This window comes from Streptomyces sp. NPDC001493 (assembly GCF_053597235.1).
This window is the reverse complement of sequence record NZ_JBSFHV010000006.1, coordinates 1-55958: the sequence shown is the minus strand read 5'-3', so window position 1 is coordinate 55958 and position 55958 is coordinate 1. Positions and strand designations below refer to the sequence as shown.

Sequence of the window (55958 nt, the reverse complement as noted above, 5' to 3'; positions counted from 1 at the left end):
ACTTCCGACACACGACCTGGGGCCAGGGAGGATTCAACGGGACGACTCGTGCTGTGCCCGCTCGTCCCCGTCCGCCTCGCGCAGCCGGCGGTCCAGGGCCATCGAGAGCTCGGCGTCCACGACCGCGCGGGCCAGCGGGCGGAGTTTGTCGATGGGGCTGTCCGCCGCGTGCACCTGGATGACGCGGACGAAGATCTCGGCCAGGGCCTCGGCGTGCTCGCGGATGCGGCGGCCGGTGGAGAGCACGGTGGCCAACGGGACGCCCTCGCGCACCAGTTCGGCCGATACCTCCAGCAGGCGACGGCTGATGTGCACGATCTCGTCGCCGTCGGTGGCGAGGTAGCCGAGGTCGAGGGCGGTGGCGAGGTTCTCCGGGGTGACCTCGCCCTCGAAGTAGTCGGCGAGCTGCTCCGGTGTCAGCCGGACCGGGGTCTCCTCGGTGGGCTCGCCCAGGCCCAGTACCTCGGCGACGTCGCGGCCGCTCTCGAAGGTGGCGGCGAGGTCGGCGATGCCGTTGAGGGTGTGGCCGCGCTCCAACAGGCCGGTGATGGTGCGCAGTCGTGCCAAGTGGTGGCTGTCGTACCAGGTGATGCGCCCCTCGCGGCGGGGCGGTGGGATGAGACCGCGCTCGCGGTAGAAGCGCAGGGTCCGCACGGTGATGCCGGCCTCCTCGGCCAGCTCCTCCATGCGGTATTCGCGTTGCTCATGTCCTTCGGCCACAGAGCGAACCTTACGACTTCGCACCGGATGGTGAGCGGGGCTCCCGGCGCCCGGTGACGGCGGTGCGGGCGACGGCGCGGGCGCGGGCGTGCGCTCCGGCGCCGTGTTGTACCGCCGGTAACTTCCTTGCTCTGCCCTCTACCCATCAGTACGCGCCTGCTCTACTCTCCGAAAGGTGCCAGTGATTGCTGGCAGTGTCGTGTGACGTACCGCGGGAGGCGGCAGCATGGCCCAGCACGAGCACGTACGGGTGGCGGTGATCGGATCCGGATTCGGGGGCCTCGGGGCCGCGGTCCGGCTGCGCCGCGAAGGCATCACCGATTTCGTCGTCCTGGAGCGGGCCGGTTCCGTGGGGGGCACCTGGCGCGACAACACGTACCCCGGGTGCGCCTGTGACGTGCCCTCGCACCTCTACTCCTTCTCCTTCGCCCCCAACTCCGAATGGCCGCGCACCTTCTCCGGTCAGGAGCACATACGCGCGTACCTGGAGCGGGTGGCCGACACCTTCGGCATCCGGCCGCACCTCAGGCTCAACCACGAGGTCACGGTGATGCGTTGGGACACCGAGTCGCTCAACTGGGTGATCGAGTGCGCCAACGGCACGACGATCGTCGCCGACGTCGTCGTCTCCGCGACCGGGCCGCTCTCCGACCCGAAGGTGCCGGACGTCCCCGGGCTCGGCACCTTCCCGGGCGAGGTCTTCCACTCCGCCCGCTGGAACCACGACTACGACCTGGCCGGCAAGCGCGTCGCGATGATCGGCACCGGCGCCTCCGCCATCCAGATAGTCCCCGCCATCCAGCCGAAAGTGGGACGCCTGACGCTCTTCCAGCGGACACCTCCCTGGGTGATGCCGCGCGTCGACCGGGCCATCGGAAAGGCCGAGCGGTGGCTGCACCGCACCGTCCCCGCCACCGGCACCGCGCGGCGCGGACTGCTGTGGGGGATACGGGAGTTGCAGGTCAGCGCCTTCACGAAGTACCCGGACGGGCTCGGCCTGATCGAGTCCCTGGCGAAGGCGGGCATGGCGCGGGCCATCAAGGACCCGGCGCTGCGCGCCAAGCTCACCCCGTCGTACCGCATCGGGTGCAAGCGCATCCTGCTCTCCAGCACCTACTACCCGGCGCTCGCCCGCCCCAACGTCGACGTGGTGGCCTCCGGCCTCGCCGAGGTGCGCGGGTCGACACTCGTCGCCTCGGACGGTACGGAGACCGAAGTCGACGCCATCATCTTCGGCACCGGCTTCCACGTCACCGACATGCCGATCGCCGAACGGGTCGTCGGCGCCGACGGCATCACCCTCGCCGAGAGCTGGAAGACCGGCATGCGCTCGCTGCGCGGTGCCACCGCCGCCGGGTTCCCCAACTGGATGACCATCATCGGGCCGAACACCGGGCTCGGTAACTCCTCGATGATCCTCATGATCGAGTCCCAGCTGAACTACATGGCCGACTACCTGCGGCAGTTGAAGGTGCTCGGCACCGGCACCGCGCTCGCCGCGCGCCCCGCCGCGGTCGACGGGTGGAACGACCGCGTCCAGCGGCGGATGGAACGCACCGTCTGGAACACGGGCGGCTGCACCAGCTGGTACCTGGACGAGAACGGCCGCAACACCACCGTCTGGCCCGGTACCACGGCGGACTTCCGCCGCGCCACCAGGTCAGTCGATCTGGCGGAGTACGACGTGATCCGCGCCCCCGCGACCGTACGGCCGCCTACGGTGGTCGCCCAGAGGTCCGGCGGCTCCGGGAAGCCCTCCCAGGGGCCGAAGGCCGCACAGCGGACAGGACAGAACACGAAGCCCGCCGGCCCGGACCGGCCCGTGACGGAGGAGGCGGCCCGATGAGTGCACGACCCGTACGACAGCGTTCCGGGAACCTCGTGCCCGTACCCGTGCGGACGCTCTTCGCCGTCTCGGCCGACGGCTCCCGCATCCACGTCGAGCTGCACGGCCCCGAGGAGGCGCCCGCCGTCGTCCTCGCGCACGGCTGGACGTGCAGCACCCGGTTCTGGGCCGCCCAGATCGCCGCCCTCGCCACCGGCCACCGGGTCATCGCCTACGACCAGCGCGGGCACGGCGGCAGCCCCGACGTCGGTCCCGGCGGGCACAGCACGGACGCCCTCGCCGACGACCTGGAGGCGGTGCTCGCCGCCACCCTCGCGCCCGGCCGCAAGGCGGTGCTCGCGGGGCACTCCATGGGCGGGATGACCCTGATGGCAGCCGCCCGCCGCCCCCGGTTCCGGGAGCACGCCGCCGCCGTCCTGCTGTGCAGCACCGGCAGCCGGCGGCTGGCGGAGGAGGCCCGCGTGTTCCCGCTGCCGGGGGCCGCGCGCACCGGCGGGACCCGGGCGCTGCTGCGGGCGTCCCTCCCGCTGGGGCCGGTCACGCCCGTCACCCGGAGCCTGCTCAAGTACGCCACGATGGGCCCCGGTTCGTCGCCCGAGCGGGTGGACGTCTGCGCGCGCATCGTGCACGCCTGCCCCCGGCAGGCCCGTGCGGCCTGGGGGCGTGTGCTCTCGGAGCTCGATCTCGACCTGAACGTACCCGAGTTGCGGGTTCCGGCCGCGGTGCTGGTGGGGCTGGAGGACCGGATGACCCCGCCCGCGCACGCCCGCGCGCTCGCGGCGGCCCTGCCGGAGTTCCTCGGCCTCACCGAGCTGCCGGGCATGGGGCACATGACGCCGCTCGAAGCACCGGAAGCCGTCACCGCGAAGATTCGCGAACTTGTCGCCGGTCACCTCACCGGGACCGCCACGAACGAGAAGGAGGACGTCGTATGAGCACCGGCCGGAGCCTCGAAGGACAGGTCGTCGTCGTCACCGGCGCGGCCCGCGGCGTGGGCGAGCTGCTCGCCCGCAAGCTGTCGGCGCGCGGCGCCACGCTGGCCCTCGTCGGCCTGGAGCCCGAGGAGCTGAAGCAGGTCTCGGAGCGGCTGTACGGCGAGAGCGCCCACTGGTACGCGGACGTCACCGACCACGAGGCGATGGAGCAGGTGGCCCAGGAGGTGAAGGCCCGCTTCGGCAAGGTGGACGTGGTCGTCGCCAACGCCGGGGTCGCCACCGGGGGGCCGTTCGTCGACTCCGACCCGGTGGCCTGGCGCCGGGTCATCGAGGTCAACCTGATCGGCTCCGCGGTGACCGGCCGGGCGTTCCTGCCCGTGCTGATGGAGAGCCGCGGCTACTTCCTGCAGATAGCGTCGCTCGCCGCGATCACCCCGGCGCCGATGATGAGCGCGTACTGCGCCTCGAAGTCGGGTGTCGAGGCGTTCGCGCACAGTCTGCGGGCCGAGGTCGGCTACCGGGGCGTACGGGTGGGTGTCGGCTACCTCTCCTGGACCGACACCGACATGGTGCGCGGCGCGGACCAGGACGAGGTCATGCGGGAGCTGCGGGGCCGGCTGCCCTGGCCCGCCAACCGGACCTACCCGCTGGGCCCGGCGGTCGACCGGATCGTCGCCGGTATCGAACGGCGCTCCTCGCACGTCTACGCGCAGTGGTGGCTGCGCGGGACGCAGTCGGTGCGCGGTTATCTGCCCTCGCTCATCGGTACGGTCGGGGCGCGAGAGATGAAACGGTTCGCCTCACGGCTCGACGCCATCCCCAAGGGGCTGGTGGGAGCCGGTGGAGCGGCGGACACGGAGGCGCGCACGCCCCGTCGTTGACCGGCCCGGAGACGGGGCGACACGCCGGTCGGCGCGGAGCGACACGCGGGCCGGCGCGGAGCGACACGCGGGCCGGCGCGGAGCGACACGCGGGCCGGCGCGGAGCGTCAATGATCAAAATGCGCGGTATGTCCGGCCGTGCGAGGCTGAGCGAGGCCGCCCCTCACGGGGCGGACTCCCCAGACCCCACGCACCCCGCAGGAGTGAACAGCATGGGTATCGCAGACCAGTTCAAGGACAAGGCGCAGGAACTCGCCGACCAGGCCAAGCAGAAGTCCGGCCAGGGCAAGGACGCCGCGCGCGACCGTTCCAAGGCCGCCGGCGACCGCGACGGGAAGCCGGGCCTGAAGGACCGCGCCGACGACGCGGCCGACAACGCCCGCGAGCGCTTCGACCGTTGACGGCCTGAAGTCCTGACCGGCCCCGGCCGGTGGGCACGTGGGAGAGGCGCATCCGGACGACAGGATGCGCCTCTTCCGCGTGCGTACTCCGGATTTCCTTCCGATGGGGGGCGCCCCGACACCTCGGGGCAGCCCCTCACCTCGGGGGCAGCGGGGGCCTGCGCAGGTCCGGTACCGCGTCGTACGTCGGCGGGGTCGCCGCGGGCTGCTCCTCCAGCAGCTCCAGCGCGAGCCGCACCGCGTCGTCCAGTACCGCGTGCCGGCCCTCCGCCCAGTCGAGCGGGGTGCGCAACGCCTCGATGTCCGGCTCGACCCCGTGGTTCTCGACCGACCAGCCGTACGTGTCGAACCAGGCCGCGTTCATCGGCACCGTGATCACCGTGCCGTCGCCCAGCCGGTGGCGCCCGGTCATGCCGACCACCCCGCCCCAGGTGCGCTGACCGACCACCGGGCCCAGCTTCAGCAGCCGGAACGCGGCGGTGATCATGTCGCCGTCGGAGGAGGTGGCCTCGTCCGCGAGCGCCACCACGGGTCCGCGCGGTGCGTTCGAGGCGTACGAGACGGCCTGCGCGTTGCGGGTCAGGTCCCAGCCGAGGATCTTCCGGGTCAGCTTCTCCACCACCAGCTCGCTGATGTGGCCGCCCGCGTTGCCGCGTACGTCCACGATGAGCGCGGGCCGGGAGACCTCCATCCGCAGGTCGCGGTTGAACTGCGCCCAGCCGGACCCGCCGAGGTCCGGGATGTGCAGATAGCCGCACTTGCCGCCGCTCAACTCCCGTACGACCTCGCGCCGTTTGGCCACCCAGTCCTGGTAGCGCAGCGGGCGTTCGTCGACCAGCGGCATGATCGCGACGCGGCGCGGGCGGCCCTGCCCGCCCGGCGGGAGGAAGGTCAGCTCGACCGTCGTGCCGCCCGCCGCCGTCAGCAGCGGGTACGGGCCGGTGACCGGGTCGACCGGGCGGCCGTCGACGTGGGTGAGGACCGCGCCCTCCCGGATGCCCGAACCGGCGAGCGGGGAACGGGCCTTGGAGTCGGACGAGTCGCCGGGCAGGACGCGCCGGATGGTCCAGGCCCCGTCCCGGCAGGTGAAGTTGGCGCCGAGCAGGCCGATCGCCCGCTGGTAGTGCGGGGGTCCCTCGTTGCGGCGGGCGGGGGAGACGTAGGCGTGGGAGGTGCCCAGCTCGCCCAGGACCTCGCGGAGCAGATCGGCGAACTCGTCGGGGGAGGAGACGCGTTCGAGGAGCGGACGGTACTGGTCGAGCACCCCCGACCAGTCGATCCCGCACATGTCCGGCTCCCAGAAGTACGAGCGGATGATGCGCCCCGCCTCGTCGTACGCCTGCCGCCACTCGGCCGCCGGGTCCACCTCGTGCAGGATGCGGCGCAGGTCGAGGTAGGTGGTGGAGTCGCTGTCGCCGGACTCGTTGGACGGGACGGCCCGCAGCTCCCCGTCGTCCATGACGACCAGCCGGGTCGCGTCGCCGCTGACCGCGAACCAGTCGAGGTGGTCGACGAGTTCGGTCTTGCGGGCCTTCGCGATGTTGAAGTGCTCCAGCGTCGGCCGGCCCGACATGTCCGCCGGGTTGGCGAAGGTCTCGCCGAGCGCCCCGGAGATCGGCCACCGCAGCCAGACCAGTCCGCCCCCGCTCACCGGGCGCAGCGCGGAGTACTTCGACGCGGCGACCGGGAACGGCGCCACCCGGTTCTCCAGCCCCTCGAACTCGACGGTGACCGGTGCCGTGCCGCCCTCGCCCGCACCGGTCTCGGGGAGGTCCAGCGGATCGAGCCCGCCCGCCGCCGGGCGGCCGTCCGGCGAGAGCGCGAACGGCGACGGCGTGGCGGAGGAGAGGGGCACCAGGTACGGGCGGCAGCCCAGCGGGAAGGAGAGGTCGCCGGTGTGCACGTCGTACACCGGGTCGAAGCCGCGCCAGGAGAGGAACGCGAGGTACCGGCCGTCCTCCGTGAACACCGGATTCTCGTCCTCGAAACGGCCGTTGGTGACGTCGACGATCACCGGCGCGCCCGGCCCCGAGATCCGGGCCAGCTTGATCTGCCGCAGCGAACGGCCGATGCCCGGGTGGGACCAGGTGAGCCAGGCGCCGTCCGGCGAGAAGGCCAGGTCGCGGACGGGGCCGTTGACCGAGCGGATGAGCTCGGTGACCTGGGCGGGGGGCGGCGGGGGCGGCGGCGGGGGTGCCTCACCCGTGGCCTCCGGAGCCTTGACCGGCCCGCCCGTCCCGTCCGCCCCCGAGGTCTCGGCGAGTGCGGCCACCGCCGTCGCCTCGACCGCCTCGGCCCGCTCGGCGCCCTCGACCACCCCCGCCGCCCGCGCGCGGAACACGTCCGCCCGGGTGGAGCCGCCCGGCCCCGACCCCGGCGGCTCCGTGCCCGCCGGGGTACCGTCCGCCGACGTGCCCGTTCCCGAGGCTCCCGCGGCCGCCGTGGCATCCGCCTCGGCCGGGTCGTCCGTGTCCAGGAGCAGCAGCCGCCCGTCGTCCGAGGCGATGGCGAGGCGTTCGCCCTCCGGGTCGGAGACCATCTCCAGCACCCGGCCCAGCTGCCCGGAGGCGAGCCTGCGGGTGGGCCGGTCGCCGGTGGCGCGGGGCAGGGCGGCGATCTCCACCGCGTCCTCGCCGTCCGCGTCGGTGACGTACGCGACGCTGGCGCCGCTGCCGAGCATCTCCGGCAGCCGGACCCGTACCCCCGGGGTGTCGGTGATGGTGCGCGCGGGGCCGTCGCGGTGGGTGAGCCAGTACAGCGAGCCGCGCACGTTGACCGCGCTCGCCCGGCCCGTCTCGTCCACCGAGAGCGAGCGGACGTGGCTGGCGGCCGGCACCTGGTACGTACGGCGGCCGGTGCGCGGGCCGCCGAGGCGTACCTCCAGCTTCCGGGGGGTGGCGGCCGGGTCCTCCAGGTCCTCGGCCAGCCAGAGGTCCCCGGCGCACTGGTAGACGACCCGGGTGCCGTCGCTGGAGGCGTGGCGGGCGTAGAAGGCGTCGTGGTCGGTGTGGCGGCGCAGGTCGGTGCCGTCCATCAGGCAGGAGTAGAGGTTGCCGACGCCCTCGTGGTCGGAGAGGAACGCGATCCGCCGGCCGACGAACATCGGGGCGTCGAGATGGCCCCCGATGTCCGGCAGCAGCCGCTGTCCGTGCAGCCAGAGCCGCCCGGTCGCGCCGCCCCGGTACCGCTTCCACGCGGCCGGCTCGTGCGGCGGCGTCCCGGTGAGCAGCAGGGTGCGGCGCTCGCCGTCGATGTCGGCGACGGCGATGTCGGAGACCGGGCCCCAGGGCAGGCGCCCGCCGGGAGAGCCGTCGGTGGGCACGCTGTAGGCCCAGGAGAAGTACGAGAACGGCTGGCGGTGCGAGGAGACGGCCAGGATCTGCGCGCCCTCGCCGGTGTCGGGGGTCCAGCCGCAGACCCGGGCGTCGGTCGAGCCCCAGTAGGTGAGGCGGCGCGCCGGTCCGCCGTCGACCGGGGCGAGGTGGATCTCGGGGTCGAGGGTGCGCCAGGTCGTGTAGGCGATGCGGCTCCCGTCGGGGGAGAAGCGCGGGTGACTGACCCGGGTGCGGTCGGCGGTCAGCCGCCACGCGCGGCCCGGCCGGTGCCCGGCGGCGGCGAGGGGGGCGACCCAGAGGTCGTCCTCGGCCGCGAAGCAGAGCAAGTCCTGGTGGAGGTGCGGGAAACGGAGATACGCGACGTCGTCACTCACCCCACCCATGCTTTCGGTGCGCGGGGTCCGGGGCAACTTGTGACGCAGAAAACGTGTGGCACTCCCCACAAGCGAGACGGTCCCGTTTCGTTTGCCGGTCGGCGTAGGCTCATGTGTACGAAACGGTTTCGTTCCTGTGAGCGAGCCGTGGACCGGAGTACGGAAGGAGGTCGGCGCCCGTGGCACGCACCAGGCTCACGCCTGAACGCGAGAGCGAGCTGTTCGCGGCCGTCCTCGACCTGCTCCGTGAGGTCGGCTACGACGCCCTGACCATGGACGCCGTCGCGGCCCGCACCCACTCCAGCAAAGCGACCCTCTACCGCCAGTGGAGGAGCAAGCCCGAGCTGGTGGTGACGGCGATGCGCCACAACAAGCCGGTGCGGCTGGCCGACATCGACACGGGCTCGGTGCGGGGAGACTTCCTCGCCGTCGTGACCCGTACCGACGACTGTCGCATGGAACAGGACTCCGCGCTGATGCGGGGTCTGAGCCGTGCCGTCCACGACAATCCCGATCTGCACCAGGCCCTGCGCGAGCTGCTGGTCGAACCGGAGCTCTCCGGTCTCGCCCTGCTGCTGCGCAGGGGTGTGGAGCGGGGCGAGCTGAATCCGGACAACCCGGCGCTCAAATACGTACCCCACATGCTGATCGGCGCGTTCGCCGCCCGGCAACTGGTCGACGGCCGCCCTGTCGACCAGGCCTTCCTCCTCGAATATGTCGACTCCGTGGTCTTCCAGGCCCTCGGCGTCTGACGTCCCCGGCCGCTCCCCGGCGGTCCGCTCCCCACCGCTCCACCTGACACGCCGCTCTCGTCGTCGGGCTGGTTCCTCATGCCGAATTTCCCGCACACGACTTGACCGGGAGTCCGCCTCCGTGGCCACATTCCTTTACAAAATCGGGCGCTTGGCGTTCCGTAAGCGGGGCTACGTCGCCCTCATCTGGCTCGCCCTGCTGGCCATCGCCGGCGTCGGTGCCGCCACCGCGGCCACCCCCGCGGCCAGCTCCTTCTCCATACCGGGCACGGAGGCGCAGAAGGCCTTCGACCTGCTGGACCAGCGCTTCCCCGCCTCCCACGCGGACGGCGCCACCGCCCGGGTCGTCTTCCAGGTCCCGGACGGGCAGAAGATGACCGACGCGGCCAACAAGGCCGAGGTCGAGAAGATCGTCGGTGAGCTGAAGAGCGGCTCCGACCAGGTCGCCTCGGTGACCGACCCGTTCACGGCCAACGCCGTCAGCAAGGACGGTTCGACCGCGTACATCACGGTCTCCTACGACGCCGCGTCCACCAGCCTCACCGACGCGACCAAGAACGCCCTGGAGAAGACGGGCGACCACGCCGAGGCGAGCGGGATGACCGTGGCCGTCGGCGGTGACGCGCTCGAAGCGGGCGCCGAAGGCGGCGCCACCGAGGTCATCGGAATCGTCCTCGCCGGAGTGGTGCTCGTCGTCACCCTGGGCTCGCTCGTGGCCGCCGGACTTCCGCTGCTGACCGCGATCGTCGGCGTCGGCATCGGTGTCGCGTCGATCACGGCACTCGCGAACGTGCTGGATCTCGGCACCACCACCTCCACCCTCGCGATGATGATCGGCCTCGCGGTCGGCATCGACTACGCGCTCTTCATCGTCTCCCGCTACCGGGCCGAACTGGCCGAGGGACGGGAACGCGAGGAAGCCGCCGGGCGGGCGGTCGGCACCGCCGGCTCCGCCGTCGTCTTCGCCGGGCTGACCGTCGTCATCGCGCTCGCGGGCCTCTCCGTGGTCAACGTGCCCATGCTCACCAAGATGGGCCTCGCCGCCGCCGGCACGGTCGTCGTCGCCGTCCTCATCGCCCTCACCCTGGTCCCGGCCCTGATGGGCTTCGCGGGCAAGCGGATCATGGGCCGCAAGGCGCGCAACGCCGCGGCCGCCGCGAACCGTCCCGACGCCAGGCCGAACGGCGGGACCCGCTGGGCCCGGTTCGTGCTGCGCCGCCCCGTGTGGGTCCTGGTGATCGGCGTCCTCGGCCTCGGTGCCATCGCGCTGCCGGCCGCCTCGCTGGAGATGGGCCTGCCGGACGACGGCTCCCAGCCCAAGAGCACCACGCAGCGTCAGGCGTACGACATGCTGTCGGACGGTTTCGGCCCCGGCTTCAACGGGCCGTTGATGGTCGTGGTCGACACCCAGCACAGCTCGGACGGCAAGACCGCCGTGAAGCAGGTCACCGACGAGATCGAGTCCCTCGGTCATGTCACCGCCGTCACCCCGGCCGTGTTCAACCCCGCCGGTGACACCGCGACGATCACGGTCATCCCGAAGGACCGGCCCAGCTCGGCCGGTACCGAAGAGCTCGTGCACTCGATCCGCGACGCGGGTGAGCACATCAAGGGCGAAACCGGCGCCGAGGTCCTGGTCACCGGGGCCACCGCGATGAACATCGACTTCTCGCAGAGGATGAACGACGCCCTGATCCCGTATCTGGGGCTCGTCGTCGGCCTGGCCTTCCTCCTCCTGATCCTGGTCTTCCGCTCGATCCTCGTCCCGCTGAAGGCGGCCCTCGGGTTCCTGCTCTCGGTCGTGGCGGCGCTCGGCGCGGTCGTCGCGGTCTTCCAGTGGGGCTGGCTCGCGTCGCTGCTGGGTGTGGAGACGACCGGCCCGATCATGTCGATGATGCCGATCTTCATGGTCGGTGTGGTCTTCGGCCTGGCCATGGACTACGAGGTCTTCCTCGTCACCCGGATGCGGGAGGCGTTCGTCCACGGCGAGACCCCGCACCAGGCGATCGAGACCGGTTTCAAGCACGGGGCCCGTGTGGTCACGGCGGCGGCCGTCATCATGATGGCGGTCTTCGGCGGCTTCATCGGTGCCACCGAGTCGATGATCAAGATGATCGGTTTCGGTCTCGCGATCGCCGTCTTCTTCGACGCCTTCGTGGTCCGCATGGCGATCGTCCCCGCCGTGCTCGCCCTGCTGGGCAAGCGCGCCTGGTGGCTCCCGCGCTGGCTGGACCGCGTCCTGCCGAACGTCGACGTCGAGGGCGAGGGGCTGGCCAAGCACGTCCCCGCCGGGACCGGCGGCGGCGAGGGACCGACCGGCGGCGAGCGCGAGCTGAGCCGGGTCTGATCCCCGGCGGCCGCCGGGCCCACGGCCCTGGCGGCCCCACCGGACTCCGGTGCCGCGCCTGAGCGGGGCGCGGCACCGGGTGCGCCGACATCTGTGGGGACGGGTGCCGGTGCGACAGAAAGCCCCCGTGCGAGCGGCACGGGGGCTTTCGCCGTAGTTACGAGTACGGGGCGGCGGGGCTTTCGTCGTACGTACGAGTACGGGTCAACGGGTGCGGGCGGCGGGTTTCCGGCGGAGGTCTTCCCGCGCGAGGGGCTCAGCGCCCGGCGGCGGCGGGCGGGGCTGTCTCGGCGTGGGTGCGGCCCAGGAAGCGCTGGAGCGCCGCGTTCTCGATCTGGAATACCTCGACCCCGCCTCCGCCGGTCGAGTGCAGCTCCAGCACCAGCTGCGCCCGCCCGGCGGGCCAGAGGCGCACCTCGCCGCTCTCGACCGGGGTGTTCATGCCGTCCTCCAGCAGGTCGCGGCGGAGCGCCCAGTCGGCCCCGCCGTCGAAGACGAGGTGGACCGTGCCGGGTTCGGCGTCGGCGTCGTAGCGCAGGTCGACCGGGACCGGGCGGGTGAGCGGACCGTCGGTGATGAGACGGGCCCGGGTGTGTTCTTCGATCACGGGGGACATCGGCCGACTCCTCCTGTTATTACCGCTTTGCAATCCAATGTCCCATATTTCACGGCGCGTGCGCGGTTCGTAAATGTGGAACATGCGCTCTTGCGCATAGTTCGCAAGAACGCCCTATGATTGGCGGGTTCCGGTCCGCGCCGGGTCGCAGACCCCTGCCCGCACCCCTGTCCCCGCCGACCCCGCAGAAGCGGAGCCTTCCCATGCATGTACCCGACGGTTTCATCAACGCACCTGTCTCCGTGGCCGCCGGAGTCGCCGCCGCGGGAGCCGTCGCGGTCAGCCTGCGCGGCGCCCGCCGTGAACTGGACGAGCGCACCGCCCCGCTCGCCGGGCTGATGGCCGCCTTCATCTTCGCCGTGCAGATGCTGAACTTCCCGGTCGCCGCCGGTACCAGCGGGCATCTCCTCGGCGGGGCGCTGGCCGCGATACTCGTCGGGCCCTACACCGGGGTCCTCTGCGTCACCGTGGTGCTGCTGATGCAGGGCATCCTCTTCGCGGACGGCGGCCTCACCGCCCTCGGCGTCAACGTCCTGGACATGGGCGTGACCACCACCGTCGTCGCGTACGTGGTCTTCCGGGTGCTGATGCGGGCCCTGCCGCGCCGCCGGTCCACCGTCACCGTCGCCTCCTTCGTCGCCGCGCTGGTCTCCGTGCCCGCCGCCGCCGTCGTCTTCACGCTGATCTACTGGATCGGCGGCACCACCGACATCTCCATCGGCAAGGTCTTCACCGCGATGGTCGGTGTCCACGTCCTCATCGGCATCGGCGAGGCCGTCATCACCGCCGCCACCGTCGGCGCCGTCATCGCGGTCCGCCCCGACCTGGTGCACGGCGCCAAGGGCTTCGCCAACCCGCTCAAACTCCGGGTGGACGGGCAGCTGATCGACGCCGCCCCGGCCGCACCCGCGAAGGCCGCCGGGAAGCCCGCCAGGGCCGGGAAGCCCGCGGTCGCCGTCGCGTCCCGCTCCACCCGGGGTCTGCTGGCCGCCGGGCTGCTCACCGCCCTCGTGCTGGCCGGCTTCGTCTCGTACTACGCCTCCTCCAGCCCCGACGGACTGGAGAAGGTCGCCGCCGACAAGGGCATCGACCGGAACGCCAAGGAGCACGCCTCCGCCGACTCCCCGCTCGCCGACTACGGCGTGAAGGACGTGGACGACGCCCGCCTCTCCGGCGGCCTCGCCGGGGTCATCGGCGTCGGCGTCACCGTCGTCGTGGGCGGCACGGTGTTCTGGGCGATCCGCCGCCGCCGCGACGACGGCGCGGCCCCGGCGGCCGGACCGGCCGCCGCACCGCTCGCCGAGAAGGTCTGAGGCGTCCGATGGGTTCCGGCCACGCGCACCGGCTCTTCCGGCACGGGCACTCGCCCGTCCACCGGCTGCCCCCGCACTGCAAGCTCGCCGCCGTCTTCTGCTTCGTCCTCGTGGTGGTCTCCACCCCGCGCGAGGCGGTGTGGGCCTTCGCGCTGTACGCGGTGCTGCTCGCCGCCGTCGCGGCGGTGGCCCGGATTCCCGCCGGGTACCTGCTGAAGCGGCTGGTCGTCGAGGTCCCGTTCGTGGCGTTCGCGCTGCTGATGCCGTTCGTCGTACCGGGGGAGCGGACCGAGTTCCTCGGCCTCCACCTGAGCGTGGCCGGTCTCTGGGGCGCCTGGAACGTCCTCGCCAAGGGCACCCTCGGCGTCGCCGCCTCGGTGATCCTCGCCTCCACCACCGAGCTCCGCGCCCTGCTGCTGGGCCTCCAGCAGCTCAGGCTGCCGCCGCTCCTCGTCCAGATCGCGTCGTTCATGATCCGGTACGGGGACGTCATCACCGACGAGATGCGCCGGATGTCCGTCGCCCGTCGCTCCCGGGGCTTCGAGGCGCGCGGCGTACGCCAGTGGGGCGTCCTCGCCAAGTCGGCGGGCGCCCTCTTCATCCGCTCCTACGAACGCGGCGAGCGGGTCCACCTGGCGATGGTCAGCCGGGGGTACGCGGGCACCATGCCGGTCATCGACCGGGTGACGGCCTCCCGCGCCCAGTGGGCGTACGCGGCGGCGCTCCCGCTGCCCGCCCTCGCGGTCTGCCTCCTCGGCTGGGCCCTGTGACCGCCGGACGCGCACCCCGCACCTTTCCCTCCCCTTCCGCACGTCTGCTGGGATGAACACATGAACAGCCCGACACCCGCCGGTCAGACCCCCGCCGGTCAGACCCCCGCCCCCGTGCCGCCGTCCCTCGAAGTCGGCGGCCTCGCCTACGCCTACCCCGACGGGCACCAGGCGCTCTTCGGTGTCGACCTGACCGTCGCCCGGGGCGAACGCGTCGCGCTGCTCGGCCCCAACGGCGCCGGGAAGACCACCCTCGTCCTCCACCTCAACGGCATCCTCGACGCCGGCGCCGGAACCGTCCGCGTCGCCGGGCTCCCGGTCGAGAAGCGGAACCTCGCGGAGATCCGCCGCCGCGTCGGCATCGTCTTCCAGGACCCCGACGACCAGCTGTTCATGCCCACCGTCCGCGAGGACGTCGCCTTCGGCCCCGCCGCCTCCGGGCTGCGCGGCGCCGAACTGGAGGCCCGGGTCACCGCCGCCCTCACCCAGGTCGGCATGGCCGAGTACGCCGACCGCCCGCCGCACCACCTCTCCTTCGGGCAGCGCCGCCGCGTCGCCGTCGCCACCGTCCTCGCCATGGAGCCGGAGATCCTCGTCCTCGACGAGCCGTCCTCCAACCTGGACCCGGCCTCCCGCCGCGAACTCGCCGACATCCTCCGCTCCCTGGACGTCACCGTCCTGATGGTCACCCACGACCTCCCGTACGCCCTGGAGCTCTGCCCCCGCTCGGTCATCCTCAGCGACGGCGTCATCGCCGCCGACGACCGTACGCAGGACCTCCTCCTCGACGAGGAACTCATGCGCGCCCACCGGCTGGAGCTGCCCTTCGGCTTCGATCCCGGTTCCGTGACGGTAAACAGCAGGTGACCCGCCCCCCACCGGACCTGCGCCGCAATGCAGGATGGGGGGATGAGCGGGAGCGCGGAAGCAGGCGTGGACGTACGGGGCACGGTGGCGCCCGGATTCGAAGCGGTCCGGGACGCCTTCGTACGGAACTTCGAACAGCGCGGTGAGCGCGGCGCGGCCGTCGCCGTCTACCGCGACGGGCGCAAGGTCGTGGACCTCTGGGCCGGTACGAGAGACGTGGACGGCACCGAACCCTGGGCGGTCGACACCGTCCAGATCGTCCGCTCGGCGGGCAAGGGCATCGCCGCCGCCGTCCCCCTGATGCTCCACCAGCGCGGCCAGGTCGACCTGGACGCCCCGGTCGGTACGTACTGGCCCGAGTTCAAGGCGAACGGCAAGGAGCGCGTCCTCGTACGCGACCTCCTCGCCCACCGCGCCGGGGTCCCCGCCCTGGACCGCCCGCTCACCCCCGCCGAGGCGGCCGACGGCCACACCGGACCGGCCGCCGTCGCCGCCCAGCGGCCCCAGTGGGAACCCGGCACCGACCACGGCTACCACGCCCAGACCTACAGCTGGCTCATCGGCGAACTCGTCCGCCGGGCCACCGGCCGCACCATCGGCCGCTGGATCGCCGAGGAGATCGGCCGTCCCCTCGGCCTCGACTTCTGGTTCGGGCTCCCCGCCGACGAGGCCCACCGCATCGGCCGCATCGGCCCCGTCGAACCGCCCGCGACCGGCGACCCCGGCGCCCTGCGGATGCGGCCCAAGCGCGCCGTCACCGAGGCGTACGCCGACCCGGACTCGCTCACCCGCCGCGCCTTCGGCGCGATCGACCCGAACCCGGACGAGAACGACCCCGCCTACCGCACCGCCGAACTCCCCGCCTCCAACGGCATCGCCACCGCCCGCGCCCTCGCCCGCTGCTACGCCGCGATGATCGGCGAGGTCGACGGCCACCGCCTCTTCGCCCCCGCCACCCTCACCCTGGCCCGCACCGAGGAGTCCGCCGGACCCGACCGGGTCCTCGTCGTCAACACCCGTTTCGGACTGGGGTACATGCTCCACGGCCCCGCCGCCCCGCTGCTCGGCCCCGGCTCCTTCGGCCACCCCGGACGCGGCGGCTCCCTCGGCTTCGCGGACCCCGAGTCCCGTATCGCCCTCGGCTACGTCACCAACGGCCTCCAGAAGGGAGTCACCGCCGACCCGCGCGCCCAGGCCCTGGTCCGGGCGGTGCGCTCGGCGCTCTGAGGTCTCCGAAGCGGGCGAGCTCCTCGGCTCCGCCGCGGGGCAGGCAGGCGACCGCGGCCTCCGGCAGCGCGGCGATCACGGCACGCAGTTCCGCGTGCAGGTCCGGCAGCAGGGCCCAGGCCGCAGCGGGTGCACCGACGGCGCAGAGCAGCAGGTCGCCCTCGTAGAAGCAGGCGTCGAGCAGCGGCTCGTCGAGGAGCAGGCGCACGGCGAGCGGAAGGGTGTGGGCCAGGGCCACCTGCTGCTGGACGAGGGTGCGCAGCTCCGCCGGACCCAGTTCCCCGAGGCGTAGGTGCCGCAGCCCGTGCACCCTGCGTACGAGGGGAGTCGCGTCCGCGGCCGGAGGCCCCCAGCGGGGCGGGTCCAACTCGTCGAGTGTGCGGTCCAGATGCAGCAGACGGTCCATGGGGCCATTCTCGTAGCAGAGTTGAGGGATTCAGGCCCGGGTCACCTGCTGGGATCAGGATGACCGGGTCGGTGAGCGCCGCCATGTGCCCGTGCGGGCGGATTACTTCGGCGCGGACGAATCACGACTCCTGCGCGGTGGTCCGCCGTTCGACCTCGCCGGAACCGGGACCCCTCGGCAGGTCGCCCGTCAGGCCCGCCTCCCGTGCGCCTCGGCGTGCGCACGGGACGAGTCTCGCCCAACGCCACTCCCGGCAAAAACGGTTCGATGCGGCGCGCGTGACCCCACCCCGCCCACCGCAGTACGGTCGCCCCATGACGACACCCACCCCCCTCGCGCGCTTCGACGGTCACGGCGTCCTCATCACCGGAGCGGGGCAGGGGGTCGGCGCCGCCACCGCCCGCCGGCTCGCCGCCGAGGGGGCGTCGGTCCTCGTCACCGACCTGGACCCCGCCCGTGCCGCCGCGACCGCCGCCCGGATACGGGACGAGGGGTGGGCCGCCGACTCCCTCGCCTGCGACGTCGGCGACCGGGCGGCCGTGGAGGCGGCGGTGGCGTACGCGGTCACCGAGTTCGGCCGGCTCGACGTCCTGGTGAACAACGCCTACGCGGCGGGCCCGGACGCCGAGCTCTTCGAGGACGAGAGCGACGAGATCTGGCAGCGCGATCTCGACATCTGCCTCGGCGGCGCCTTCCGCTGCTCCCGCGCCGCCCTCCCGCACCTCGCCGCCTCCGGCCGGGGTGCGATCGTCAACATCGGCTCGGTCAACGGCGAACAGGACTTCGGCGGCCACGCCTACAGCGCCGCGAAGGCGGGCCTGGCCAGCCTGACCCGTACCCTCGCGGGTCATGCCGGACCGCGCGGGGTGCGCGTCAACCTCATCGCCCCCGGCACCCTGCGCACCGACGCCTGGGCGGGCCGCGAGGCCGAACTCGACCGGGCCGCCGCCCTCTACCCGCTCGGCCGCGTCGGCGAACCGGACGACATCGCCGCCGCCGTCGCCTTCCTCGCCTCCCGCGACGCGTCCTGGATCACCGGCACCACGCTCAGGGTCGACGGCGGACTGCTGGCCGTCCACACCGGCTTCAAGCGGGCGGTGGGGGAGGAGTGAACGGACGTGCGGGTCTCAGCCCGCGTGCAGCATCAGCCCGATGCCGATCACCATCAGCCCGGCCGCCGCGATCCTCGGGGCGCCGAACCGCTCCTTGAAGAGCAGGGCGCCCAGTGCCGCGCCCACGAGGATCGAGGACTCGCGCAGGGCCGCGACCGGGGCGAGCGCCGCGCGGGTCTGGGCCCACAGCACCAGCCCGTAGGCGACCACCGAGAGGGCCGCCCCGAGCAGCCCGCGTACCGCCAACGGGGCCAACTGTGCGCCCAGTTCACCGCGACGGACGTACAGGGCGTACGCCGGTACGGCCAGGCCCTCCGCGATCATCAGCCAGGCGACGTACCCCAGCGCACTGCCGGAGGCGCGGACGCCGACGCCGTCCACCGTGGTGTACCCGGCGATGGCGAGGCCCGTCCCGAGCGCCGCCAGCAGCGCCGGCCAGTCCGGGCGGCGGCCGGAACCGCGGATGCCCCACAGGGCGAGGCCCACCAGCCCGGCCGAGGCCACCGCCACCCCCGCCGCGGCCCAGGCGCCGGGCCGTTCGCCGACGAACACCGCCGCGAGGACCGTCACCACGAGCGGGGCCGTACCCCGGGCGATCGGATACATCTGGCCGAAGTCGCCCAGCGTGAACGACCGCATCAGCAGCAGCATGTACGCGAGATGCAGCACCGCCGAGACGCCCAGGTACGGCCACGCCGCCGTGTCCGGGAACGGCACGAAGGGCGCGGCGGCCGCGCCGATCAGCAGACCGCCGCCGGAGATCAGCGTGAAGGAGAGCAGCTGGTCCTTGAGCGCGTGGGCCAGGGCGTTCCACCCGGCGTGGGTGAACGCCGCCAGCAGCACCGCGCAGACGACCAGAGGGGTCACGCGGCCCGCTCGCGCACATCCACCACCGTGCCGCCCGCGTGGGCGATCAGGCTCTTCGGATCGAGCGGGAACACCGAGTGCGGGGTCCCCGCCGCGGCCCACACGACTCCGTGATCGAGCAGCCCTTCGTCGGCCAGGACCCGGGTCTCCGTCACGTGCCCGAAGGGCGGTACGCCCCCGATCGCGTACCCGGTGGCCTCGCGGACCACGTCGGCGCCCGCGCGCTTCACCTTCGCCGCGCCCAGCACCTCGCGCACCCGCTCCACGTCCACCCGGGAGGCACCGTCCATCAGGACGACCACCGGGACGCCGTCGGCCACGAACACCAGGGACTTGGTGATCTCGGCCAGCTCGCAGCCGATCGCGGCGGCGGCCTCGGCGGCGGTACGGGTGGCCTCGGGGAAGCGGCGTACCTCCACCTGGAGCCCCAACTCGGCCAGCGCGGCCGCGAATCGGGGGTGCGCCTCGGCGTGTCCGGGGTGCGCGGCGGAGGCGGTGGGGGCGGCGTTCGGCTGGGGCTCGGCGTCGGGGCCGGTGGTGGCAGTGCTCATGATCCGCAGGCTACTCGCGTGAACGGGCGCCTCGCAGCACCGTATTGGCGCGGGGCCCGGATCCGGACACGGCGGTGCGCCGGGCCCTGGCCGGGCCCGGCGCACCACCATCGCCGGAGGGGGAGCGACACCCCTGGGCTCACCCCGCGCGCAGGACCGCCGCCACGACCGGACCGGCCGCGGTGCCGCCGTGGCCGCCGGACTGGACCACCCCGGCCGCGGCCAGGTCGTCGCTGAATCCGGTGAACCAGCTGTTGGACTTGCCCTGCCCGTCGACCTCCGCCGATCCGGTCTTCGCGCCCTTGTCGCCGCCGACCGAGGACATGGCCACCGTGCCGGTGCCGCTGGGGTCGGTCGCGGTGAAGCGCATCATGTCCCGCAACTGCTGGGCCACGGTGCCGGGGAGAGGCTGGGCGGTGGCGAACGGACGGTCGTCCAGGTCGCGGGCGACGATGTAGGGCTGCTTGAAGGAGCCCGACTTCGCGGTCGCGGTGACCGACGCCATGTTCAGGGGGCTCATCAGGGTCTTGCCCTGGCCGATGTACGAGGCCGCGGTCTCGGCTCCCGACGACTCGGGGATGCTGCCGTCGAAGGACTCGATGCCGGTCTTCCAGTTGTCCTGGCCCAGTCCGAAGTAGTCGCGCGCCTCCTGGCCGAGAGCGGTGCCGGCCACGTTCTTCTCGGTCAGTGCCTTGACCGGCTTGATGAAGGCGGTGTTGCACGACCGGGCGAAGGCGTTCTTCAGTGTGCCGTTCGGGATGGAGAACTCATCGAGGTTGTGGAAGGTGACTCCCTCCCAGGAGACGGTCGACGGGCACTCCACGGGGGAGTCGATGGTCCCCAGGCCGTTCTGGATGATCATCGCCGCCGTGATGATCTTCATCGTTGATCCTGGGGCGAGCTGCCCCGTCATGGCCGCGTTGAAGCCGTCCGCCCGGTTGTTGGCGATGGCCCGTATCGCGCCCGTCGACGGCTGGACCGCCACCACGGAGGATTCGCCGAACTGCTTCACGGCCTTCTCCGCCGCCGCCTGCACGTTCGCGTCGATGGTCGTCTTCACCTCGCCCGGCTTGCCCTTGGCGAGCGTCAGCAGGGTGATGGCGGGGGTGTTCTCGTCGCCGCTCTCGATCGACGTCTCGATGCCGGCGGTGCCTCCCGCCTTCGCTCCGTACCGGTCGCGCAGCGTGGCGATGACCGGCCCGAGCGACGGGTACTCCTCCTTGGTCAGCACCTTGCCGTTGCGGTCCACCGCCTCGATCTCCGGCGCGGACGACTCCCCGGTGACGAGCGTCGCTCCCGCCGTCAACTGAGGGTGGACGACGCTCGGTTGCCAGTCGACAAGCGGCTTGCCGGTGGTCAGCCCGCGCACCACGGTCAACTCGGAGGAGTACGAGAGCGGCTTGCTCTGTCCCTCGAACGAGACGGTCCCCTTCACCGTGTACGGGACCTTCGCCCCGACCGCCGGCCCCGGGGTGATCACTACGTGCTCGATGTGAGCTTCGGTGGAGTACCCGGTCAGTACGGGCTCCGCCTCCACCGGATGGTTCGTCAACTGCGCCGCGCCCGCCCCGTTCCCGGAGGACCAGGCCGCGAAGAACGCCTTCGACGCCTCGGCGATCTCCTTGGCGTCCGGCGGCCCGGTCTTCACCGCGACGGTCTTGGTGCCCAGGCCTCCACCGCCCCCGTCGTCGAACAGTACCGAGTACGCGCCGTAACTCAGCCCCCCGGCCACCAGCACGAACACCCCGCCGACAATGGCGACTTTGGCTCCGCCTCGCATGGTTGCGGTCCCTCCCCCGAGATCCATCTTGAACATGTTCAAGAATCTGTCTGCGTGGATGACTGTACGGGACATGTGTGACTGCCGCGAAGGTTGTTATCAGACCGGAACGATGGTTTCGGCCGAGGCCGGGGAGCGCTCTCCCACCCTCGGTGATCCGCGCGCCCGGCCGCGTCGGCGAAGTCGAGTCGCGTGACGGCCTGTCGCGCCCGCTCAGGGTGGCGCCCGTCCGCATGTGGCCAGTTGATGGAGGCTGCGTGCTCACCATGTGAAACGCGCAGGTGGGAGGCTTGACCCGTGCTTGCTGTGCACCCTCTCCGACTGGTATGAACATGATCACTTCGCCCGGTCATCCGTGCGGAGACGCTCGGCAGAGCCCCGCGCCACGGATCGACGGCAGTCGCCTCCCGCGCGGGGCATCGCTCTGTCGGCTCGATTCCCGTCCCGCCGACCAGGCTCAGCCGCCCCCCCACCACGGCCAGGTCCCCGTACCTCCAGGAACCGCCATGCCTCATCGACACGTTCCCCGCCGCGCCCTGGTCGCCCTCGCGGCCCTCACCGCCCTCGGAGCCTCGGCCTGCACCCCCGACGAGGCGTCACCCTCGCGGTCCGGTGACGCGGCGCCGGTATCGTCCGCACCCGCCGGCGCCCCTGCGACGGCCGCGTCCGCGTCACCCACCGCGAGCCCCACGCCTTCCCCCACCCAGGAGGCGCCCGAGGAGATGCTCGCCGTCCTGCACTACATCAGCGCCACGGCGGGCGGCCACAGCGTGGCCTACCGCCCGGCCGTGTTCTGCCCGTTGGAGACGATGCAGAGCTTCGACGACTGCCGCCCGACCATGCCGGCCGACGGGGTCGGATTCGTCGCGACGGCCGACCCGAAGGAGGCGTCGGACTCCATCCGCCCGCTGGAGGAGGACGCGTCCGTCGACTTCTACGTCAACGGCAACGACGTGCGGATCGGCAAGGACGACCTCGTGGACGCCGACGCGCACGGGGGCATCGAGTTCGCCGTCGACTTCCAGGAGGGGGACACCTCGGTCGTGCGGCTGACCTTCGCCCCGAGCGGTTCGATCGCGAGCATCGAAGGTGTGAAGCAGACGGAGATCCACTCCGACATCACGGGCGAGTGACCTGGCGCCTGCCCGGACGCGGGGAGGGCCCGGTCACCGACCGGGCCCTCCCCGCACGTCCGCCCCCCTACACCCAGGAGTCCAGCCACATCCGGTTCCGCCAGTCCGGCTCCGGGATAGGCGTCCCCGTGTACAGGGGCCAGAAGTAGATGAAGTTCCAGATGATCAGCAGCACCAGCAGCCCCGCCGCCACCGCGCCGATCGCGCGGCGGCGTTCGCCGGTGGGGTCGGAGGTGGGGAGGCCCAGTTCGGCGCGGGTACCGGTGCCGGCCGCCGGGCCGATCATCGCGCCGATCATCATCGTGACGGCGAGACAGAGGAACGGCACGAAGACGACCGCGTAGAAGAAGAAGATCGTGCGTTCCTGGTAGAAGAACCACGGCACCCACCCGGCCGCGACCCCGCAGGCGATGGCGCCCGCCCGCCAGTCGCGGCGGAAGAGCCAGCGCCACACTACGTACACGAGGGCGAAGCAGGCCGCCCACCAGAGCAGCGGGGTGCCGAGCGCCAGGACCTCGCGGGCGCACTTGCCGGTCGCCGAGTCGGGGCAGCTGGGCTCCTCGTAGAAGTACGAGACGGGGCGGCCGAGGACGATCCAGCTCCAGGGGTTCGACTGGTACGTGTGGCCGGAGGTCAGGCCCACGTGGAAGTCGTAGACCTGGCGCTCGTAGTGCCAGAGGCTGCGCAGCCAGTCGGGGAGCCAGGTCCAGCCGCCGCTGCGGCCCTCCGCGGTGTCCGCCCAGTGGCGGTCGTACCCCTTGTCCGTGACGAGCCAGCCCGTCCAGGAGACGAGGTACGTGGCCAGGGCGACCGGGACCGTGGAGACGAAGGCGGGCAGCAGGTCGCGGCGGAGGACCGCCGAGTACGGGCGGTACGCGCCTGCGGTGCGGCGGGCGCCCACGTCCCAGAGGACCGACATGACGGCGAACGCGGCCAGGATGTAGAGGCCGTTCCACTTGGTGCCGAAGGCGAGGCCCAGCATCAGCCCGGCCGCGAGCCGCCAGGGCCGCCACCCCAGGCGCAGGGTCTCCGCGATCCGGGCGTCCGGGCGGAGCACCCCCTCCTCGTCCACCGGGAGGGCATCGGCGAGTTTGCGGCGGGCCCAGTCGCGGTCGTTCACCAGGCAGCCGAAGGCCGCGACCACGAAGAACATCAGCACCAGGTCGAGCAGGGCGGTGCGGCTCATCACGAAGTGCAGCCCGTCCACCGCGAGCAGCAGGCCCGCCAGGCACCCCAGGAACGTCGAGCGGAACATCCGGCGCCCGATCCGGCACAGCAGCAGCACGGACAGGGTGCCGAGCAGGGCCACCATGAACCGCCAGCCGAACGGCGTGAGGCCGAACATCTGCTCGCCGAGCCCGATGACCCACTTGCCGACCGGCGGGTGCACCACGTATCCGGGGTCGACGGGGACCTTCACCCGGGACGGGTCGCTCAGGATGAGCTTGTCGACGTCCTTGGGCCAGGCGCCCTCGTACCCCTGGTTGGTCAGGGCCCAGGCGTCCTTGGCGTAGTACGTCTCGTCGAATATCACCGCGTCGGGCTGCCCCAGCCGCCAGAAGCGCAGCACCCCGGCGACCAGGGTCACCAGCAGCGGGCCGCCCCACCCGGACCACCGTTCCAGCCGGTCCGCGAGGGCCGGTGGCACGCCGAGGACCCCCCAGGTGCGGGGGCTCGGCCGGTTGTAGGGAGGGATGAGGCGTTCGCGCAGCCCGATGTCCTTCCGGGGCACGTGGCCGAAGCGGTGCAGCCGCCGCTCCCAGGGAGAAGGCTGCTCGCCGCGGAGTTCGTCCCCGGCGTCGTGGCCCTGCCGGGCGTCGGGCGCAGTACTCGTCACCGCGCCATCGTAGGGAAAGCATCTGTGCGAGGGGGGCCGCCGGGGCTGGGAGGATGGTTCCTGTGACTGAAACGCCTGGAACGCCTGGAAAGCCGACCACCGGAACGCTGGTTCTCGCGGGGACCCCCATCGGCGACGTGGCGGACGCCCCGCCGCGTCTCGCCGCCGAACTGGAGACCGCCGACGTCGTGGCGGCCGAGGACACCCGCCGGCTGAAGCGCCTGACCCAGGCGCTCGGCATCCACACCACGGGGCGGGTCGTCTCGTACTTCGAGGGGAACGAGTCGGCCCGCACCCCGGAGCTGGTCGAGGCGCTGACCGGCGGCGCGCGGGTGCTGCTGGTCACCGACGCGGGGATGCCGTCCGTCTCCGACCCCGGCTACCGCCTGGTCGCCGCAGCCGTCGAGAAGGACATCAAGGTCACCGCGGTGCCCGGCCCCTCGGCGGTCCTCACCGCCCTGGCGCTCTCGGGTCTGCCGGTGGACCGGTTCTGCTTCGAGGGCTTCCTGCCCCGTAAGGCGGGCGAGCGCCTCGGCCGTCTCCGCGAGGTCGGCGACGAGCGCCGCACGATGGTCTTCTTCGAGGCCCCGCACCGCCTGGACGACACCCTCGCCGCGATGGCCGAGGTCTTCGGCGCGGACCGCCGGGCCGCCGTCTGCCGCGAGCTGACGAAGACGTACGAGGAAGTGAAGCGCGGCCCGCTCGGCGAGCTGGCGGTGTGGGCGGCCGAGGGCGTACGCGGCGAGATCACCGTCGTCGTGGAGGGCGCGGGCGACAAGGGCGCCGAGGAGCTGGACGCGGCGGAGCTGGTGCGCCGGGTCCAGGTCCGCGAGGAGGCGGGGGAGCGCCGCAAGGAGGCCATCGCCGCCGTCGCCGCGGACGCCGGACTGCCCAAGCGCGAGGTGTTCGACGCGGTGGTCGCCGCGAAGAACGCCGCCCGCACGCCGGGCACGCCCACCGTCTGAGCCCTCAGGCCGTCAGCACCCCGTGGACCGTCTTCACGAACGGGTCCCCGCGCGACACCCGCCGGGTGCAGACGGCGGCCAGCGCCGTCCCGGTGTCCGGGCAGTAGCCGAGGAACGCCTGCTGCCCGGAGGTCGCCCCGGCGTGGAAGTTCACCGGGCCGTGCGGGGACGCGTGCTGGAACCACGTCAGCGTGTGGGTGTGGGTGTGCCGGAGGCCCCGGCGCAGTACCGGGTGCCGCATCCCCGCCAGCGCGGCGGCGAGCGGGGCGTCCGGCGGCGGTACGAACGGGGTGACCCCGGCCGCCTCCGTCCCGGCGTACGCGCCGCTCGCCGCGAGGTGCGCCTCCAGGAAGGTGAGCAGGTCGTGCGGGGTGGACCGGACGGCCCCCGCCCCGGCGAACCCGCCGATGTCGAGCGCCGGCACCGGGGCGCCGCCGCGCCCGTGGCCCGTCGCGTCGGCGCCCGGGCGCCCCGGGCCGACCGCGGTGGAGTCCAGGTGCAGCGGCGCGAGGACCTCCCGGTGGACGAGGACCTCCCAGGGGGTGCCGGTCGTGGCGGCGAGGGTGTGGGCCAGGACCGCGACGGCGAAGTTCGAGTAGTGCCAGCGGGTCCCGGGCGCGTGGCGCGGGCGGGCCCGCAGGAAGGCACGGACGACCCGGCCGGCGTCGTAACCGGCGTACGGGGCGGTGGTCCAGCGCGGTACCGCCTGCGGGTAGAAGTCGGCGGGCAGTCCGGGCAGCCCCGAGGTGTGGGTGACCAGATGGCGCAGGGTGATCGCCCGTAGCGACGGGTGCACCGGGTGGCCGGGCGCCAGGAGCTCCGCGGCCGGGGCGTCGTACGAGAGGCGGCCCGCGGCGACCAGCCGGGCGAGGAGCAGCCCGGTGAAGGTCTTGGACGCCGAGCCGAGCTCGTACCGGAGCCGGTCGCGCGGCCGGTCGTCCGGTTCCGGCGCGGTGCCGGTGACGTGCAGGGTGCGGTGTCCGTGGCGGCTGAGCGCGAGCACCAGGCCGGGCGCCGGGCCGATCGCCCCGGCCGCCCCGGCGAGGAGCCGCGCGTCCGCGTCGGCGGCCGGGCCGCCGGGGCCGTCGGACGCGGTACGGGCGGGGGCGGGGAGCGTACTCACGCGGAGGCCGCCGAGGAGAGGTCCGACAGGGAGCGCGAGACCGCCAGCGCCGAGGCGAACGCGGCCACCAGCGTCGGGTGGTAGACGAGGTCGAAGACCCACCCCGGGTCGCCCTCGGGCATTCCCTCCAGCACCGGCATGGCCCCGTCCGGTTCCTGCGCGGCGGCGAAGGCGTCCCAGGCCGCCGGGTCGAGCGTCGGCTCGGTCAGACAGGCGTCGACCACCAGCAGCTCGCCGAGGAGGTCCCAGCGCTTCAGGTCGGTCCAGTCGTCCAGCCAGACGGGGAGCCAGAGCGCGAGGTAGTCGGCGATCTCCGGCGGCAGTCCGTCGGGCGACAGGCCCCAGTCGGTGAGGTGGAAGACCGTGTGGGTGATGTCGTAGGCGATGTGTCCCTCGACGGTCCACGGCTCGGGCCGGGCGGCGAGCCAGGTGCGCCCGAACGCCTCGTCCTCCGGGACGCTCGCGGTCAGCCCGAACCGGCGCTCGACCGTGGCGATGCCGAGGCGCCGCACCGGGTTCACCTCCAGCCGGCCCCAGCTGGTGAGGCGGCGGTTCAGGCGGACGGCCGCTTCGAGGTCCGGGTGGCGGTAGCCCAGCTCCTTGAACGGTACGTACACCTCCATCGGCGCCGGGCAGAGCGGTTCGCGGCGCTGCCCGTCCAGCAGCCGGTGCCCGGAGTCCAGCAGCTCGTGCCAGGCGAAGTCGAGGAGGGAGCGGGCGAGGGTGGCCTGCTGGGACCCGGCGACGCCCTCGCGGAAGATCACCTTGCTGATGAGCGCCAGCTCACCGAGGGGCTTGAACCGGTCCAGCATCCCGGCCTCGGGGGAGGGGTCGTCCTCCAGCCGGAACCCCTCCCGGTGGGCGTGCAGCCACTGGAGAGCCTTCGCTCCCACCTCGTGGATCTGCTGGATACCGCTCATGCGCAGTGCTTCCTTTCGGACGAGGCGGACGGGACGGGTGCGGCGGGTGCGGTGGGGTGTTCCAGCCGGGCCGCGGTGAGCGAGGCGGCGAAGACCGTCACCAGCGTGGAGTGGTAGCAGGCCAGGAACGGGTACGGCTCCTCGTCGTCGCTCGTTCCCGGGGCGCCGGGCTCGACCGGCGGGCCGGTCTCCGGGAGGCAGCCGCTCGGATGCTGCACCCGGGCGAGCGCGGGCCAGGCCTCGGCGAACAGCTCCACCGGCGGTGCCCCCGGCAGGCCCGCGCCGACCGCCAGCAGTTCGGCGGTGAGGTCCCACTGGTGGCTCTCCAGGCAGCCGTCCGTCCAGGCGGGCAGCCAGGCCCGCAGATAGACGTCCAGGTCTTCCGGCATCCGCTCGGGGGCGACTCCCCAGTCGGTGACGTGGTACGCCGCGTGGGTCAGGGAGTAGCCGGAGGAGCGCTCCAGCATCCAGGGCTCGGACAGCCCGCCCAGCCAGGTGCGGCGCAGCACCTGCCCGGCGTCCGCGTGCGGGGCGATGCCCACCCGGCGCTCGGAGTTGATCAGCCCCAGCTGCCGGTTGGCGTGCTGCTCGGTGACCGCCCAGCCCCGGGTGGCCGCGACCCGGCGGGCGAGCCGCTCGAAGCCCTCGTGACGGAGCCCGTGCCCCGCGAAGGCCGCGTAGATCTCGAACGGGTACGCAGCGAAGGGCTCGGACCGCAGGAGTTCCAGCAGCAGCTCCCCGGAGCGGGTCTGCTCCCAGGCGAACGCCACCAGCCGGTCGGCGGTGGCGTGGGCCGGATCGGCGGGGGCGGTGACCCGGTGGGCGGTGCTGCACAGCTGGGCCAGTTCGCCGAGCGGCTTGAGGGTGTGGTCGACCTTGGTGTGCGGCTCCAGCACGTCCTCGGGGAGGACGAAGCCGGACAGGTGGTCCTCGGTCCAGGCCAGCGCGCGGTCGCGCACCTCGCGTACGAGGGTGGTGAGCGCGGCGACGGCGGCCCGGCGGTCCGCCGTGCCGCCGTCGCCGGGGCGTGCCGCCGTCGCCTGCTCCGCCGTCACCGGCCGCGCTCCTCGGTCATCAGCCGGGCGGCGCGGACGTTCAGGACGACCCGGGGGTCCTGGCCGCCCATCAGCTCGACGAAGTCGAGTCCCCGGTCGAGTCCGAGCGTCGGCGGCTCCCCGCCCAGGGCGGCCAGCCAGCGGCCGGTGCCCGAGGCCTGGAGCCAGTCGCGGCGGCGCACCGCGCGGACGAAACCGCGCGCGAGGTCGGTCACCCGGCCGCGGGCGACCTCCGCCACGGAAGACGCCGCCGCCGGGACGGCGAGCGGCGTGAGGAGGGAGAGCTGGTGCGAGAACGCCTGCCAGGGGGCGTCGGCCAGGCCGGCGACACCGGGCTCGTCCAGGAGGGCCGTGGTGCCCGGCGGCCGTCCGGTGGTGATGGAGGGGGCCACCCGGTGCAGGGTGGAGAGCATCGCCCAGTGGCCCCAGGCGGCGGAGGGCGAGGCGTCGGGGCGCGGCGGGAACTCCTCCACCGCGCGGTGGAAGACCGCCACGTCTCCGGGGTGCGGGTTCTGTCCGTACAGCACGCTCGGCAGCAGCAGGTCGGCTCCGATGACCCGTACCGCGGCGATGCCCGTTCTGTCGTCCTCGTGGATTCCGGCCGCGCCGCACACCGTGGCGAGGTGGCCCCCGCTCCTAAGAGCGAGGACCACCTCGTTCGCCAGGTCGTGCACCGCGTCCGAGAGCCGGGACGAAGCGCTTGACTGGTTCATGGGCTGAGAGTCAGCCCTTCTTCGGCCGCGGGGTGGGCGGCGAGAGGAGGAGCAGCGAGCCACCCCCGAGGAGTGCCAGGTACGCGCACTCGCGCGAGTCGCGGTACAGGCCCTCGACCTCGCCCGGGTTGAGCGCGGCCTCCAGGTCGGTGTCGAGGTCGGTCGCGGTGGTGGGGGTGATTTCCGTGTGCATGAGCGTTCCCGTTCTGTTCTGTGGAAAAGCCGGGGGTTGCGTGTACTTGCGTACGGTTCGAGTGAAAACCAGATAAGCGAACCGCGCAAACCGGACATGCTGTTTTGTTGAGGTGCGGAATTCAATTGAATGCTCAATTCATTCCGCACCTCGTGAATGCGCCCCCGTGCGCCCCTGGTGCAGCCCTTTGCCTGCGGGGGTTTTCCGCTCACCGACCCCCGTCCGGGCACCCGGCGCACGGAGGTGTGGGCGCCGGGAAATGCGCCCCTCGGGAGGGTGAACGGGCGGTGCACGCCCGCGCGCCGCCAACGGCTGGTTTCGTGCGGGGCGCCCTCGCACCATGCGCGGACCAAGGGCTCACCAAGGAGTCCAAGAACGCATCAACACTGGTCCTGAGCCGGTGCGATTCACATTCGGCGGGTGTGCACTGGGAGGTGGAAACACTCGGGAGCGGCTTGTCCTGCGGACAAGAGGAGCAAGTATGAGTGAGATCGCGGCGACCACGGTCCACGAGGCCTATGCCTTCGCGTGCATGCGATGTGGACACGGCTGGGAACAGGCCTACGAAATAGAGCACCACGTCGACCGGGACGGCAATACCTTCGTCGTCTACAAGGCCGACGGAGAGCGGGTCCCCTCTCCTCTGTCGACCCCGACCTGCACGAACTGCGGCGGCCACGTGGTCCGCATCATGCGTTCGGGACGGGTCTCCCTCGTGCAGCAGCTGCTGCAGGGCAACCCGCGGCGCGATCGGACCGGCACCGCCGCCGCCGAACGGGACGACGGCGAGCGGGTGGCCGCCGTGGCCGTACCGGCGGGAGCCGGAGCCGCCCGCCACTGGCACCTGTCGGACCTGTTCCACCCCTTCCAGCGCCGCTGACGGGGGCGCCGGCCGGGGGTGCGACCCGGGCCGCCGGCCAGGAGCGCCCGCCCGTGTCCCCGGACCCGGGCGGGCGCCCTCCTGTCCGGCCCTCCTCGTACGATCAAGGGCATGAGCCGTACCGAAGCGCCGCCGCTGCCCGAACCCCTGCGGGTTCCGGTCGCCGATTCGCACACCCACCTGGACATGCAGGACGGCACCGTGGAGGAGGCCCTCGCGCGGGCCGCCGCCGTCAACGTCACCACCGTCGTCCAGGTCGGCTGCGACCTCGCCGGGTCGCGCTGGGCCGCCGAGACGGCCGCCGCCCACCCGCAGGTGCACGCCTCGGTCGCCCTCCACCCCAACGAAGCGCCGCGCATCGTCCACGGCGACCCCGAGGGCCGCACCCGCGAAGGGGTCCGCGCCCCCGGCGGCAGGGCCGCGCTGGACGAGGCGCTCGCGGAGATCGACGCGCTCGCCGCCCTCGCCCACGTACGCGGCGTCGGCGAGACCGGCCTCGACTACTTCCGCACCGAGCCCGAGGGCCGCGCCGCCCAGGAGGAGTCCTTCCGGGCGCACATCGAGATCGCCAAGCGGCACGGCAAGGCCCTCGTCATCCACGACCGCGAGGCCCACGCCGACGTGCTGCGGGTCCTCGCCGAGGTCGGCGCCCCGGACCGCACGGTCTTCCACTGCTACTCCGGCGACGCCGAGATGGCCCGGATCTGCGCGCGGGCCGGCTACTTCATGTCCTTCGCGGGCAACGTCACCTTCAAGAACGCCCAGCCGCTGCGCGACGCCCTCGCCGTCGCCCCCGCCGAACTGGTGCTCGTCGAGACCGACGCCCCCTTCCTCACCCCCGCGCCCTACCGGGGCCGCCCCAACGCCCCCTACCTCATCCCCGTCACCCTCCGGGCGATGGCCGAGGTCAAGGGTGTCGACGAGGACACCCTCGCCGCGACGATCGACGCCAATACGGCACGGGCCTTCGACTACTGAGCGGGGGCGGGGACGCGGTCGCACCTGCGATCGCAATCCGGGCCCGTACGCTTAGTGGGTGAGCAGCACAGAGTCCGACGCCCTCCTGGGCCCCGCAGACATCCGCGAACTGGCGGCGACGCTGGGCGTACGCCCGACCAAGCAGCGCGGCCAGAACTTCGTCATCGACGCCAACACGGTCCGCAGGATCGTGCGCACCGCCGAGGTGCGGCCCGACGACGTCGTCGTCGAGGTCGGGCCGGGGCTCGGCTCGCTGACCCTGGCGCTGCTGGAGGCGGCCGACCGGGTCGTGGCCGTGGAGATCGACGACGTCCTCGCCGCCGCCCTGCCCGCCACCGTCGCCGCCCGGATGCCCGGCCGCGCCGACCGGTTCGCCCTGGTCCACTCCGACGCGATGCTGGTCACCGAGCTGCCGGGCCCCGCGCCCACGGCGCTCGTCGCCAACCTCCCGTACAACGTCGCCGTGCCCGTGCTGCTCACCATGCTGGAGCGCTTCCCGAGCATCGAGCGGACCCTCGTCATGGTCCAGTCCGAGGTCGCCGACCGGCTCGCCGCCCGCCCCGGTAACAAGGTCTACGGCGTGCCCTCCGTGAAGGCCAACTGGTACGCCGACGTGAAGCGCGCCGGAGCCATCGGCCGCACCGTCTTCTGGCCCGCCCCCAACGTCGACTCCGGACTCGTCTCGCTGGTCCGCCGCACCGAGCCGGTCAAGACGTCCGCCAGCCGCACCGAGGTCTTCGCCGTCGTCGACGCCGCGTTCGCCCAGCGCCGCAAGACGCTGCGCGCCGCGCTGTCCGGCTGGGCGGGCTCCGCACCTGCCGCCGAGGCCGCGCTCGTCGCCGCCGGGATCTCCCCGCAGGCCCGGGGCGAGTCGCTCACGGTCGAGGAGTTCGCCGCCATCGCCGAGAACAAGCAGGAGCTGTCCGCATGACCCACAGCGCCACCGAGACCGGCAGCGCCACCGCGACCGCGAGCGTCACCGTTCGCGTACCGGCCAAGGTGAACGCCCAGCTCGCGGTGGGCGCGGCCCGCCCCGACGGCTTCCACGACCTCGCCAACGTCTTCCTCGCCGTCGGCCTGTACGACGAGGTCACCGCGACCCCGGCCGACGAGCTGACGATCACCTGCTCCGGCCCGGACGCCGCCCAGGTGCCGCTGGACCGCAGCAACCTCGCCGCCCGCGCCGCCCTCGCCCTCGCGGAGCGGTACGGCATCGAGCCCGCCGTCCACCTCCACATCGCCAAGGACATCCCCGTCGCCGGCGGCATGGCCGGGGGCAGCGCCGACGGCGCCGCCGCCCTCCTCGCCTGCGACGCGCTCTGGTCCACCGGCGCCTCCCGCGAAGAGCTCCTCGAGATCTGCGCGGAGCTCGGCAGCGACGTCCCGTTCAGCCTGATCGGCGGCGCCGCCCTCGGTACCGGCCGCGGGGAACTGCTCACCCCGGTCGCTACCGGCGGCACCTTCCACTGGGTCTTCGCCGTCGCCGACGGCGGACTCTCCACCCCGGTCGTGTTCGGCGAGTTCGACCGGCTCACCGCCGGTACGGACATCCCCGAGCCCACCGCGGCCCCGGCCCTGCTCGACGCCCTCGCCTCCGGCGACCCGGTCGCCCTGGCCAAGACCCTGAGCAACGACCTCCAGGCCGCCGCCCTCTCGCTGCGCCCCTCGCTCGCCGCGACCCTGGCCGCCGGCACCGACGCCGGGGCCCTCGCCGCCCTGGTCTCCGGCTCCGGCCCGACCACCGCGTTCCTGGTCCCCGACGAGGCGACCGCCCACCGGGTCGCCGCCGCCCTCACCGCCTCCACCACCTGCCGCACGGCACGGGTCGCGGTGTCCCCGGCGCCGGGGGCGACGGTGGTCTGAGGGGGCCGTCACGGCGCCCTTCGGGGGCCTCCTCTTCTGCCGAGCCGCGTTCCACATGCGCCGGTGGTGCTGTTGGCGACCGCGAAGGTGGTCTGTAGTGTAGGAAGAAGCCAGCGACCGTGGGTCTCTGGAAGTGGAGCCAGGTGACCTGGGGCAGACCGGGAGCCTGGCTCGGCGCATTTCTGCGCATGTGCGGTTCAGCAGCCGGTGTCCACCTCGAAGTCGATCAACGCCTCTCCCAGCTGCTGGGTGTACTGATGGTCGCCCTGTCGATGAGCGCGTACCGCTCCGGCGACGATGTCCGAGACCCACAACAGAGGCTCGTCGTTGCCGTGCACATGGTCGGCCTGTAGCCGGGTTCCCTTCGGGAGATTCGCGCGGGCGGCGAGGACGGTCCGGATGTCCCGGGCGTTCAGGGTTTCCTGGCGGGCTTCGATGTAGAGCTGGTCCACCCCGAAGCCATGGAGTTCCACGACCAGAGCTGTCAGGCACTTGGCGCGAGCACGTTCTTGCTTCCTTCTCGGAACGGGGGCGCCGACCGAGACGATGTGGATCCCACTCTGCGAGGCGACGAGGCGGGCGGCTGCGTTCCGCTGGCGCTGGTCCATCTCCGTCCAGTGGATTTTGCTGGTGGCGCGGCGGCCTTTCAGCGCAAGCATGGCGGCGCGCACGCTGTCCACGGCTGCAGGCTCGATGATGGCTGCGGCGAGGATGTAGAAGCCGGTGGAATCGTGTTCCTGGAAGGACTCGTCCACCCAGGCAGGTGTCGGTTCTTCCTCGTGGCGGGTACGCGGACGTTCCCCCAAGTCCTGGCTGATGCGGTCACTTCTCTCGTCGGCCCGAGCGTGTGGTGCTGCCGCGGGTGCCCGTAGTGGTGGTCGTGGTGCCGGTTGCGTCGGCGGGCATCGTGGTCGGGGAACTGGTCCTACGTGGACGCACGATCGGGTTGAGGTTGTACTGGTACGACATGGTGAAGCCGTTGGGGAGCAGCGGCTCCTTGCGGTAGTGCGCACGCCGTTCGGCCAGATCCAGGGCGAGAAGTTCTCTCAATCCGCGCTCATGGGTGTCGGCGGACCAGCCGTACCAGGTGAGCGCCTTCTCGGCGGGGAAGGACGACCATGGCTTCTCCCGAGCGACGGTGAGCAACAGTGCCAAACCGGGCAGATGGATCTCCCCGTCGTATCCCCTCGTCCAGAACGACGTGGGAATCTGGAGAAAGCGCTCCTCCTCGGACTCGCCGAGAGGCCGGTGATAGGCCCTTCCGCTGGCGTCCTCGCGGAGTAGCGTGGCGGTGATACGCGTTCCCTCCCGGGTGCATGCGATCAGCCGACGCTCCTGGAGTCGGCGCAGGACACGCCATGCGCCAGTTCGGGCTGCCTGGTCGCTCGCGGTTTCCTGGATGTCCATGAGCCGCGCCCACACCGCGCTGTCGTGAGTGGTGGACCAGCCGCGCTCGCTGTCTTCGTTGCTGCAGGCAGCGACGATCATCAGATACGCCCTGAGCCCCCGCAGGTCCCTGCCTGTCACGAAATCCTTCAGCGGCCCGTGGCGGCTCTCACGGTCGGCCGGAGCCTGCACGAATACCTTGCGCAGCGGAACGCTGGATCGTACGGCGCGCTTCAGGAGGGCTGTGCGGGTCTCGTGCCCGGTCACCCTCGCGTCCTGTCTGCTCGGCTCGTTCGCCGCTGTCGTTCTCACGCCGCTCAAAGTAGACGGGAGGGCCGGCGGGAACAAGCTGTCCAGCCCGCGGGGCGCCGCACGTGTCAGCGGGTACATGAGAGGTCAGCTGTGAAAGATCATGATGAGAGAACTACCGTGGAAGACCTATGAGAGTTCGGTTCAGTGATCGGGATGGCTCAGCTCCGAGCTCTGCACGTCTCGATCGTGCTGGGCGGTCGGCGCAGGTTGCGTAGCCGACCACTTGGCTTGGACGGCTTTCTTCTTCCGCGGAACCCCCTTGCGAGGTGCGCCGGTCTGCCCCTCCACGGCCCGACCGTGTCGTCCCGGCTCCCCACCGAGCGACGAAGCTCCTCGCTGACCTCACGGGGCCTGCGGTCAGTGCCGGACGAGCATGACGATGCCGAGCGTCGCGCAGGCGACGCCCACCACGAGCTGGAGGATTCCCAGGGTTTTGAGGAGCGCCGGAGGCACTGCCCTCGGGTTCCGGCCGGCCGCCTGCCTGCTGTACAGCTCGATGGCTCGGTCTGTGCGGAGGAGCAGGAAGAGCCCGACCCCCGTGAATGCCAAGCCCACGAAGGCAAGGAGAACCTTCGCGCCGACGGGTGTCGGAGGGGACTCGGACAAGGCCGATACGAGGTGCATGACGGTCTCTCCCGCTCGAAGGCCGGCCGGCGGGTTCAGCCGGCCCGCAAGCTCGACTTCGCCAGCTCGTACGCCGGGAGCATCTGCTCGTGCTCCTCGGTGTCCAGGCCGCCCAGGTGGACGACGACCGGGCCCTTCGCGGTGGGGACGAGGAAGGCGCGTTCCTGCTTCGTCTCGTCCAGGGCCTCGACGGTCACCGTGTAGGTGGCCTCGGCCCCGGCGACCGTGCCGGCCTCGATGTCCGTGTAGGTGGCGTCCGAGGCGCCCTCCTCGGCCGTCACGAACGCCTGGAGCTGCTCGCGCGGGGAGGCGGAGGACTTCTCGCCCTGCCATACCCGCAGATAGCCGATGTTTCCGGCCGGCTTCGCGTCGATCTCGCAGACCATGGTCATCGGACCCTGTTTCGCCAGTGCGGCGAGCTCGGGGGCGGCGGCGACGTCGACGGCCTGAGGCTTCCACCCGGCGGCCAGGTCGAAGGTGACCGGCAGTTCGCAGGCGGAGCCGGCGGCACCGATGGCGGCGCCCTTGGCGGCGGGCTCCACGGTGGCCTCGGCGTCCGTGCCGGACGGTGCGGCGGAGGCGCCGGCGGAGACGGCCGCGGCCTTCCCGCTGTCGTCCGCGCGCTCCGTTCCGCAGCCGGAGAGGGCGCAGACCGCCCCGGCCAACGCCGCCACCAGTACCGTGCGCCGCACCGATATGCCCGCCATGAAGTTCCCACCCCGGAGACGTTCCTGCCCGGGGGGCCGCCCCGGAAGATCGCCGCACGCTACCGCATCCGCGCGGCGACTACCCTGGGAAGTCGATCCATCCCCTGGGCAGGAGTGAAATGGCCGTCAATCTGGTCAATGTCGAGCAGGTCAGCAAGGTGTACGGCACCCGTGCGCTGCTCGACGGTGTGTCTCTCGGAGTCTCGGAGGGAGACCGGATCGGTGTCGTCGGCCGCAACGGCGACGGCAAGACGACCCTCATCCGGATGCTCGCCAAGCTGGAGGAGGCGGACGGCGGACGCGTCACCCACCTCGGCGGCCTGCGCCTCGGCGTCCTCACCCAGCACGACTCGCTCGACCCGAAGGCGACGATCCGGCACGAGGTCATCGGTGACCTCGCCGACCACGAGTGGGCGGGCAGCGCCAAGATCCGCGACGTGCTGACCGGGCTCTTCGGCGGTCTCGCGCTGCCGGGCTTCGAGCATGGCCTGGACACCGTCATCGCCCCGCTCTCCGGTGGTGAGCGCCGGCGTATCGCGCTCGCCAAGCTGCTCATCGCGGACCAGGACCTGATCGTCCTCGACGAGCCCACCAACCACCTTGACGTCGAGGGCATCTCCTGGCTCGCCGGACACCTGCGGGCCCGCCGTTCCGCGCTCGTCTGCGTGACCCACGACCGGTGGTTCCTCGACCAGGTCTGCACCCGCATGTGGGACGTCCAGCGCGGCACCGTCCACGAGTACGAGGGCGGCTACAGCGACTACGTCTTCGCCCGCGCCGAGCGTGAGCGGATCGCCGCGACCGAGGAGTCCAAGCGGCAGAACCTCATGCGCAAGGAGCTGGCCTGGCTGCGGCGCGGCGCCCCCGCCCGTACCTCCAAGCCGCGCTACCGCATCGAGGCCGCCAACGAGCTGATCGCCGACGTGCCGCCGCCGCGCGACACCAGCGAGCTGATGAAGTTCGCCAACGCGCGCCTCGGCAAGACCGTCTTCGACCTGGAGGACGTGACCGTCCAGGCCGGTCCCAAGACGCTGCTGGAGCACCTCACCTGGCAGCTCGGCCCCGGCGACCGCATCGGTCTCGTCGGCGTGAATGGCGCGGGCAAGACCTCGCTGCTGCGTTCGCTCGCCGAGGCGTGCCGCAGCCAGGGCGACGTCCAGCCGGCCGGCGGGAAGATCGTCGTCGGCAAGACCGTCCGGCTCGCCTACCTCTCCCAGGAGGTGCACGAGCTCAAGCCCACCCTCCGGGTGCTGGAGGCCGTGCAGCAGGTCCGTGACCGGGTGGACCTCGGCAAGGGCCGCGAGATGACGGCGGGGCAGCTCTGCGAGCAGTTCGGCTTCACCAAGGAGAAGCAGTGGACGCCGGTCGGCGACCTCTCCGGTGGTGAGCGGCGCCGGCTCCAGATCCTGCGTCTGCTGATGGACGAGCCGAACGTCCTCTTCCTCGACGAGCCCACCAACGACCTCGACATCGAGACCCTCACGCAGCTGGAGGACCTCCTCGACGGCTGGCCCGGCTCCATGATCGTGATCTCCCACGACCGGTTCTTCATCGAGCGCACCACCGACAAGGTGATGGCGCTGCTCGGCGACCGGGCGCTGCGGATGCTGCCGCGCGGCATCGACGAGTACATCGAGCGCCGGCAGCGGATGGAGGAGACGGCCACCCCGTCCGCCACCCCCGCCGCCGGGACCAAGGAGCCCGCACCGGCGGCCAATGCCGTCTCGGCGCAGGAATCGCGGGCGGCGAAGAAGGAGTTGCAGAAGGTCGAGCGGCAGCTCGGCAAGCTCTCCGACCGCGAGACCAAGCTGCACGCCCAGATCGCGGAGAACGCCACGGACTTCGGGAAGGTCGCCAAGCTCGACGCCGAGCTGCGCGAACTGGTCACCGAGCGCGACGAGTTGGAGATGCGCTGGCTGGAGCTGGCCGAGGACGCGTAAGCACTGCCCGCACGGATCCGTGCGCACCTGAACGGACCCGGGTGGATCCGGCCGCACACCGGCCGGTCCGCTCGGGTCCGTTCCGTTCCGCGCGGCGGAACCATCCGTGCGCGGCGGGGGATTCCGGTCGCCCGGGTTCGGGTGCGGGGGAACCTGCCGTGCCAGCGGGAGAGTTGGCGGGGCGGCTCCCCACGGGCGCGTAACGGCGGCATCACGGACCGGTTCTCCCTTGGGAACAGCGGGCGGACCGAATCGGTGTGCGTGCTGGTGCAGGTGGTACAAAGAAGCCCCGCCAGACTGTCGCGACGCCGCGGTAGCCATGCCCGTTCCGCTCCATTCCCGGGGGAGTTCAGGACGTACGTCGCACGACGCCGTCCGTCCCCGAGGGATCGCGGGGGAGGCGGGAACGGGCACCGGAACCGCACGAAGGGGGACGTGCTGATGACCCAGCCGCCCAGCCAGCAACCGCCGCAGGGGGGCTCGGGGACTCCGCAGGAGCCCCCGCACGGGTCTCCCCAGCAGCCGGCCGCCCAGCAGCCCGGGACCCAGCCCCCCGGTACGCCGCCCCCGCCCCCGGCGGCCCCGCCGGCGCCCCCCGCGCAGCCCCCGGCCCCCGGCGCCCCGGCGTACGGCTACCCGCAGGCGCCCGGCCCGTACGGCCAGCAGCCCCCGGGCCCCGGCGCACCCGGGTACGGCTACCCGCAGGCCCCCGGCCCGTACGGCGCGCCGCAGCAGCCCGGCCCGTACGGTCAGCCGCAGCAGCCGGGACCGTACGGTCAGCCGCAGCCCGGTCCGTACGGGCAGCAGGCGCCGGGACCTTACGGCCAGCAGCCCCCCGGTCCGTACGGCGAGCAGCCGCAGCCCGGTCCGTACGGTCAGCAGCCGGGTCCGTACGGTGCGCCGCAGCAGCCGGGTCCGTACGGGCAGCAGGGCTTCCCTGGTTACCCGGCTCCGCCCGGCCCGCCGCCGGTCGCTCCCGGCCCCTCGTCCGGGCGCGGGTTCTTCCGCGGCCGGACCGGGGTGATCGTCGCGGCGGCCGCCGCACTGGTGGTCGTGGCCGCGGTCGGCGTGGGCTTCGCCGTGGGCGGGGACGACGACGGCGGGAAGCCGGTCGCCCAGAAGAGTTCGGACGGGAAGGGCGGCGCCGGGCCCAGCGCCTCGGCCTCGGGCGACGGGAACGACGAGGGCCGCGAGACGGACGACAACCTGAACGCCGGCCGCCAGAAGGGCGAGGCGAAGATCCTCTGGATGAAGGACAACGACCTGAAGCTGCCGCACGCCGGCGGCGCCATGGTCCACGGCCCCTGGATCGTCGGTGACACCCTGGTCAAGGCCGCCTACCGGGGCATCTCCGGCTACTCGCTCGACACCGGCGAGGAGAAGTGGTCGGTGAAGTTCGACACCGACATCTGCGCCGCGCCCGTCAACGCCACCGCGGACGGCAAGGTCGTCCTGGGCCTGATGGACGGCACCGGCGACCGGGCCGACTGCGCCGAGATCCAGCAGATCGACCTCGCCGCGGGCAAGGCCGGCTGGAAGAAGACGATCGAGCAGAGCGGCATCTGGGACATGCTGACCGAGGTCAGCCTGGCGATCAGCGGTGACACCGTGACGGTCGGCCGTTCCGGCGGCACCAACGCGTTCCGGGTCAGCGACGGCAAGGAGCTGTTCGGCAAGCCGTCCGGCAACTGCCAGCCCGTCGCCTACGCGGGCGGTCCGAAGCTCATCGCCGCCCTCAACTGCAGCACGGGCGACCCGGAGAACCCGCAGCAGCAGATCCAGCAGCTCGACCCGGAGACCGGCAAGGCCCGTTGGACGTACCAGCCGGAACGCGGCTGGGAGGTCGACCGGGTGTACTCGGTCGACCCGCTCGTCGTGGCGCTGACCAACGAGAAGAAGAAGTCGTGGGGCGTCATCGCCCTCAAGGACAACGGCACGCTCCGCTCCACGCTGTCGGGTGACGCGGCGGACAGGTTCGCCCCGAACTGCGGCGGCACGCTGGAGATCTTCGGCAAGTCCCTGGACACCTGCACGGGCGTCGTGGCGGACGCGAACACCTTCTACATGGCGACCGAGGCCCCCAGCGCCACGGACCGCAGCAACGCGGTGGTCGCCTTCGACCTCGACTCCGGCAAGACCAAGTGGAAGGCGGCCGCGCCGGAGGGCCGGCTCATGGAGCCGATGCGGATGGACGGCGGCAGCCTGATCGTCCACCTGGAGGCCACCTACGAGAACGGCGGCGCCATCGCCTCCGTCGCTCCGGCCGGCGGAACCCCCAAGATCCTGCTCCAGCACCCGGCGTCCACGGCGCTCGTCGAGGAAGGCATATTCGACGGCAAGTTCCTCTGGCTGGACGGACGTTCCATCATCGTCGCCGACCAGCTCACCGAGGCCAACAACAGGGGCGACGACCGCGAGACGGCGATGATCGCGTTCGGCAAGTGACAGCGCCGCTCCCGGGCCGTGCGCCCGACACCCCCCGTTCCGACCGCCCTTACCCTTACCCTCACCCTTCCCCTCACATTTCCCCCGAGGTACGTACGAGATGACCCAGCCGCCCCCGCCCCCGCAGCAGCCCGGCGAACCGCCGAAGGGCGGCTTCGGCGCCCCGCAGGACCCGCCGTCCGGCGGCTTCGGCGCGCCGCCGCCCTCCCCGTACGCGAAGCCCCCGCAGGCACCGCAGGCCCCGCAGGCCCCGCAGCCGCAGGCTGCCCAGCCGCCCCAGCCCCAGCCGCCCCAGCCGCCGCAGGGTCCGGCCGGGCCCGCGTACGGGTACCCGCAGCCGCAGCCCGGATACGGCTATCCGCAGGGGCCGCCGCCGCAGCCCGGGTACGGCTACCCGCAGACGCCGACCTCCTCGCAGCCCGGCCAGCCCGGTTACTTCGGCCAGCCGGGTCCCGGTCAGCCGGGGTACGGCTACCCGACGCAGCCGCAGTACGCGCAGCCGCAGCCGCCCCAGGGCACCGGCGGCGGCAAGAAGGTCTCCGCGCAGATGAAGATCATCATCGGGGCGGCGCTCGCCGTGGTGCTGATCATCGGCGCCGGGGTCGTCTACTCGGCGTCCGGCGACGGCGGGGACCCGGAGGTCTCGACCGCGGGGCCCACCGCCGGTGGCGGCGGCGGTGACGGGGACAAGGGGGACGGCGGCGGTCTCGCCGGAGGCACCGAGAAGGTGCCGGCCTCCACCAAGTCGCACGTCTCCTTCCAGATCCCGAAGCCGAAGGTCTCCGACGTCACCACCGTCTACGGCTCCTGGGTCACCGACAAGGTGTACGTGAAGACCGGGGTGTACGAGGTCGCCGGATACGACCTGGAGAAGGGCACCAAGCTCTGGTCGATCCCGACGGCGGGCCAGCTCTGCGCGGCCTCCCGGCACATGACGAAGGACTACAGGACCGCGATCGTCTTCGAGGAGTCCAAGCCGACCTCGGCGGACAAGTACCCGTCCTGCAACAAGCTCGGGGCGCTCGACCTGAACACCGGCAAGATGCTCTGGTCGAAGTCGGTCACCGCCGCCTCCAACGGTGACGAGCCGGTGCGGTTCAGCGAAGTGACGGTCAGCGGGACGACGGTCGCCGCGGCGGGCACCGAGGGCGGTGCCGCCTTCGACATCAACACCGGGGCCCAGCTCTGGGCCCCGAAGATCTCCAGCGACGACTGCTACGACACCGGGTACGGCGGCGGCGAGGCGCTCGTCACCGTCCGCAAGTGCGGTTCGTACGACGACCCGAAGCTCTCCATCCAGACGCTGGACGCGAAGACCGGCGCCCCGATCTCCTCGTACGACATGCCGCCGGGCGTCGAGTACGCGGCGGTCGTCTCCACCGAGCCGCTGGTCGTCGCGGCCGACATCGGCGACACGGCCGGTGACGGCTCCAGCATCTCGGACTACTTCTCCATCGACTCCGAGACCGGCAAGCTGATCGTCCGGATCTCCGCCGACGCCGAGCGGTACGCGGGGGAGTGCGGCTCCACCGAGGTGGAGCGGTGCGTCGGCATGACGGTCGGCAACAACCGCCTGTACGTGCCCACCGAGTCCCACGAGGGCACCTCGGAGTACGGCGACACCAACGAGATCGTCGCGTTCGACCTCACCACCGGCAAGCTGCTCGGCGCCCGCGCCGACGCGGGCGAGCGGTACAGCATGATCCCGCTCCGGATGGACGGCACCAACGTCATCGCGTACAAGGTGCCCCCGTACGACAAGGGCGGCCAGGTCGTCTCGCTCGACGGCGCGACCCTGAAGGAGACGGTGCTGATGGAGAACCCCAGCACCGAGAAGATCCGGGACGCGGAGACGTACTTCGGCTACGACCGGGGGGAGTTCCTGTACGAGAAGGGACGGCTCTTCCTGTCGCCGAACATGCTCAGCGAATCGAGCGGCGCGGACGAGGACGACCGGCTCCTCGCCATGGCGTTCACCACCGGCTGACCGCCACCGGCCGGCCCTGCCGGCCGGCCGGACACCACCCGCCCCGTGCCCGGGGCACCCCGCAGGACGGCCCCGCCGGTCGGAGAAAGACCGGCGGGGCCGATCGTTTTCCGTCAACTCTGTGACGTCCGAAGCAGAAGAAATCGGCCTTCTGGGGGGCTTCTGCCACGTATGGGCGCCACGGCGTCGAACAAGCGTGTAGCTTGCCGGGTCTAGGCCGGGGGGCCGACGGTCGTGGCACACATGCGCACGGCGGTTCACGGCGGTACTGGGGGTATCTGCGCGATGAGCGTGCGGCTCATGGTGGTCGACGACCACCGCCTGCTGGCCGAGGCGCTCGCCTCGGCACTCAAGCTCCGGGGGCACCGCGTGCTCGCGGCCACGGCGCCGACCTCGGGCGCCGCGGATCTCGTCATATCCCGGGCCCCGGAGGTCTGCCTCTTCGGGACGGCCTCGCCCGCGGCGCCGGGCGCCTTCGACCCGATCGTGCGGATCGGACAGGAGCGCCCGCAGGTGGCGGTGGTGGTGCTGGGCCCGGTGCCCAGCCCCCGGGGGATCGCGGCGGCCTTCGCTGCCGGGGCGGCCGGATACGTCCGGCACGACGAACGCATCGAGGGCGTCGAGCGGGCCATGATGAAGGCCAGGGCCGGTGAGGCGTCGGTGGCGCCCGCCCTGCTCAGGGGCGCCTTCACCGAGCTGCTGCACCCGGTGGAGAAGCCCGACGACGAGGGCCAGCGCCTGCTGCGGCTGCTGACGCCCCGCGAGGCGGAGGTGCTGGTCCGTGTCGCCGAGGGCGAGGGCACCCGGCTGATCGCCGCCGGGATGCGGATCGCGCCGAGCACCGCCCGTACCCACGTCCAGCGGGTCCTGATGAAGCTCGGCGTCGGTTCCCGGCTGGAGGCCGCCGCGCTCGCGGCCCGTACGGGGCTGCTGGACCGGGCGGTCGTCCACACGGCGATGGGCACGGCGCGCGAACCCGGGTACGACATGCCGCAGGGGCCGGACGCACCCTGAGCTGCGGGTGGGTCCGGCCCCTGCGTTAGGCCGTGGGGGAGGCGCGGTGCGGCCGGTCAGTGACCGGCGGGGCCGCCCGGCTCGACCGGTTCGGCCGGGGCCTGCGTCGGGCGCAGCCACATCCAGACCAGGAACAGCAGTCCGAGGACGAGCATCGCGAGGCCGGTCCACAGGTTGATGTTGACGCCCTGGGCCTTCTCGAGGTCGGCGTCGGACGGGCTGATGCCCGCGATGGTGACGATGACTCCGTAGACCACGAAGAGACCGCCGATGATCCGCCTGATGTCGAAGAGGCGTGCCGCCGTGGCGGACTTGCTCTCCAGGTCGGAGACTTCCTTGTGCAGCTCGGACATGGTGGTTCCTCCGATCAGAACGAGTAGGGGACGTAGCAGGCGGCGGCGATCACGATGGCGCCCCAGCCGAGCAGGGCCGGCTTGCGGTACCACGCGGAGTCGGACTCCTCGGGCACCTCGGGGGCGTCCGGGGACTCGGTGCCGTAGACCAGGCCGGCCAGTTCGGCTTCCGGCTTGGGGGCCGTGAAGAGGGTGACCAGGACCATGACGACCGCACCGGCGACGAAGCCGACGATGGCGGAGACGAAGTTCGCGCCCTGGTCGGTCGGGATGTCGATGATCCCCTGCTTGTAGAAGACGAAGTAGTTGATCATCGCGGCGGTGGTGCCCGCGACCAGGCCCCAGACGCCGGACTTCATCGAGGCGCGCTTCCAGAACATGCCGATGATGAAGACGACGAACATCGGGACGTTGAAGAACGAGAAGAGCGTCTGCAGGTAGCTCATGATGTTCGAGAAGCTCGACGCGATGAACGCCGTGCCGATCGAGGCCAGCACGCCGACGGCGGTGACGCCGCGGCCGAAGCGCAGGTAGTGCGCGTCCGGTGCGTCCTTGCGGATGTAGCGCGCGTAGATGTCCGTGGTGAACACCGTGTTGAACGACGAGACGTTGGCGGCCATACCGGCCATGAACGCGGCGAGCAGACCGGTCACCGCGATGCCGAGGACACCGTTCGGGAGCAGGTCACGCATCAGCAGCGGGATGGCGTCGTTGTACGTCAGGTCCGAGCGGTCGGTGCCGATGTTCGGGACGACGACGGCGGCGACCATGCCCGGGATCATCACCAGGAAGACGATGAAGATCTTGGGGAACGCGGCGATGAGCGGGGTGCGCTGCGCGGCCGAGAGGTTCTTCGCGGACAGGGCGCGCTGCACCTCGGCGAAGTTGGTCGTCCAGTAGCCGAAGGAGAGCACGAAGCCGAGGCCGAGGATGATCGTCAGCCAGTTGGCGCCGAGGGCGTTGCTGTCACCGATGCCCGTACCGCTCCAGGCGGACATGAACTTCGACCCGTGGCTCTTCGTCAGGGAGTCGGACAGGCCGTCCCAGCCGCCGACGCGCTTGAGACCCAGGATGGTCAGGGGTATGAGCGCGGCGAGGATGACGAAGAACTGGAGCACCTCGTTGTAGATCGCCGAGGAGAGCCCGCCGATGGTGATGTACACCAGGACGAAGATGCCCGCGACGGTGATCGCGACCCACTGCGGCCAGCCCAGCAGCGCCTCCACGACGATCGAGAGCGCGTAGAGGTTGACGCCGGCTATCAGGATGGCGGCGAAGGCGAACAGGGCGGAACTCAGCAGGTGGGCCGACTTGTCGAACCGCTGGAGGAGGAACTCCGGGACGGACCGGACCTTCGAGCGGTAGTAGAACGGCATCATCACCAGGCCGAGGAAGACCATGGCGGGGATGGCGCCGATCCAGTACCAGTGGACGACCGAGACGCCGTACTGCGCGCCGGTGGCCGCCATGCCGAGGATCTCCGTGGCGCCGAGGTTGGCGGCCACGAAGGCCAGACCGGTGACCCAGGCGGGCAGGGAGCGGCCGGAGAGGAAGAAGTCGAGGCTGGTCTTCACGCTGGCGCGGGCCGCGAAGCCGATGCCGAGGACCACGACGAAGTAGATGGCCAGGATTGTGTAATCGAGGCCGTTCGTGGGGAGCCGGAGCCCTTCAGCCAGATAGTTCATGGGGGGTACTCGCTTCGTTGCGCGAACTGAACCTGATGAAACTTACGCCCATGCATTCAATAACTGAACAAAGTTGCTGGTGTTCTTTGTTTGATCGTGATGCAGGGGGGCGAATTGACCCGATGTAAAGAACCAGGTCTCCACTAAATCGCACACAGGGCCACATCTTGTCTACAAAGAGTTACATCATTGACGCCTCTGTTCGATTGTGATTAATTGTGTTTAGTTATGTTTGGAGGAACCTGGTGAAGAAGACGGCAACGACCCTCGCCGACGGTCGGGAACTGATCTATTACGACTCCGCCGACGACGTCGTACGCGATGCGGTGGACCGCAGGCCGCTCGACGCCGTCGCCACCTCGTCCGAGATCCGGCGCGACCCGGTCCTGGGCGACGCGGTCGCCATCGCCTCCCACCGCCAGGGCCGCACCTACCACCCGCCGGCCGACGAGTGCCCGCTCTGCCCCTCGCGGGACGAGCGGCTCAGCGAGATCCCCGACGACAACTACGACGTCGTCGTCTTCGAGAACCGCTTCCCCTCGCTCGCCGGGGACTCCGGCCGCTGCGAGGTCGTCTGCTTCGCCTCCGACCACGACTCCTCCTTCGCCGATCTCACCGATGAGCAGGCCGCCCTCGTGCTGGAGGCCTGGACCGACCGCACCGCCGCCCTCTCCGAGCTCGACCAGGTCGCCCAGGTCTTCCCCTTCGAGAACCGCGGTGCCGAGATCGGTGTGACTCTGGGTCACCCCCATGGCCAGATCTACGGCTACCCCTTCGTGACGCCTCGAACCGAACTGATGTTGCGTTCGGCCGTCGCCCACCGCGAGGAGACCGGACGGAACCTCTTCGAGGACGTCGTCGCCCGTGAGATCGCCGAGGGCGACCGGATCGTCCTCACCGGCGAGCACTGGGTCGCGTTCGTCCCGTACGCCGCGCACTGGCCGTACGAGGTCCACCTCTATCCGCGCACCCGCGTCGCCGACTTCCGCGGGCTGGACGACGCCGCCCGCGCCGAGTTCCCGCAGATCTACCTGGAGCTGCTGCGGCGCTTCGACCGGATCTTCGGCCCCGACGCGCCCCCCACCCCGTACATCGCCGCCTGGCACCAGGCGCCGTTCCGCGCCCCCGGACGCGAGGAGCTCGCCCTCCACCTGGAGCTCTTCACCATCCGTCGCACCCCCGGCAAGCTGAAGTTCCTCGCCGGATCGGAGTCCGGCATGGGAGCGTTCATCAACGACGTGCCGCCGGAGACCGCGGCCGAGCGACTGCGAGAGGTAGCGAGCAAGTGAGCAGCAGCACCCCGAAGAAGTACCTGGTCACCGGCGGTGCCGGTTACGTGGGCAGCGTGGTCGCCACCCACCTGCTGGAGGCCGGGCACACCGTCACCGTGCTCGACGACCTCTCCACCGGCTTCCGCGAGGGCGTCCCCGCGGGCGCCGAGTTCATCGAGGGCCGCATCCAGGACGCCGCGAAGTGGCTCGACGCCTCCTACGACGCCGTCCTGCACTTCGCCGCGTTCTCCCAGGTCGGCGAGTCCGTCGTGAACCCGGAGAAGTACTGGCTCAACAACGTCGGCGGCACCACCGCGCTGCTCGCCGCGATGCGGGACGCCGGGGTGCGCACCCTCGTCTTCTCCTCCACCGCCGCCACCTACGGCGAGCCGGTCTCCAGCCCCATCACGGAGTCCGACCCGACCGCCCCCACCAACCCGTACGGCGCGACCAAGCTCGCCGTCGACCACATGATCACCGGGGAGGCCGCCGCCCACGGGCTGGCCGCCGTCTCGCTGCGCTACTTCAACGTGGCCGGCGCGTACGGGAACACCGGGGAGCGCCACGACCCCGAGTCCCACCTCATCCCGCTGGTCCTCCAGGTCGCCGCGGGCACGCGTGAGTCGATCAACGTCTACGGCGACGACTACCCCACCCCCGACGGCACCTGCGTCCGCGACTACATCCACGTCGCCGACCTCGCCGAGGCCCACCTCCTCGCGCTGGGCGCCGCCACCTCCGGCGAGCACCTCATCTGCAACCTGGGCAACGGCAACGGCTTCTCGGTCCGCCAGGTCATCGAGACCGTCCGCGAGGTCACCGGCCACCCGATCCCTGAGACCGCCGCCCCGCGCCGCGCCGGCGACCCGGCCGTCCTCGTCGCCTCCGCGGCCACCGCCCGCGAGCGCCTGGGCTGGACGCCGAGCCGCCCCGACCTGGCCGGTATCGTCGCGGACGCCTGGGCTTTCGCCCGCCGAGAGGGGACCACCGCATCATGACCGAGACACCCGAGAACACCGTCGCCGAGGCCGTCGCGACCACCGGACCGCTGGGCCAGGACGAGTTCATCGCCTCCTTCCGCGCGCTGTACGGCACCGAGCCCGAAGGGGTCTGGGCGGCCCCCGGGCGCGTCAACCTCATAGGCGAGTACACCGACTTCAACGACGGCTTCGTCATGCCGCTCGCCCTCCCGCACATCGCCCGTGCCGCCGTCGCCCGGCGCACCGACGGCCAGCTGCGGCTGCACTCCACCGACGTACCCGGCGGCATCGTGCAGCTCGCCGTCGACGGCCTGACCCCCAACGAGGGCCACGGCTGGGCCGCGTACCCGGCGGGTGTCGTCTGGGCGCTGCGCCGGGCCGGGCACGAGATCACCGGCGCGGACATCCAGGTCACCTCCACCGTGCCGACCGGCGCCGGGCTCTCCTCGTCCGCCGCCCTCGAAGTGGTCGTGGCGCTCGCGCTGAACGACCTCTTCGGCCTCGGCCTGACCGCCGCCGAACTGGCCGTCCTCGGCCAGGCCGCCGAGAACGACTTCGTCGGCGTGCCCTGCGGTGTCATGGACCAGATGGCGTCCGCCTGCTGCACCGACGGCCACGCCCTCCACCTGGACACCCGCGACCTCGCCGTGCGCCAGGTCCCCTTCGACCTCGCCGCGCACGGGCTGCGGCTGCTGGTCGTGGACACCCGCGTCAAGCACGCGCTGGGCGACGGCGCGTACGCCGAGCGCCGGGCCGGCTGCGAGGAGGGCGCCCGCCTGCTGGGGCTCGGCAAGCTGCGCGAGCTGGCGTACGAGGACCTCCCCGACGCCCTCGCCCGCCTTGAGGCGGCCGGCGCGGACGAGTCCGTGGTCCGCTACGTACGCCACGTGGTCAGCGACAACGCCCGGGTCGAGCAGGTCATCGCGCTGCTCGACGCCGGGGACGTACGCGCGGCGGGCCCGGTCCTCAACCAGGGCCACACCTCGCTCCGCGACGACCTGCGGGTCTCCTGCGAGGAGCTCGACCTCGCCGTGGCCACCGCGAACGCGGCCGGGGCGCTCGGCGCCCGCATGACCGGCGGCGGCTTCGGCGGCTCGGCGATCGTGCTGGTCGAGGAGTCCGACGCCGAGGCGGTCACCAAGTCGGTGCTCGACGCCTTCGCGGCGGCCGGCCATGCCACCCCGGGCATCTTCTCCGCCGTCCCCTCGGAGGGTGCGCGCCGCCTGGTCTGACGACCGTCCCGCACCGGACCCCCGCGTGTACGAGCGCCGGGCCCGGCCGTCCCCACGGCCGGTGTCCCGGCGCTCCGCCGTGTCGGTACGCCCGCCGTGTCCGTGCGCCCGGCGGCCCGTACGCCCGGTGGTTCGTCCACCCGGCGGCCCCGGGCCGGTGGCGCAGAATGCGGCCTCGTTCGTCCACTTCCGTCCCGGAACGGGACAGGAAGTACCCCTCGAACGCCGGGGACGGTCACTTCCGTGAATCGGCTTCCCCGGCACCCGTACGCCCGTACCCTGATGGGCAGCACCGGTGGGGGCCGGTGCCGTTCAGGGGCCGAGACGGGCGGTGCGGCACCCGGGCGCGGACGGTGGCGGGCTCGGTGCGTGCGGCGGGGCCGCGCGGACGGGTCTCCCGTCGCGGAGCTCGGGCGCCACGACCGCCCCGACGTGTTCCCACCCGGGTCCGGCCTCAGGACGGCGGACCGGGACCGTCCCACTGGGGGGTAGACGTGGCCCGTATCCGGGTTCTCGTGGTCGACGACCATCGAATTTTTGCCGAATCGCTCGCCGCGGCGCTCGCCGCCGAGCCGGACGTGGACGTGGCCGCCGCGGGCAGCGGCCCGGCCGCCCTGCGCTGCCTCGACCGCGCCGCCACCGAGGGCCGCGCCTACGACGTCATGCTGGTCGACGCCGAACTGGGCGGCACGCCCGCGGCGGGCGGGATCCCGCAGCAGGGGGGCCCGGTCGACGGGATCTCCCTCGTCTCGGGGGTCCGCGAGGCCCGGCCGGGCGTCCGTACGGTGGTCCTCGCCGAGCGGGACGATCCGCGCCGTGCGGCGGCGGCGCTCCAGGCGGGTGCCTCCGGCTGGGTCGCCAAGGACTGTTCCCTGCAACGCCTGTTGGCGGTCATCCGCGGGGTGCTGCGCGGCGAGACCCATCTGCCGCCGGCCCTGCTCACGGGCGTACTGCGGGAGTTGACGGCCGCGCGCAAGCACCGCACCGAGAGCGAGCTGCTGGTGGAGTCGCTCACCCCGCGCGAACGTGAGGTGCTGCGCTGCATGGTGGCGGGGCTGGGGCGGAAGGCGGTGGCCGAGCGGCTCTACCTCTCGCCGCACACGGTCCGTACGCACATGCAGAACGTCCTGGGCAAGCTCGGGGTGCACTCGACGCTGGCGGCCGTGGCGCTGGCCCGCAGGGCGGGTGTGGGCCCGGTCGACCTGACGTCCGAAGTGGTGCCGCTGGGGAGTGTCTGACACTCCCCGCGGGATAGTCCCTAGCCGGGGACGTTGTCGAACGGGGCGGTCAACTGGCGCAGCAGATCGGCGAGTTCGCCTCGCTGGCGGGCGGAGAGCTCGCCGAGGATGGCGCGTTCCTGGTCGAGCAGTCCGGCCAGCGACTGGTCGGCCTTGTCGCGCCCCTCGGCGGTCAGCCGGACCAGCACCCCGCGCCGGTCGTTGGGGTCGGGGAGGCGTTCCACCAGGTTCTTCTTGGTCAGCCGGTCGATGCGGTTGGTCATCGTGCCCGAGGTGACCAGGGTCTGGGTCAGCAGCTGGCCGGGGGAGAGCTGGTACGGGGCGCCGGCCCGGCGCAGCGACGTCAGGACGTCGAATTCCCAGGGCTCCAGGCTGTGCTCGGAGAAGGCGATGCGGCGGGCCCGGTCGAGGTGGCGCGCGAGGCGCGACACCCGGCTGAGGACCTCTAGTGGTTCCACGTCGAGGTCGGGGCGCTCGCGGCGCCATGCTGCGACCAGACGGTCGACCTCGTCCTCCATGTCGATCAGTGTAGAGGGTCCCTCGACATGAAGTCTCTTGGTTTCAAGTGTCTTGACGTCAAGATAGTCCGGGTGGATGCTGACGCCATGAGCCAATCCGTCTGGGACCCCGGCCAGTATCTCCGCCACGCGGAGCACCGCGAGCGCCCCTTCCGCGACCTCCTCGCCCGGGTGGGCGAACTCCCCGGTGGCCCCCGCCCCCGCATCGCCGACCTCGGCTGCGGCCCGGGGAACGTCACGGTCCTCCTCGCCGACCGGTGGCCCGGGGCCCGGATCACCGGCTACGACAACTCCCCGCAGATGCTGGAGCAGGCCCGTACCCACGCCACCGCCACGCTCGACTTCGCCGAGGCCGACGTCTCGGAGTGGACCCCCGCGGAGCCGTACGGCCTGATCGCCTCCAACGCCCTGCTCCAGTGGGTCCCCGGCCACGCCGACCGCTTCCCCGCCTGGCTCGACGGCCTCGCCCCCGGCGGCACCCTCGCCTTCCAGGTGCCCAGCAACTTCGGCGCCCCCAGCCACGCCCTGATGCGCGGCCTCGCCGAGTCCCCCCGCTGGCGCGGCCGCCTCGGCGGACTCCTCCGCCACGAGGACGCCGTCCTGGAGCCCGCCGCCTACCACGACCGGCTCACCGCGGCCGGGTGCGCGGCGGTCGACGTCTGGGAGACCACGTACCTCCAGGTCCTGCACGGCGACGACCCGGTGCTCGACTGGGTCAAGGGCACCGGCCTGCGCCCGGTCCTCGCCGCCCTCGCCGACGACCCGGAGGCCCTCGACGCCTTCCTCACCGAGTACCGCGACCTGCTGCGCACCGCCTACCCGCAGGGCCCGCACGGCACGGTCTTCCCGTTCCGCCGGATCTTCGCCGTCGCCCGGGTCGCGGGCGACGTGGGACAGGGGGACACGTGATCGCCGCCCTGGACCACGTACAGCTCGCCGCCCCTCCCGGCTCCGAGGACCTGCTGCGCGCCTTCTACGGAGGTGTTCTCTCCATGACCGAGGAGCCGAAGCCCCCGGCGCTCGCCGCACGGGGCGGCTGCTGGTTCCGGACCGGCCCGGACACCGCCCCGGTCCGCATCCACCTCGGCCTGGAGCAGGACTTCCGCCCCGCCGCCAAGGCCCACCCCGGGCTCCGCGTCACCGGGATCGACGCCCTCGCCGACCGCCTGGCCGCCCACGGCGCACCCGTCCACTGGGACGATACGCTCCCGGGCCACCGCCGCTTCCACAGCGAGGACCCGGTGGGCAACCGGCTGGAGTTCCTGGAGCCCGACGCCGGATAGCCCGCGCCCGGACCGGTAAACCCCTCGACGTGACGCACCGCTCCGGGGCAGGCTCCGCACTCGTGACGACGACGCAGCACGCCCTGCTCCAGCTGGTCCACCTGTCCGCCCGGAACAACGCCGAGTGGTGCGCGGTGATGTCCCGCACCCACGGGGTGCCGGGTGCCTTCGGGGCGCAGGCCTGGACGGCACCGGCCCGTACGCCGCTCTACTACCCCGACGCGGTGACCCTGGCCCCCGGCGCCGATCCGGACGAGGTCGCCGGGGGCATCGACCTCACCGCACCCGGCGCCACCGTCAAGGACAGCTTCGCCGACCTCGACCTCACGGCGGCCGGATTCCGGGTGCTGTTCGAGGCCGCGTGGATCCACCGCCCGGCCGGCCCGCCCCCCGCCTTCTCCGGCACCCCCTGGCAGGTCGCCGAGGACCCGGACGCGGTACGCGCCTGGGCGCGGGCCTGGGACGACGGCGACGGCGACGCGGACCTCTTCCGGCCCGCCCTCCTCGACGACCCGGACACCTTCCTGCTCGCCGCCCGCACCCCGGACGGCCGGATCACCGCCGGCGCGGTGGCGAGCCGCAGCGGGGGCCCCGGCGCTGTCCGTGAGGGCGGCGTCCTCGGCGGGGGCGTCCTCGGCCTCTCCAACGTCTTCGCCCGCGGCGGCGGCGCCGACGCCGCCTGGCCCGGGGCCCTCGACGCGGCGCACCGGCTCTTCCCGGGGCTGCCCGTGGTCGGCTACGAACACGGCGAAGACCTCGACACCGCCCTGCGCCACGGCTTCACCGCGACGGGCCCGCTGCGCGTCTGGCTGCACCACGGCTGACGGGGGAGACTTCGGCGTAGGGCCCGCGTACGGTCTGCCCGACCCTAAGCTGGGAGCAGGAGGTGCCCAGTGACGGTCATGGAACACCGGCCCCAGATGCGGGCCGAAGAGTTCGAGCGCATTGCCGCAGCCGCCGAGCGCGAGGGCGTCCGCATGGAGTTCATCCACGGCAGGCTGGGGGTCAAGGCCGTGCCCGACGGCGACCACGACGAGATCATCCGCTGGCTCACGCGACGTTGCATGCAGTACCGCCCCGAGCTGTGGCTCTACCCGGAGCGCGGCCTGAAGATCCAGACCTACCGCAACGGCAACGCCAAGCCCGACGGCACGCTGGCCCCCGAGGGGGTCTTCGCCGGCCAGGGCGAATGGGCCTTCCCCGACCAGGTCCTCATGATCGTCGAGGTCACCTCCTACGACGCCGACACCGACAAGCGCGACAGGGAGGAGAAGCCCGCCGCCTACGCCGAGACCGGCATCCCCCTGTACCTGCTCGTCGACCGCGACACCTGCGAGACCCTCGTCTACAGCGAGCCCGACGCCGGCTCCTACGCGAAGATCCTGCGCCGCCCATTCGGCAAGCCCATCGAGATCCCCGCCCCCGTCGGTTTCACCCTGGACACCGAGCCTCTCAAGGACTGGGTGCGCTGACCGGCCTCGGGCCCGGTCTTCCCGCCCGCACGGCCGTACGGAGAAAGGGGTCCCGCCACCCGAGTGGCGGGACCCCTTTCTCCGTACGCGCACGCCGCCGTGCGCCTCAGCTCTTGCGGTGCCCTATCAGCCGGGGCTTCGGCTCCAGGTTCTCCAGGCCGTGCCAGGCCAGGTTCACCAGGTGCGCCGCCACCTCCGCCTTGCGGGGCTTGCGGACGTCGAGCCACCACTGGCCGGTGAGGGCCACCATGCCGACCAGGGCCTGTGCGTAGAGCGGGGCCAGCTTCTGGTCGAAGCCCCGGGCCTTGAACTCCATGCCCAGGATGTCCTCCACCTGCGTGGCGATGTCGCTGATCAGCGAGGCGAAGGTGCCGGTGGACTGGGCGACCGGGGAGTCCCGGACCAGGATGCGGAAGCCGTCCGTGTACGTCTCGATGTAGTCGAGCAGCGCGAACGCCGCCTGTTCCAGCAGCTCACGCGGGTGCCCCGCGGTGAGGGCGCCCGTCACCATGTCCAGCAGCTGGCGCATCTCCCGGTCGACCACGACGGCGTACAGGCCCTCCTTGCCGCCGAAGTGTTCGTACACCACCGGCTTGGAGACCCCGGCGCGTGCCGCGATCTCCTCCACCGAGGTCCCTTCGAACCCCTTGTCGGCGAAGAGGGTGCGACCGATGTCCAGCAGCTGCTCGCGCCGCTCCTTCCCGGTCATCCGGACCCGCCGGGTCCGGCGTGCGGGGGGAGGGCTGCTCTTCTCGCTGCTCGTGCTGCCGTCGGTCGCCACGGTGCCCATCATGCCGCGTCGGCGGGCACGGCCTTGCGCCGGGACTCCTTGCGTCGTGCATCGATGCGGTCGGCGTCCGGCCAGCGGACGTCGTACGCCCAGCCGAGCTGTTCGAACCAGCGGATCAGCCGGGCGCTGGAATCGATCTGGCCGCGCATCACCCCGTGCCGGGCGCTCGTCGGGTCGGCGTGGTGCAGGTTGTGCCAGGACTCGCCGCAGGACAGTACGGCCAGCCACCACACGTTGCCCGACTTGTCGCGGGACTTGAAGGGGCGCTTGCCGACCGCGTGGCAGATCGAGTTGATCGCCCAGGTGACGTGGTGCAGCAGCGCCACCCGTACCAGCGAACCCCAGAAGAACGCGGTCGCCGCGCCCCACCACGACATCGTCACCAGCCCGCCGACCAGCGGCGGGATGGACAGCGAGATGATCGTGAAGGTCAGGAAGTGGCGCGAGATCGCCCTCATGGCCGGGTCCCTGACCAGGTCGGGGGCGTACTTCTGCTGCGGGGTCTGCTCCTCGTTGAACATCCACCCGATGTGCGCCCACCACAGCCCCTTCATCAGGGCGGGCAGCGTCTCGCCGAAGCGCCACGGCGAGTGGGGGTCGCCCTCCGCGTCGGAGAACCGGTGGTGCTTGCGGTGGTCGGCGACCCACCGCACCAGCGGTCCCTCCACCGCCAGGGAGCCGGCGACGGCGAGTGCGATGCGCAGCGGGCGCTTCGCCTTGAAGGAGCCGTGCGTGAAGTAGCGGTGGAAGCCGATCGTGACGCCGTGGCAGCCGATGTAGTACATCGCCACCATGAGCCCCAGATCGAGCCAGCTGACTCCGTGGCCCCAGGTCAGCGGCACCGCCGCCACCAGGGCCGCGAACGGCACCACGATGAAGAGGAGCAGGGCGATCTGCTCGATCGACCGCTTGCTGTCGCCGCCCAGCGTGCCGGAGGGGACAGGAGCGGGATCCGTTCCTGCCGGTGGGTCCGGCTGGTCGGTCAGGTCGGGGCTGATGGTCATGTGGTCCCCCGGGGGGTGAGGAGAACAGAACAAATCGGAATCGGCCTTGGCTACGGGACCGTAACCTACGGGATCGTAAGTACCGTAGTGACGCGGCCCACACCACCAGACCACGTTCCGGACGCCGTTCGTGGTATCTCGTGCCCCCGTACGGGTAAAGCCTGTACGGCTCCCGCCGTCGAATGCCCCGCCCCGTCCCACCCTGTGAGGCCACCGGACGCGCCGACGCCGGTGCCACATATCCTGGAAGGGTCGGACAGCGCGGTCCGCACCCCGCTCGTCCCGGGGGCGGCAACAGCACGCTGCGGCCGTTGGCCCCGGATTCGTGCTCTACCACTGCAAGGAGCCGCACACTGTGAGCAGTGCCGACCAGACCCCTGCCGCCAGCAGCCCCGAACTGCGGGCCGACATCCGCCGCCTCGGCGACCTGCTGGGCGAGACCCTGGTACGCCAGGAGGGCCCGGAACTCCTCGAACTCGTCGAACGCGTTCGCGCCCTCACCCGTACGGACGGCGAAGCGGCGGCCGAACTCCTCGGCGACACGGACCTGGAGACCGCGGCGCAGCTCGTGCGCGCCTTCTCCACCTATTTCCACCTGGCCAACGTCACCGAGCAGGTGCACCGCGCCCACGAGATGCGCGACCGGCGCGCCGCGGAGGGCGGGCTCCTCGCCCGTACCGCCGACCGCCTCAAGGACGCCGACCCCGAGCACCTGCGCGAGACGGTCAAGAACCTCAACGTGCGGCCGGTGTTCACGGCCCACCCCACCGAGGCCGCCCGCCGTTCGGTGCTGAACAAGCTGCGCCGTATCGCGGCCCTGCTGGAGACCCCGGTCATCGAGGCCGACCGCCGCCGCGTCGACCTGCGGCTCGCGGAGAACATCGACCTGATCTGGCAGACCGACGAGCTGCGTGTCGTCCGCCCGGAGCCGGCCGACGAGGCGCGCAACGCCATCTA

At 72.2% G+C, this 55958-nt stretch carries 52 protein-coding genes; 30 read left to right on the top strand and 22 right to left on the bottom strand.

What is annotated here, in order from left to right; translation table 11 throughout:
- Positions 1-33: 33 nt before the first annotated feature.
- Positions 34-687, bottom strand: a complete 654-nt coding sequence (locus ACWCWD_RS11315) for a MerR family transcriptional regulator (RefSeq protein WP_450772350.1) — start codon at positions 685-687, stop codon at positions 34-36.
- Positions 688-946: 259 nt separating this feature from the next.
- On the opposite strand from ACWCWD_RS11315, the gene ACWCWD_RS11310 reads away from it, so the two are divergent.
- From ACWCWD_RS11310 to ACWCWD_RS11295, 4 genes are all read left to right on the top strand, one after another.
- Complete coding sequence (locus ACWCWD_RS11310; RefSeq protein ID WP_450772016.1) at positions 947-2566, top strand: flavin-containing monooxygenase; 1620 nt, start codon at positions 947-949, stop codon at positions 2564-2566.
- On the top strand, positions 2563-3501 hold the full coding sequence (locus ACWCWD_RS11305) for an alpha/beta fold hydrolase (protein ID WP_450772015.1): 939 nt from the start codon (positions 2563-2565) through the stop codon (positions 3499-3501). Before ACWCWD_RS11310 ends, ACWCWD_RS11305 begins: the two co-directional genes overlap by 4 nt.
- Entirely contained in the window at positions 3498-4382 is an 885-nt protein-coding gene (locus tag ACWCWD_RS11300; protein ID WP_450772014.1) for an SDR family oxidoreductase, read from the top strand. The genes ACWCWD_RS11305 and ACWCWD_RS11300 overlap by 4 nt, the downstream gene beginning before the upstream one ends.
- 212 nt (positions 4383-4594) lie before the next feature.
- Positions 4595-4783 (top strand): hypothetical protein, encoded by a 189-nt coding sequence (locus ACWCWD_RS11295; protein ID WP_450772013.1) that lies wholly within the window; start codon positions 4595-4597, stop codon positions 4781-4783.
- Between the two features lie 136 nt (positions 4784-4919).
- Here the strand turns inward: ACWCWD_RS11295 and ACWCWD_RS11290 are convergent, their stop codons facing one another.
- A complete protein-coding gene (locus ACWCWD_RS11290) occupies positions 4920-8492 on the bottom strand; it encodes a S41 family peptidase (protein WP_450772012.1) in 3573 nt (1190 codons plus the stop codon).
- Positions 8493-8671: 179 nt separating this feature from the next.
- Between ACWCWD_RS11290 and ACWCWD_RS11285 the strand changes: the two genes are divergently transcribed.
- Together ACWCWD_RS11285 and ACWCWD_RS11280 are read left to right on the top strand one after the other, a co-directional pair.
- On the top strand, positions 8672-9244 hold the full coding sequence (locus ACWCWD_RS11285; protein WP_450772010.1) for a TetR/AcrR family transcriptional regulator: 573 nt from the start codon (positions 8672-8674) through the stop codon (positions 9242-9244).
- 121 nt (positions 9245-9365) lie between these two features.
- Complete coding sequence (locus ACWCWD_RS11280; RefSeq protein WP_450772008.1) at positions 9366-11591, top strand: MMPL family transporter; 2226 nt, start codon at positions 9366-9368, stop codon at positions 11589-11591.
- A gap of 256 nt (positions 11592-11847) precedes the next feature.
- Here the strand turns inward: ACWCWD_RS11280 and ACWCWD_RS11275 are convergent, their stop codons facing one another.
- Complete coding sequence (locus ACWCWD_RS11275; RefSeq protein ID WP_450772006.1) at positions 11848-12207, bottom strand: SsgA family sporulation/cell division regulator; 360 nt, start codon at positions 12205-12207, stop codon at positions 11848-11850.
- A 203-nt stretch (positions 12208-12410) separates the two neighbouring features.
- Between ACWCWD_RS11275 and ACWCWD_RS11270 the strand changes: the two genes are divergently transcribed.
- The 4 genes from ACWCWD_RS11270 to ACWCWD_RS11255 all read left to right on the top strand — a co-directional run bounded on the left by ACWCWD_RS11270 (position 12411) and on the right by ACWCWD_RS11255 (position 16384).
- Positions 12411-13520, top strand: coding sequence for an energy-coupling factor ABC transporter permease (locus ACWCWD_RS11270; RefSeq protein WP_450772004.1), 1110 nt, complete (start codon positions 12411-12413; stop codon positions 13518-13520).
- An 8-nt stretch (positions 13521-13528) separates the two neighbouring features.
- Positions 13529-14290: a cobalt ECF transporter T component CbiQ gene (gene cbiQ / locus ACWCWD_RS11265; RefSeq protein ID WP_450772003.1), complete on the top strand. Its 762-nt coding sequence runs from the start codon at positions 13529-13531 to the stop codon at positions 14288-14290.
- A gap of 60 nt (positions 14291-14350) precedes the next feature.
- On the top strand, positions 14351-15157 hold the full coding sequence (locus tag ACWCWD_RS11260; protein WP_450772001.1) for an energy-coupling factor ABC transporter ATP-binding protein: 807 nt from the start codon (positions 14351-14353) through the stop codon (positions 15155-15157).
- Between the two features lie 66 nt (positions 15158-15223).
- Positions 15224-16384, top strand: coding sequence for a serine hydrolase domain-containing protein (locus tag ACWCWD_RS11255; protein WP_450772349.1), 1161 nt, complete (start codon positions 15224-15226; stop codon positions 16382-16384).
- Here ACWCWD_RS11255 and ACWCWD_RS11250 read toward each other — a convergent pair.
- Positions 16329-16790 (bottom strand): contact-dependent growth inhibition system immunity protein, encoded by a 462-nt coding sequence (locus ACWCWD_RS11250; protein WP_450771999.1) that lies wholly within the window; start codon positions 16788-16790, stop codon positions 16329-16331. The genes ACWCWD_RS11255 and ACWCWD_RS11250 overlap by 56 nt on opposite strands.
- A gap of 314 nt (positions 16791-17104) precedes the next feature.
- On the opposite strand from ACWCWD_RS11250, the gene ACWCWD_RS11245 reads away from it, so the two are divergent.
- The gene (locus ACWCWD_RS11245; protein ID WP_450771998.1) at positions 17105-17902 is read left to right on the top strand and encodes an SDR family NAD(P)-dependent oxidoreductase; all 798 of its coding nucleotides are present in this window, start codon (positions 17105-17107) and stop codon (positions 17900-17902) included.
- A 15-nt stretch (positions 17903-17917) separates the two neighbouring features.
- Here the strand turns inward: ACWCWD_RS11245 and ACWCWD_RS11240 are convergent, their stop codons facing one another.
- The 3 genes from ACWCWD_RS11240 to ACWCWD_RS11230 all read right to left on the bottom strand — a co-directional run bounded on the left by ACWCWD_RS11240 (position 17918) and on the right by ACWCWD_RS11230 (position 21100).
- Positions 17918-18769, bottom strand: a complete 852-nt coding sequence (locus ACWCWD_RS11240) for an EamA family transporter (RefSeq protein WP_450771997.1) — start codon at positions 18767-18769, stop codon at positions 17918-17920.
- Positions 18766-19320: a YbaK/EbsC family protein gene (locus ACWCWD_RS11235; RefSeq protein WP_450771995.1), complete on the bottom strand. Its 555-nt coding sequence runs from the start codon at positions 19318-19320 to the stop codon at positions 18766-18768. The genes ACWCWD_RS11240 and ACWCWD_RS11235 overlap by 4 nt, the downstream gene beginning before the upstream one ends.
- A gap of 139 nt (positions 19321-19459) precedes the next feature.
- Positions 19460-21100 (bottom strand): penicillin-binding transpeptidase domain-containing protein, encoded by a 1641-nt coding sequence (locus ACWCWD_RS11230; RefSeq protein WP_450771994.1) that lies wholly within the window; start codon positions 21098-21100, stop codon positions 19460-19462.
- Between the two features lie 506 nt (positions 21101-21606).
- Here ACWCWD_RS11230 and ACWCWD_RS11225 point away from each other — a divergent pair.
- A complete protein-coding gene (locus ACWCWD_RS11225; RefSeq protein WP_450771992.1) occupies positions 21607-22233 on the top strand; it encodes a hypothetical protein in 627 nt (208 codons plus the stop codon).
- Between the two features lie 67 nt (positions 22234-22300).
- On the opposite strand, the gene ACWCWD_RS11220 is transcribed toward ACWCWD_RS11225, so the two are convergent.
- Positions 22301-24070 carry a dolichyl-phosphate-mannose--protein mannosyltransferase gene (locus tag ACWCWD_RS11220; RefSeq protein ID WP_450771991.1) on the bottom strand — a complete coding sequence of 590 codons (1770 nt, stop codon included), beginning with the start codon at positions 24068-24070 and terminating at the stop codon, positions 22301-22303.
- Positions 24071-24132: 62 nt separating this feature from the next.
- Between ACWCWD_RS11220 and rsmI the strand changes: the two genes are divergently transcribed.
- A complete protein-coding gene (rsmI, locus tag ACWCWD_RS11215) occupies positions 24133-25035 on the top strand; it encodes a 16S rRNA (cytidine(1402)-2'-O)-methyltransferase (protein ID WP_390960175.1) in 903 nt (300 codons plus the stop codon).
- A gap of 4 nt (positions 25036-25039) precedes the next feature.
- Here the strand turns inward: rsmI and ACWCWD_RS11210 are convergent, their stop codons facing one another.
- From ACWCWD_RS11210 to ACWCWD_RS11190, 5 genes are read right to left on the bottom strand one after another with little or no spacing between them, the layout of a single operon-like run.
- A complete protein-coding gene (locus ACWCWD_RS11210) occupies positions 25040-26158 on the bottom strand; it encodes a serine hydrolase domain-containing protein (protein ID WP_450771989.1) in 1119 nt (372 codons plus the stop codon).
- Positions 26155-27078 (bottom strand): DUF6895 family protein, encoded by a 924-nt coding sequence (locus ACWCWD_RS11205; protein ID WP_450771987.1) that lies wholly within the window; start codon positions 27076-27078, stop codon positions 26155-26157. The genes ACWCWD_RS11210 and ACWCWD_RS11205 overlap by 4 nt, the downstream gene beginning before the upstream one ends.
- A complete protein-coding gene (locus ACWCWD_RS11200) occupies positions 27075-28133 on the bottom strand; it encodes a DUF6895 family protein (RefSeq protein ID WP_450771986.1) in 1059 nt (352 codons plus the stop codon). The genes ACWCWD_RS11205 and ACWCWD_RS11200 overlap by 4 nt, the downstream gene beginning before the upstream one ends.
- The gene (locus tag ACWCWD_RS11195) at positions 28130-28846 is read right to left on the bottom strand and encodes a hypothetical protein (protein WP_450771984.1); all 717 of its coding nucleotides are present in this window, start codon (positions 28844-28846) and stop codon (positions 28130-28132) included. The genes ACWCWD_RS11200 and ACWCWD_RS11195 overlap by 4 nt, the downstream gene beginning before the upstream one ends.
- 10 nt (positions 28847-28856) lie before the next feature.
- Entirely contained in the window at positions 28857-29039 is a 183-nt protein-coding gene (locus tag ACWCWD_RS11190; protein WP_450771983.1) for a hypothetical protein, read from the bottom strand.
- 481 nt (positions 29040-29520) lie between these two features.
- On the opposite strand from ACWCWD_RS11190, the gene ACWCWD_RS11185 reads away from it, so the two are divergent.
- From ACWCWD_RS11185 to ACWCWD_RS11170, 4 genes are all read left to right on the top strand, one after another.
- Positions 29521-29919, top strand: a complete 399-nt coding sequence (locus ACWCWD_RS11185; RefSeq protein WP_450771981.1) for a hypothetical protein — start codon at positions 29521-29523, stop codon at positions 29917-29919.
- 111 nt (positions 29920-30030) lie between these two features.
- Positions 30031-30897, top strand: coding sequence for a TatD family hydrolase (locus ACWCWD_RS11180; RefSeq protein WP_450771980.1), 867 nt, complete (start codon positions 30031-30033; stop codon positions 30895-30897).
- 58 nt (positions 30898-30955) lie between these two features.
- On the top strand, positions 30956-31828 hold the full coding sequence (rsmA, locus tag ACWCWD_RS11175; RefSeq protein ID WP_450771979.1) for a 16S rRNA (adenine(1518)-N(6)/adenine(1519)-N(6))-dimethyltransferase RsmA: 873 nt from the start codon (positions 30956-30958) through the stop codon (positions 31826-31828).
- A complete protein-coding gene (locus ACWCWD_RS11170) occupies positions 31825-32760 on the top strand; it encodes a 4-(cytidine 5'-diphospho)-2-C-methyl-D-erythritol kinase (RefSeq protein WP_450771977.1) in 936 nt (311 codons plus the stop codon). Before rsmA ends, ACWCWD_RS11170 begins: the two co-directional genes overlap by 4 nt.
- A gap of 197 nt (positions 32761-32957) precedes the next feature.
- On the opposite strand, the gene ACWCWD_RS11165 is transcribed toward ACWCWD_RS11170, so the two are convergent.
- The 4 genes from ACWCWD_RS11165 to ACWCWD_RS11150 all read right to left on the bottom strand — a co-directional run bounded on the left by ACWCWD_RS11165 (position 32958) and on the right by ACWCWD_RS11150 (position 35789).
- Positions 32958-33515 carry a hypothetical protein gene (locus tag ACWCWD_RS11165; RefSeq protein WP_450771975.1) on the bottom strand — a complete coding sequence of 186 codons (558 nt, stop codon included), beginning with the start codon at positions 33513-33515 and terminating at the stop codon, positions 32958-32960.
- A gap of 67 nt (positions 33516-33582) precedes the next feature.
- The gene (locus tag ACWCWD_RS11160) at positions 33583-34413 is read right to left on the bottom strand and encodes a hypothetical protein (protein WP_450771974.1); all 831 of its coding nucleotides are present in this window, start codon (positions 34411-34413) and stop codon (positions 33583-33585) included.
- 402 nt (positions 34414-34815) lie between these two features.
- Positions 34816-35082 carry a hypothetical protein gene (locus ACWCWD_RS11155; RefSeq protein WP_450771973.1) on the bottom strand — a complete coding sequence of 89 codons (267 nt, stop codon included), beginning with the start codon at positions 35080-35082 and terminating at the stop codon, positions 34816-34818.
- Between the two features lie 35 nt (positions 35083-35117).
- Positions 35118-35789, bottom strand: coding sequence for a lipoprotein (locus ACWCWD_RS11150; RefSeq protein ID WP_450771972.1), 672 nt, complete (start codon positions 35787-35789; stop codon positions 35118-35120).
- A gap of 119 nt (positions 35790-35908) precedes the next feature.
- Here ACWCWD_RS11150 and ACWCWD_RS11145 point away from each other — a divergent pair, with 119 nt between their 5' ends.
- From ACWCWD_RS11145 to ACWCWD_RS11130, 4 genes are all read left to right on the top strand, one after another.
- Positions 35909-37729, top strand: a complete 1821-nt coding sequence (locus ACWCWD_RS11145; RefSeq protein ID WP_450771971.1) for an ABC-F family ATP-binding cassette domain-containing protein — start codon at positions 35909-35911, stop codon at positions 37727-37729.
- 1020 nt (positions 37730-38749) lie between these two features.
- Positions 38750-40174, top strand: coding sequence for an outer membrane protein assembly factor BamB family protein (locus ACWCWD_RS11140; protein ID WP_450771970.1), 1425 nt, complete (start codon positions 38750-38752; stop codon positions 40172-40174).
- Positions 40175-40274: 100 nt separating this feature from the next.
- A complete protein-coding gene (locus ACWCWD_RS11135) occupies positions 40275-42161 on the top strand; it encodes an outer membrane protein assembly factor BamB family protein (protein WP_450771969.1) in 1887 nt (628 codons plus the stop codon).
- 285 nt (positions 42162-42446) lie between these two features.
- Positions 42447-43175, top strand: a complete 729-nt coding sequence (locus ACWCWD_RS11130) for a response regulator transcription factor (RefSeq protein ID WP_450771968.1) — start codon at positions 42447-42449, stop codon at positions 43173-43175.
- 56 nt (positions 43176-43231) lie between these two features.
- On the opposite strand, the gene ACWCWD_RS11125 is transcribed toward ACWCWD_RS11130, so the two are convergent.
- Both ACWCWD_RS11125 and ACWCWD_RS11120 read right to left on the bottom strand, forming a co-directional pair.
- Entirely contained in the window at positions 43232-43528 is a 297-nt protein-coding gene (locus tag ACWCWD_RS11125) for a hypothetical protein (protein WP_450771966.1), read from the bottom strand.
- Positions 43529-43542: 14 nt separating this feature from the next.
- Positions 43543-45213 (bottom strand): sodium:solute symporter family protein, encoded by a 1671-nt coding sequence (locus tag ACWCWD_RS11120; RefSeq protein WP_450771964.1) that lies wholly within the window; start codon positions 45211-45213, stop codon positions 43543-43545.
- Positions 45214-45458: 245 nt separating this feature from the next.
- On the opposite strand from ACWCWD_RS11120, the gene galT reads away from it, so the two are divergent.
- The 4 genes from galT to ACWCWD_RS11100 all read left to right on the top strand — a co-directional run bounded on the left by galT (position 45459) and on the right by ACWCWD_RS11100 (position 49934).
- Positions 45459-46502: a galactose-1-phosphate uridylyltransferase gene (gene galT / locus ACWCWD_RS11115; protein ID WP_450771963.1), complete on the top strand. Its 1044-nt coding sequence runs from the start codon at positions 45459-45461 to the stop codon at positions 46500-46502.
- Positions 46499-47482 carry a UDP-glucose 4-epimerase GalE gene (galE, locus tag ACWCWD_RS11110; protein ID WP_450771961.1) on the top strand — a complete coding sequence of 328 codons (984 nt, stop codon included), beginning with the start codon at positions 46499-46501 and terminating at the stop codon, positions 47480-47482. Before galT ends, galE begins: the two co-directional genes overlap by 4 nt.
- Entirely contained in the window at positions 47479-48696 is a 1218-nt protein-coding gene (gene galK / locus ACWCWD_RS11105) for a galactokinase (protein ID WP_450771959.1), read from the top strand. The genes galE and galK overlap by 4 nt, the downstream gene beginning before the upstream one ends.
- A gap of 494 nt (positions 48697-49190) precedes the next feature.
- Positions 49191-49934: a LuxR C-terminal-related transcriptional regulator gene (locus tag ACWCWD_RS11100; RefSeq protein WP_450771957.1), complete on the top strand. Its 744-nt coding sequence runs from the start codon at positions 49191-49193 to the stop codon at positions 49932-49934.
- Positions 49935-49954: 20 nt separating this feature from the next.
- Here ACWCWD_RS11100 and ACWCWD_RS11095 read toward each other — a convergent pair whose 3' ends face one another.
- Positions 49955-50452: a MarR family winged helix-turn-helix transcriptional regulator gene (locus ACWCWD_RS11095; protein WP_450771955.1), complete on the bottom strand. Its 498-nt coding sequence runs from the start codon at positions 50450-50452 to the stop codon at positions 49955-49957.
- A gap of 87 nt (positions 50453-50539) precedes the next feature.
- On the opposite strand from ACWCWD_RS11095, the gene ACWCWD_RS11090 reads away from it, so the two are divergent.
- The 4 genes from ACWCWD_RS11090 (at position 50540) to ACWCWD_RS11075 (ending at position 53207) form a co-directional block, all read left to right on the top strand.
- Positions 50540-51361 (top strand): trans-aconitate 2-methyltransferase, encoded by an 822-nt coding sequence (locus ACWCWD_RS11090; protein ID WP_450771953.1) that lies wholly within the window; start codon positions 50540-50542, stop codon positions 51359-51361.
- Positions 51358-51735: a glyoxalase gene (locus ACWCWD_RS11085; protein WP_450771951.1), complete on the top strand. Its 378-nt coding sequence runs from the start codon at positions 51358-51360 to the stop codon at positions 51733-51735. Before ACWCWD_RS11090 ends, ACWCWD_RS11085 begins: the two co-directional genes overlap by 4 nt.
- 62 nt (positions 51736-51797) lie before the next feature.
- A complete protein-coding gene (locus ACWCWD_RS11080) occupies positions 51798-52559 on the top strand; it encodes a hypothetical protein (protein WP_450771950.1) in 762 nt (253 codons plus the stop codon).
- A gap of 78 nt (positions 52560-52637) precedes the next feature.
- On the top strand, positions 52638-53207 hold the full coding sequence (locus tag ACWCWD_RS11075; RefSeq protein WP_450772348.1) for a Uma2 family endonuclease: 570 nt from the start codon (positions 52638-52640) through the stop codon (positions 53205-53207).
- Between the two features lie 106 nt (positions 53208-53313).
- On the opposite strand, the gene ACWCWD_RS11070 is transcribed toward ACWCWD_RS11075, so the two are convergent.
- Together ACWCWD_RS11070 and ACWCWD_RS11065 are read right to left on the bottom strand one after the other, a co-directional pair.
- On the bottom strand, positions 53314-54000 hold the full coding sequence (locus ACWCWD_RS11070; RefSeq protein WP_390960199.1) for a TetR family transcriptional regulator: 687 nt from the start codon (positions 53998-54000) through the stop codon (positions 53314-53316).
- Positions 53997-55001: an acyl-CoA desaturase gene (locus tag ACWCWD_RS11065; protein WP_450771948.1), complete on the bottom strand. Its 1005-nt coding sequence runs from the start codon at positions 54999-55001 to the stop codon at positions 53997-53999. Before ACWCWD_RS11065 ends, ACWCWD_RS11070 begins: the two co-directional genes overlap by 4 nt.
- Positions 55002-55356: 355 nt before the next feature.
- On the opposite strand from ACWCWD_RS11065, the gene ACWCWD_RS11060 reads away from it, so the two are divergent.
- Positions 55357-55958: phosphoenolpyruvate carboxylase (locus ACWCWD_RS11060; RefSeq protein ID WP_450771946.1), on the top strand; the 602-nt coding region annotated here is incomplete at its 3' end.

What these genes read in the sequence shown, in the direction of transcription:
- ACWCWD_RS11315 (WP_450772350.1), bottom strand. Translation starts at nt 687, where the DNA reads ATGGAGGAGCTGGCCGAGGAGGCCGGCATCACCGTGCGGACCCTGCGC.
- ACWCWD_RS11310 (WP_450772016.1), top strand. Translation starts at nt 947, where the DNA reads ATGGCCCAGCACGAGCACGTACGGGTGGCGGTGATCGGATCCGGATTC.
- ACWCWD_RS11305 (WP_450772015.1), top strand. Translation starts at nt 2,563, where the DNA reads ATGAGTGCACGACCCGTACGACAGCGTTCCGGGAACCTCGTGCCCGTA.
- ACWCWD_RS11300 (WP_450772014.1), top strand. Translation starts at nt 3,498, where the DNA reads ATGAGCACCGGCCGGAGCCTCGAAGGACAGGTCGTCGTCGTCACCGGC.
- ACWCWD_RS11295 (WP_450772013.1), top strand. Translation starts at nt 4,595, where the DNA reads ATGGGTATCGCAGACCAGTTCAAGGACAAGGCGCAGGAACTCGCCGAC.
- ACWCWD_RS11275 (WP_450772006.1), bottom strand. Translation starts at nt 12,207, where the DNA reads ATGTCCCCCGTGATCGAAGAACACACCCGGGCCCGTCTCATCACCGAC.
- ACWCWD_RS11270 (WP_450772004.1), top strand. Translation starts at nt 12,411, where the DNA reads ATGCATGTACCCGACGGTTTCATCAACGCACCTGTCTCCGTGGCCGCC.
- cbiQ (WP_450772003.1), top strand. Translation starts at nt 13,529, where the DNA reads ATGGGTTCCGGCCACGCGCACCGGCTCTTCCGGCACGGGCACTCGCCC.
- ACWCWD_RS11260 (WP_450772001.1), top strand. Translation starts at nt 14,351, where the DNA reads ATGAACAGCCCGACACCCGCCGGTCAGACCCCCGCCGGTCAGACCCCC.
- ACWCWD_RS11250 (WP_450771999.1), bottom strand. Translation starts at nt 16,790, where the DNA reads ATGGACCGTCTGCTGCATCTGGACCGCACACTCGACGAGTTGGACCCG.
- ACWCWD_RS11245 (WP_450771998.1), top strand. Translation starts at nt 17,105, where the DNA reads ATGACGACACCCACCCCCCTCGCGCGCTTCGACGGTCACGGCGTCCTC.
- ACWCWD_RS11235 (WP_450771995.1), bottom strand. Translation starts at nt 19,320, where the DNA reads ATGAGCACTGCCACCACCGGCCCCGACGCCGAGCCCCAGCCGAACGCC.
- ACWCWD_RS11230 (WP_450771994.1), bottom strand. Translation starts at nt 21,100, where the DNA reads ATGCGAGGCGGAGCCAAAGTCGCCATTGTCGGCGGGGTGTTCGTGCTG.
- ACWCWD_RS11225 (WP_450771992.1), top strand. Translation starts at nt 21,607, where the DNA reads ATGCCTCATCGACACGTTCCCCGCCGCGCCCTGGTCGCCCTCGCGGCC.
- ACWCWD_RS11205 (WP_450771987.1), bottom strand. Translation starts at nt 27,078, where the DNA reads ATGAGCGGTATCCAGCAGATCCACGAGGTGGGAGCGAAGGCTCTCCAG.
- ACWCWD_RS11195 (WP_450771984.1), bottom strand. Translation starts at nt 28,846, where the DNA reads ATGAACCAGTCAAGCGCTTCGTCCCGGCTCTCGGACGCGGTGCACGAC.
- ACWCWD_RS11190 (WP_450771983.1), bottom strand. Translation starts at nt 29,039, where the DNA reads ATGCACACGGAAATCACCCCCACCACCGCGACCGACCTCGACACCGAC.
- ACWCWD_RS11185 (WP_450771981.1), top strand. Translation starts at nt 29,521, where the DNA reads ATGAGTGAGATCGCGGCGACCACGGTCCACGAGGCCTATGCCTTCGCG.
- ACWCWD_RS11180 (WP_450771980.1), top strand. Translation starts at nt 30,031, where the DNA reads ATGAGCCGTACCGAAGCGCCGCCGCTGCCCGAACCCCTGCGGGTTCCG.
- ACWCWD_RS11170 (WP_450771977.1), top strand. Translation starts at nt 31,825, where the DNA reads ATGACCCACAGCGCCACCGAGACCGGCAGCGCCACCGCGACCGCGAGC.
- ACWCWD_RS11155 (WP_450771973.1), bottom strand. Translation starts at nt 35,082, where the DNA reads ATGCACCTCGTATCGGCCTTGTCCGAGTCCCCTCCGACACCCGTCGGC.
- ACWCWD_RS11150 (WP_450771972.1), bottom strand. Translation starts at nt 35,789, where the DNA reads ATGGCGGGCATATCGGTGCGGCGCACGGTACTGGTGGCGGCGTTGGCC.
- ACWCWD_RS11145 (WP_450771971.1), top strand. Translation starts at nt 35,909, where the DNA reads ATGGCCGTCAATCTGGTCAATGTCGAGCAGGTCAGCAAGGTGTACGGC.
- ACWCWD_RS11135 (WP_450771969.1), top strand. Translation starts at nt 40,275, where the DNA reads ATGACCCAGCCGCCCCCGCCCCCGCAGCAGCCCGGCGAACCGCCGAAG.
- ACWCWD_RS11130 (WP_450771968.1), top strand. Translation starts at nt 42,447, where the DNA reads ATGAGCGTGCGGCTCATGGTGGTCGACGACCACCGCCTGCTGGCCGAG.
- ACWCWD_RS11125 (WP_450771966.1), bottom strand. Translation starts at nt 43,528, where the DNA reads ATGTCCGAGCTGCACAAGGAAGTCTCCGACCTGGAGAGCAAGTCCGCC.
- ACWCWD_RS11120 (WP_450771964.1), bottom strand. Translation starts at nt 45,213, where the DNA reads ATGAACTATCTGGCTGAAGGGCTCCGGCTCCCCACGAACGGCCTCGAT.
- galK (WP_450771959.1), top strand. Translation starts at nt 47,479, where the DNA reads ATGACCGAGACACCCGAGAACACCGTCGCCGAGGCCGTCGCGACCACC.
- ACWCWD_RS11095 (WP_450771955.1), bottom strand. Translation starts at nt 50,452, where the DNA reads ATGGAGGACGAGGTCGACCGTCTGGTCGCAGCATGGCGCCGCGAGCGC.
- ACWCWD_RS11090 (WP_450771953.1), top strand. Translation starts at nt 50,540, where the DNA reads ATGAGCCAATCCGTCTGGGACCCCGGCCAGTATCTCCGCCACGCGGAG.
- ACWCWD_RS11075 (WP_450772348.1), top strand. Translation starts at nt 52,638, where the DNA reads ATGGAACACCGGCCCCAGATGCGGGCCGAAGAGTTCGAGCGCATTGCC.
- ACWCWD_RS11070 (WP_390960199.1), bottom strand. Translation starts at nt 54,000, where the DNA reads ATGATGGGCACCGTGGCGACCGACGGCAGCACGAGCAGCGAGAAGAGC.
- ACWCWD_RS11065 (WP_450771948.1), bottom strand. Translation starts at nt 55,001, where the DNA reads ATGACCATCAGCCCCGACCTGACCGACCAGCCGGACCCACCGGCAGGA.